Origin of the sequence: Clostridium sp. (genome assembly GCF_050717545.1) — a bacterium.
Classification (GTDB): Bacteria; Bacillota; Clostridia; order Clostridiales; family Clostridiaceae; genus Clostridium_AD.
Genome location: NZ_JBOITN010000005.1, coordinates 1 through 44424, shown reverse-complemented (window position 1 = coordinate 44424; position 44424 = coordinate 1). Strand labels below are relative to the sequence as shown.

The 44424-nt window shown below is 31.0% G+C and carries 38 protein-coding genes, 6 tRNA genes and 1 CRISPR repeat array; of the genes, 14 read left to right on the top strand and 30 right to left on the bottom strand.

The window, feature by feature from the left end:
- Nucleotides 1-16: 16 nt before the first annotated feature.
- The 24 genes from ACREVX_RS01070 to purR form a co-directional block, all read right to left on the bottom strand.
- Nucleotides 17-92: transfer RNA gene (locus ACREVX_RS01070), tRNA-Met, on the bottom strand.
- A 118-nt stretch (nucleotides 93-210) separates the two neighbouring features.
- Nucleotides 211-286 (bottom strand) — tRNA-Met (locus ACREVX_RS01065).
- Nucleotides 287-453: 167 nt separating this feature from the next.
- Nucleotides 454-530 (bottom strand) — tRNA-Met (locus ACREVX_RS01060).
- Nucleotides 531-534: 4 nt separating this feature from the next.
- A tRNA-Met gene (locus tag ACREVX_RS01055) sits at nucleotides 535-610 on the bottom strand.
- Between the two features lie 5 nt (nucleotides 611-615).
- Nucleotides 616-704, bottom strand: a tRNA-Leu gene (locus tag ACREVX_RS01050).
- Between the two features lie 143 nt (nucleotides 705-847).
- Nucleotides 848-1261 carry a S1 domain-containing RNA-binding protein gene (locus tag ACREVX_RS01045; protein ID WP_431542208.1) on the bottom strand — a complete coding sequence of 138 codons (414 nt, stop codon included), beginning with the start codon at nucleotides 1259-1261 and terminating at the stop codon, nucleotides 848-850.
- 93 nt (nucleotides 1262-1354) lie between these two features.
- Nucleotides 1355-1627, bottom strand: a complete 273-nt coding sequence (locus ACREVX_RS01040) for an FtsB family cell division protein (protein ID WP_431542207.1) — start codon at nucleotides 1625-1627, stop codon at nucleotides 1355-1357.
- Nucleotides 1628-1719: 92 nt separating this feature from the next.
- On the bottom strand, nucleotides 1720-2124 hold the full coding sequence (gene yabQ / locus ACREVX_RS01035; RefSeq protein WP_431542205.1) for a spore cortex biosynthesis protein YabQ: 405 nt from the start codon (nucleotides 2122-2124) through the stop codon (nucleotides 1720-1722).
- A gap of 7 nt (nucleotides 2125-2131) precedes the next feature.
- The gene (yabP, locus tag ACREVX_RS01030; RefSeq protein ID WP_431542204.1) at nucleotides 2132-2425 is read right to left on the bottom strand and encodes a sporulation protein YabP; all 294 of its coding nucleotides are present in this window, start codon (nucleotides 2423-2425) and stop codon (nucleotides 2132-2134) included.
- 146 nt (nucleotides 2426-2571) lie between these two features.
- Complete coding sequence (locus tag ACREVX_RS01025; RefSeq protein WP_431542203.1) at nucleotides 2572-2832, bottom strand: RNA-binding S4 domain-containing protein; 261 nt, start codon at nucleotides 2830-2832, stop codon at nucleotides 2572-2574.
- 126 nt (nucleotides 2833-2958) lie between these two features.
- On the bottom strand, nucleotides 2959-3234 hold the full coding sequence (hbs, locus tag ACREVX_RS01020; protein ID WP_216124296.1) for a non-specific DNA-binding protein Hbs: 276 nt from the start codon (nucleotides 3232-3234) through the stop codon (nucleotides 2959-2961).
- Between the two features lie 100 nt (nucleotides 3235-3334).
- Nucleotides 3335-4780, bottom strand: coding sequence for a bifunctional methyltransferase/pyrophosphohydrolase YabN (yabN, locus tag ACREVX_RS01015; RefSeq protein WP_431542201.1), 1446 nt, complete (start codon nucleotides 4778-4780; stop codon nucleotides 3335-3337).
- A 20-nt stretch (nucleotides 4781-4800) separates the two neighbouring features.
- Complete coding sequence (locus ACREVX_RS01010; RefSeq protein WP_431542200.1) at nucleotides 4801-6339, bottom strand: putative polysaccharide biosynthesis protein; 1539 nt, start codon at nucleotides 6337-6339, stop codon at nucleotides 4801-4803.
- 162 nt (nucleotides 6340-6501) lie between these two features.
- Complete coding sequence (gene spoVT / locus ACREVX_RS01005) at nucleotides 6502-7053, bottom strand: stage V sporulation protein T (protein WP_431542199.1); 552 nt, start codon at nucleotides 7051-7053, stop codon at nucleotides 6502-6504.
- Nucleotides 7054-7301: 248 nt separating this feature from the next.
- Nucleotides 7302-8297: a peptidylprolyl isomerase gene (locus ACREVX_RS01000; protein WP_431542198.1), complete on the bottom strand. Its 996-nt coding sequence runs from the start codon at nucleotides 8295-8297 to the stop codon at nucleotides 7302-7304.
- 73 nt (nucleotides 8298-8370) lie between these two features.
- Nucleotides 8371-11892 (bottom strand): transcription-repair coupling factor, encoded by a 3522-nt coding sequence (mfd, locus tag ACREVX_RS00995; protein ID WP_431542196.1) that lies wholly within the window; start codon nucleotides 11890-11892, stop codon nucleotides 8371-8373.
- A 53-nt stretch (nucleotides 11893-11945) separates the two neighbouring features.
- A complete protein-coding gene (gene pth, locus ACREVX_RS00990) occupies nucleotides 11946-12509 on the bottom strand; it encodes an aminoacyl-tRNA hydrolase (RefSeq protein ID WP_431542195.1) in 564 nt (187 codons plus the stop codon).
- A gap of 214 nt (nucleotides 12510-12723) precedes the next feature.
- A complete protein-coding gene (locus ACREVX_RS00985; protein WP_431542194.1) occupies nucleotides 12724-13923 on the bottom strand; it encodes a S1C family serine protease in 1200 nt (399 codons plus the stop codon).
- 83 nt (nucleotides 13924-14006) lie between these two features.
- Nucleotides 14007-15395 (bottom strand): sensor histidine kinase, encoded by a 1389-nt coding sequence (locus ACREVX_RS00980; RefSeq protein WP_431542193.1) that lies wholly within the window; start codon nucleotides 15393-15395, stop codon nucleotides 14007-14009.
- 27 nt (nucleotides 15396-15422) lie between these two features.
- On the bottom strand, nucleotides 15423-16109 hold the full coding sequence (locus ACREVX_RS00975) for a response regulator (protein ID WP_431542191.1): 687 nt from the start codon (nucleotides 16107-16109) through the stop codon (nucleotides 15423-15425).
- 355 nt (nucleotides 16110-16464) lie between these two features.
- A complete protein-coding gene (locus ACREVX_RS00970) occupies nucleotides 16465-17436 on the bottom strand; it encodes a ribose-phosphate diphosphokinase (protein WP_431542210.1) in 972 nt (323 codons plus the stop codon).
- A 275-nt stretch (nucleotides 17437-17711) separates the two neighbouring features.
- Nucleotides 17712-19082 (bottom strand): bifunctional UDP-N-acetylglucosamine diphosphorylase/glucosamine-1-phosphate N-acetyltransferase GlmU, encoded by a 1371-nt coding sequence (gene glmU, locus ACREVX_RS00965; RefSeq protein ID WP_431542190.1) that lies wholly within the window; start codon nucleotides 19080-19082, stop codon nucleotides 17712-17714.
- Between the two features lie 173 nt (nucleotides 19083-19255).
- Entirely contained in the window at nucleotides 19256-19582 is a 327-nt protein-coding gene (spoVG, locus tag ACREVX_RS00960) for a septation regulator SpoVG (RefSeq protein WP_431542189.1), read from the bottom strand.
- A gap of 96 nt (nucleotides 19583-19678) precedes the next feature.
- Nucleotides 19679-20500 (bottom strand): pur operon repressor, encoded by an 822-nt coding sequence (gene purR, locus ACREVX_RS00955; protein ID WP_431542188.1) that lies wholly within the window; start codon nucleotides 20498-20500, stop codon nucleotides 19679-19681.
- Nucleotides 20501-20781: 281 nt separating this feature from the next.
- Here purR and murC point away from each other — a divergent pair, with 281 nt between their 5' ends.
- The 9 genes from murC (at nucleotide 20782) to ACREVX_RS00910 (ending at nucleotide 30449) form a co-directional block, all read left to right on the top strand.
- On the top strand, nucleotides 20782-22161 hold the full coding sequence (gene murC / locus ACREVX_RS00950; RefSeq protein ID WP_431542187.1) for a UDP-N-acetylmuramate--L-alanine ligase: 1380 nt from the start codon (nucleotides 20782-20784) through the stop codon (nucleotides 22159-22161).
- A gap of 410 nt (nucleotides 22162-22571) precedes the next feature.
- The gene (locus tag ACREVX_RS00945) at nucleotides 22572-24308 is read left to right on the top strand and encodes an ABC transporter ATP-binding protein (RefSeq protein ID WP_431542186.1); all 1737 of its coding nucleotides are present in this window, start codon (nucleotides 22572-22574) and stop codon (nucleotides 24306-24308) included.
- Nucleotides 24308-26095 (top strand): ABC transporter ATP-binding protein, encoded by a 1788-nt coding sequence (locus ACREVX_RS00940; RefSeq protein ID WP_431542185.1) that lies wholly within the window; start codon nucleotides 24308-24310, stop codon nucleotides 26093-26095. The genes ACREVX_RS00945 and ACREVX_RS00940 overlap by 1 nt, the downstream gene beginning before the upstream one ends.
- A 70-nt stretch (nucleotides 26096-26165) precedes the next feature.
- Complete coding sequence (locus ACREVX_RS00935) at nucleotides 26166-26489, top strand: hypothetical protein (RefSeq protein ID WP_431542184.1); 324 nt, start codon at nucleotides 26166-26168, stop codon at nucleotides 26487-26489.
- 416 nt (nucleotides 26490-26905) lie between these two features.
- Nucleotides 26906-26981 (top strand) — tRNA-Pro (locus ACREVX_RS00930).
- 183 nt (nucleotides 26982-27164) lie between these two features.
- Nucleotides 27165-28511 carry a [Fe-Fe] hydrogenase large subunit C-terminal domain-containing protein gene (locus tag ACREVX_RS00925; protein WP_431542183.1) on the top strand — a complete coding sequence of 449 codons (1347 nt, stop codon included), beginning with the start codon at nucleotides 27165-27167 and terminating at the stop codon, nucleotides 28509-28511.
- 123 nt (nucleotides 28512-28634) lie between these two features.
- Nucleotides 28635-29159 (top strand): phosphatase PAP2 family protein, encoded by a 525-nt coding sequence (locus tag ACREVX_RS00920; protein WP_431542182.1) that lies wholly within the window; start codon nucleotides 28635-28637, stop codon nucleotides 29157-29159.
- 52 nt (nucleotides 29160-29211) lie between these two features.
- Nucleotides 29212-29865, top strand: coding sequence for an HAD family hydrolase (locus tag ACREVX_RS00915; RefSeq protein WP_431542181.1), 654 nt, complete (start codon nucleotides 29212-29214; stop codon nucleotides 29863-29865).
- Nucleotides 29866-30116: 251 nt separating this feature from the next.
- Nucleotides 30117-30449, top strand: coding sequence for a hypothetical protein (locus tag ACREVX_RS00910; protein ID WP_431542180.1), 333 nt, complete (start codon nucleotides 30117-30119; stop codon nucleotides 30447-30449).
- 80 nt (nucleotides 30450-30529) lie between these two features.
- Here the strand turns inward: ACREVX_RS00910 and ACREVX_RS00905 are convergent, their stop codons facing one another.
- The gene (locus tag ACREVX_RS00905) at nucleotides 30530-31843 is read right to left on the bottom strand and encodes a DUF2812 domain-containing protein (RefSeq protein WP_431542179.1); all 1314 of its coding nucleotides are present in this window, start codon (nucleotides 31841-31843) and stop codon (nucleotides 30530-30532) included.
- Nucleotides 31840-32157: a PadR family transcriptional regulator gene (locus ACREVX_RS00900; protein ID WP_431542178.1), complete on the bottom strand. Its 318-nt coding sequence runs from the start codon at nucleotides 32155-32157 to the stop codon at nucleotides 31840-31842. The genes ACREVX_RS00905 and ACREVX_RS00900 overlap by 4 nt, the downstream gene beginning before the upstream one ends.
- Before the next feature lie 472 nt (nucleotides 32158-32629).
- Here ACREVX_RS00900 and ACREVX_RS00895 point away from each other — a divergent pair, with 472 nt between their 5' ends.
- Complete coding sequence (locus ACREVX_RS00895; protein WP_431542177.1) at nucleotides 32630-33490, top strand: hypothetical protein; 861 nt, start codon at nucleotides 32630-32632, stop codon at nucleotides 33488-33490.
- Between the two features lie 48 nt (nucleotides 33491-33538).
- On the opposite strand, the gene ACREVX_RS00890 is transcribed toward ACREVX_RS00895, so the two are convergent.
- The gene (locus tag ACREVX_RS00890) at nucleotides 33539-35095 is read right to left on the bottom strand and encodes an ABC-F family ATP-binding cassette domain-containing protein (protein ID WP_431542176.1); all 1557 of its coding nucleotides are present in this window, start codon (nucleotides 35093-35095) and stop codon (nucleotides 33539-33541) included.
- A 348-nt stretch (nucleotides 35096-35443) separates the two neighbouring features.
- On the opposite strand from ACREVX_RS00890, the gene ACREVX_RS00885 reads away from it, so the two are divergent.
- Nucleotides 35444-36619 (top strand): class I SAM-dependent rRNA methyltransferase, encoded by a 1176-nt coding sequence (locus tag ACREVX_RS00885; RefSeq protein WP_431542175.1) that lies wholly within the window; start codon nucleotides 35444-35446, stop codon nucleotides 36617-36619.
- Nucleotides 36620-36658: 39 nt separating this feature from the next.
- On the opposite strand, the gene ACREVX_RS00880 is transcribed toward ACREVX_RS00885, so the two are convergent.
- From ACREVX_RS00880 to ACREVX_RS00870, 3 genes are all read right to left on the bottom strand, one after another.
- Complete coding sequence (locus ACREVX_RS00880) at nucleotides 36659-37363, bottom strand: 2-phosphosulfolactate phosphatase family protein (RefSeq protein ID WP_431542174.1); 705 nt, start codon at nucleotides 37361-37363, stop codon at nucleotides 36659-36661.
- Between the two features lie 444 nt (nucleotides 37364-37807).
- Nucleotides 37808-38293: a GreA/GreB family elongation factor gene (locus ACREVX_RS00875; RefSeq protein WP_431542173.1), complete on the bottom strand. Its 486-nt coding sequence runs from the start codon at nucleotides 38291-38293 to the stop codon at nucleotides 37808-37810.
- A gap of 227 nt (nucleotides 38294-38520) precedes the next feature.
- Nucleotides 38521-39534: a nucleotidyltransferase family protein gene (locus ACREVX_RS00870; RefSeq protein WP_431542172.1), complete on the bottom strand. Its 1014-nt coding sequence runs from the start codon at nucleotides 39532-39534 to the stop codon at nucleotides 38521-38523.
- Between the two features lie 399 nt (nucleotides 39535-39933).
- On the opposite strand from ACREVX_RS00870, the gene ACREVX_RS00865 reads away from it, so the two are divergent.
- The 3 genes from ACREVX_RS00865 (at nucleotide 39934) to ACREVX_RS00855 (ending at nucleotide 43273) form a co-directional block, all read left to right on the top strand.
- On the top strand, nucleotides 39934-40152 hold the full coding sequence (locus tag ACREVX_RS00865) for a hypothetical protein (protein WP_431542171.1): 219 nt from the start codon (nucleotides 39934-39936) through the stop codon (nucleotides 40150-40152).
- Between the two features lie 899 nt (nucleotides 40153-41051).
- Nucleotides 41052-42236: an MFS transporter gene (locus ACREVX_RS00860; protein WP_431542170.1), complete on the top strand. Its 1185-nt coding sequence runs from the start codon at nucleotides 41052-41054 to the stop codon at nucleotides 42234-42236.
- Between the two features lie 221 nt (nucleotides 42237-42457).
- Complete coding sequence (locus ACREVX_RS00855) at nucleotides 42458-43273, top strand: ZIP family metal transporter (protein WP_431542169.1); 816 nt, start codon at nucleotides 42458-42460, stop codon at nucleotides 43271-43273.
- 660 nt (nucleotides 43274-43933) lie between these two features.
- Nucleotides 43934-44364: a CRISPR direct-repeat array (repeat unit 32 nt; unit sequence ATTTCAATCCACGCCCCCATATAGGGAGCGAC).
- Nucleotides 44365-44424: the final 60 nt, after the last annotated feature.

The window sequence follows — 44424 nt, the reverse complement described above, 5'->3', positions numbered from 1 at the left end:
GTTATTTAAAATTTATTGGTTGCGGGAGTAGGACTTGAACCCACGACCTTCGGGTTATGAGCCCGACGAGCTACCAACTGCTCCATCCCGCGATATTAGTATTAAATAACTTTATCTTAATTAGTGTGTTTTAATTACTACAGAATATTACTTCAATTTAATACTTTTTATTTTACTATAAGTTTTTATTAGTTAACATAAAAAACAAATTGGTTGCGGGAGTAGGACTTGAACCTACGACCTTCGGGTTATGAGCCCGACGAGCTACCAACTGCTCCATCCCGCGATATTAATTGTAAAATTTTAATTTTGCATGTTTGTTAATTTAGTCACTTAAATTTACTATTAAGTAAATCTTGAAAACCACTTATAATACTATACTACTATACCTTATATGTCAATAGTTTTTTTATAGATCCAATAATAAATTTATAAAATAATTATATTTGAAAATGGTAGCGGAAATAGGACTTGAACCTACGACCCTTCGGGTATGAACCGAATGCTCTAGCCAGCTGAGCTATTCCGCCTTATTGGTTGCGGGAGTAGGACTTGAACCTACGACCTTCGGGTTATGAGCCCGACGAGCTACCAACTGCTCCATCCCGCGATATTTGGTGCTGAAGACCGGAATCGAACCGGTACGGTGTTTAACCACCGCAGGATTTTAAGTCCTGTGCGTCTGCCAGTTCCGCCACTCCAGCTTATTTGGAAACATGCATAATGCTATCTCTTGGCAACATGTTTTATTATATATGATGTATAAACTGTTGTCAATAACTTTTTATTCTTTTAAAATAGGAACTAAAAACTTAGTTCCTACAAAAATATTCAAACTTAATTTCCACTAATAACTTGAAGTTTTTTTACTATAACCTCTACCTTTTCCTTCTTGATGTTTTTTAACATCTTGAAATCTTTCTTCACTATCCTTTAAAAATTTAGACATTATGTCTTCAAAATTACATGTATTAGTTTTGCTTTTTTCCTTTTCCCAATCTATTTCCATTGGTTTAATAGATCTTTTAGGTACTCCAGCTTGCTTTATGGATAAACTTATTTTACCATTATCATCCACAGATATTACTTTTACTTTTACGATATCATTTTCCTTAAGATGATCATTAACATTTTTAACAAATGTATCTGAAACCTCAGATATATGCACTAATCCTGTTTTACCCTCCACCTCTACAAACGCACCAAAATTGGTGATATTTACTACTTTACCTTCTACAATACTTCCAGCCATTAAGGTCATATTAAAAAGACTCCTCCTTAAAAATTATGTTTTTTATTTTATATATTAATTTAATAATACGAATAACAATGTTAATAATCAAAATAATTGCGTTTAGTTTTTATTGTCCATTACAGGAGTTTCACCTTCTTTAACAAGCCCTAATATTTCTCTTGCCAATTTTTCTATATATTTGTCAGTCTTAGATAACTCTACTTCATCCTGTAACGTTCTTTTTTCTTCTTTTTTCTTTTGTAATTCAACATTATACTTTTGCAACTCTTTTTTTTGTCTACTCATTGTTATCTGTTGCAAAGTTAAAACATAACATACATACACAATAACAATAACTATTACGACACTTTTAATACTAATTTTTTTTTTCATATCCCATACCCTTTTCCTTTCAATGGAATGAGTATTCTTAAGTTTCCTAAACCTATTTTAAATTGTATTTCACATTTCTTCAAGCTATTTCTTTATAATTTTTCTTTTTTTTTTATTTTAAGCTTATAAAGCATTAAAATCACTGGGTATAAAATAAGGTTCATCGTCACTCTAAATGCCTTACCGCTTAATTTTAATGATCTATATTGCAACTTTATAAAAGTTCTACTTAAGAGTTTCAAATATAAGTATACACCTATTATCAAACATACATACACATAAAAGTTTATGTAACCCTTATTAGTATACATCAAAAATATAAAAACCACTATAGAAGTTAATGTCCAAAATAATAAATCTTCTATTATTGTCAACAATTTGTTGGGATTTTCAAATCCCCTCATCAATCTATATATATCAAAAAATACTCCTGTTATTATTCCGGCGAGCAAACTGAAGGATATAAGTTGAACTTGGCCTATCAAAGAAACTATCATAACTCCTCTACCTGAACAATCTTGATATTATGCTATCTTTTTTATCCTTGATTTTATCGCTAGTATATACAAAAGAATCTACTTTCCCAGTTATTATAACATCCCCATTTTGAACATCTAATTTATTCATCTTTAATTCTTTTCCTTTTACCACCATTGTTCCAACATCTGTATTTAATAATATTTGATTCTCATTGAAATTTACAACCTCTATAACCCCACTTAGGGTTAGTTTTTTTCTGTTTTCAAGTGTAAGCATGCTTTTCTTATCTTCTATCTTAATTTCTTTTCTAGCTTCCATAATATCCTCCTTTTAAATTTTACTCTAAAAAATTGGGAATTAAGAAGCTAATCCTATTTCTCAATTCTTAATTAGTGATATAACAATATATTCATATAAAATATATATGCTTATTAATCTTAATTAAGAATTATATTCAGTAACATTTATTCTTTATCTTCTTTTCCTGAGATCATTTCATACATTTCTTTTGCACTTTCTTTTGTAACATGTTCAGCAATATTAATAATTTTAGCTTTTAAAACTTGATTTGCAAATTGAATTTCTATGATATCATTTTCGGCAACCACTGTACCTGCCTTCGCCACCCTGTCATTAATAGAAACTCTACCACTTCCACATGCTTCTTTAGCAATTGTTCTTCTTTTTATAATCCTTGATACTTTTAAGTATTTATCTAATCTCATTTTATGTTTCCCCCTTTTAATGTTTTTTATTACTCTAATACTTTCAATTAATAAAATATTTCGCAAAACATAATTTTAAAATAAAAAACCCAGATATACATCTAGGTTTTTTACATCATAGTAAAATTATTTATTTACTATATCTTTAAATTCTTTACCAGCTTTAAATACTGGAACTGTTGAAGCTGCGATTTGAATTTCTTCCTTTGTTCTTGGGTTTCTTCCCATTCTTGCTGCTCTTGCTCTTGTTTCGAAAGTTCCAAATCCAACTAGTTGAACTTTTTCACCTTTTTCTAATGTTTCTTCAATACTTTCTATAATTCCCTTTAGCGCTGCTTCAGCATCTTTTTTTGTTAGGTTAGATTTTTCTGCAATACTTGTTATTAATTCTGATTTATTCATTTTTGTTGCCTCCTCGTTATGAGCACACTATTAAATAGTATATTCATTACTAATTTTGAAATTTCTTGTTTTGGATATGATTTTTATTCTACAAATAAATTTATCGTCTTTTAGATTCGTTCCATAATTCGTCCATTTCTGCAAGTGACATATCCTTCAAGTCCAAATCCATATTTCTTGCATTTTCTTCTATGTACGCAAAGCGATTAATAAATTTATCTATAGTATAATTTACTGCAATTTCAGGGTCTATGTCAAGTAGTCTAGCGATATTTACTGTAGAAAACACTAAATCTCCAACTTCTTCTACTATTTTTGCCTTATTATTGCCTTTATATACATCTCTTACTTCTTGTAATTCTTCCATAACTTTTTCCATTGCAGGTTCAACACACCCCCAGTCAAATCCAAATTTCGCTGCTTTTTGCTGAACTTTATCTGCTCTCATTAGTCCTGGCAAATTCTTTGGGACATGTTTTAGCGTATCTGTATAACTACTAAACCCCTTTTCCTCCTTCTTAATATTCTCCCAGCTTTCTAACACTTGCTTCACATTTTTACTTTGCACAACTTTAAATATATGTGGATGCCTATTTATCATTTTATTTGTAACTCCGCAAATAACATCATTTATGTTAAAAAAGCCTTCTTCTTTTCCTATTTGAGCATGAAATATTACCTGCAGTAATACATCTCCTAATTCCTCAATAATGTTTTCATCATCCTTATTATCTATAGCTTCTAAAACCTCATAACATTCTTCAATAAGACATTTTTTTAAGGATTCGTGTGTTTGCTGCAAATCCCATGCACACCCATTTTCTGATCTTAAGGTATTCATAACTCCAGTTAAATCATGAAAATCTTTTGTGGCTTCTAAATTCTTTGGTACATAAATTGATGTTAAATAATCTATATCCTTTTGCCTATCTAGTTCATATAGTTTCATTTTCCTAATGCTTTCAAGTCCCTTTATCCCTGCAGCGCGTACAAAGTATATTTCCATATCATCTTTGTAATACTCAAGAAGATCTAATTTTACGTCTGCTGCAATTGACTCATTATAAACTTGAGTTATTAAAAGCCCTACCCTTTTGTCTAACACTTGATTTTTAATATCAAAAGCATCTATAATTTTAAGTCCTTCAATGGGATCCAATTTTAGACTTTGAATCACTGCATCTATAAAGCTAACGGCAGGCATAATTTCTATATTTATCCCCTTTTTTTCGCAAAGATTTATTAATAATTTAACGGATGTTTCTGCAACAAGAGGGTGGCCTGGGACTCCATAAATAATCTCTCCATAAATTTCATATTTCTTGATAAGATCCTCTGCAATAGATCTATAGACATCATCAAAATTGTTATATTCTTCATACTTATTATCATAGGTTTCAAATTTAACCCCTATGGACTTTAGGTAATCCACAGTTGGATGTTTCTGAGTTCTTAAATAAATATTTTCACTGCCTTTAAGAAGTTCAAGCGTACCTATGGTAAGTGATTCTACAGATCCAGGACCAAGTCCCACTATTTTAATCATTAGCTTCTACTCCTTTATTTTTATTTTCTCTTAAATATTTTCTTCTTAATATCTTCATATTCAAATATTCTAAGTAATAAAACAAATATTAAATAAACAACAACTCCTATTAGAATGGATATTACGCACGATAATCCCTTGCTCATTGTATAATTATAGACAATAGCGTTGCTAAATACAACTGTAACTATCATTATAATAGCAGCAATCGCAGGTTTTATAAAAGTATCAATAATGTTAAATTTTATATTTAAACTCTTTTTTAAATCGTGCATATTCAGCAAACAACTCGTAATATATCCCAAAATAGTTCCTATAACAGCACCGTATATGTTGACAAATGAAAACGAAACCAATACATATGTTATAATCACTTTTACACTGCAACCAAATGCTAAATTATATACAGGTTTCATATAATTACCTACACTTTGTAATATAGCAGTACTTGTTTGAGTTAAAATAATAAATGGTATACATATTGATATATATTGTAATATTTGATATCCTCCAGCATCTCTCATAAAAACTAAACTCATTATAGGATAAGCCATAAAAAATAGCCCTAAAAATGATGGCAAAGAAATAACGTTCGATAATTTAACAGCCATATCTACCCTTTTTATAAGTTCGCGTCTTTTACCTAAATAAAAAGCTTCTGCAATTATAGGTACCAGAGACGCACATAGAGCTATCGAAAGCGCTAAAGGTACATTCATCAGAGTGAACACCTTTCCCGTCAATTGGCCGTACATTATTGCGGATTGCGTTTGCGTAAATCCTGCTTTTAAAAGTTGTTGTGGTACTAGTATAGAATCTATTAATGACATAATAGTCCCAACTGCCGCGCCCATAGATATTGGTAATGCAGCTCTTGCTAAATCCCCTAAAATATACTTACGCTTTGATTTCTTTCTTGCTGGCAATTCCTTTTTCATCTTAAAGTAAGTTGACACTAAATATATACTTCCCATAATTGCACCAACTAGCGTTCCAAGAGCTGCTCCTCCAGCTGCATATTCAATTCCCCTTGGAAATAATAAATAGGCAAACAAAACTCCAGCCACAACTCTTCCAACTTGTTCTACTATTTGCGAAATAGCAGTGGGCCTAACATTTTGAAGCCCTTGAAAAAAGCCCCTAAATGTACATATGATAGAAACGAAAACCGGTGCTATCGCAATTGCTAGGAACGAATAATATGACTTAGGATCCCATCTTAAAATAGTTATTATATCTCTCGCAAACATCAACATTAGAATACTAAATGTCGTTCCTAGTAAGATCATAAAAAAAAGTGTTTGCGTTAATACACTACGAGCTCCCTCCTCATCATTTTTAGCATTCATTTCAGCAATAAGTTTTGACATAGCAATTGGAACTCCTGAAGCTACCGCTACAAAAAACATATATAGTGGATATGACATCTGGTAGTATCCCATACCCTGGTCTTTTATAAGTGCTTGTAGTGGAATTCTAAAAAACAGGCCCAAAAATCTAGTAAATATCCCTGCTACTCCAAGTACAATAGTCCCTTTTATCAATGAGTATTTTTTCATAATAGCCTCCTTGTATTCGCGAGCGTTTTAAATAATTACATTCTCTGATTATAATTATTTAATTTAGGAGATTATTATTACTAATACTTCAAAAATAAAAGTATATATTACCGCAAATATGTTTCATTTGCTTAGTAATATATACTTTTTTGTGTAATATTTTTATTGTTCCATCTGTTTTCCTAAAAATGAAGCAGCAGTTTCAGCAAGTTTTAATTCTAAATTTCCAAACTTAATTGCTGCATCTGTAGATATTATTAACACTGCTCCAATTGCATCCCCTTCTGTTATTATAGGCGCAATTACTTGAGCATTATATTTATTTTCTGTCTCATCTTCGTACAATTCTATGATTTTTTCTGAACCTTCTCCTAATACAATAGCTTTTCTATTTTCCATTACCTTTTCTAATTCAATACTGACTTTTTTATCAACATACTCTTTTTTAGGAGCACCACTTACAGATATTATGTTATCTTTATCGCATATAACTATTATGTTACCTATAGTTTGTTGTAACGATTCAGCGTACTCTCTAGAAAATTCACTTAATTCACCTATTGGTGAGTATTTTTTTAAAATTACTCCACCTTCTCTATCAGTAAATATTTCTAATGGATCTCCTTCTCGTATTCTTAGAGTTCTTCTTATTTCTTTAGGTATAACCACTCTTCCTAAATCATCTATACGTCTTACTATCCCAGTTGCTTTCATTTAAATAATTCCTCCTTTTATTAAATCATATATAATATACTAGCTCTATTATTATCTTTCAAAACTTGAAATTTTATGCACATTTGTATATGTTTAAATTTTAATAGCTATAAATACATATTTTTATGTATAATTATGTATATTAAATTTGTTTGTTAAATAACTTTACTTATTCATTTTGAATCTATTACTAACTAAAACAAAAAAAAATAAAGGACACCTTTATTTTACAGGTATCCTTCACAATATTATAAATTTTTAGCATATTTTTTTATTTTAGCTTCTGTTTGCCATTTTGTCATAGCAGCCTTCCACTGAGTATCTTTTTCCTTGTTTATAAGTATTTTTTGTATATCGGATTTAACATCTTCAAATTTCTTTACAGGGTATTCTTTTATTGCTATATTTTTTATTATATGAAATCCAGCTTGAGTTTGAACTGGCTGTGAAATTGCCCCTACTTTTACCTTAATAGCCGCTGCCATAAATATAGGATCCATTTGGGCATCATTATACTCTACAGTTCCTATCTCACCACCGCTATCCTTAGTTGCATCTGTACCTTTTTCTTTGGCAACTTTCGCAAAGTCTTCACCAGCATCTATACGTTTTTTAACAGCTACGGCTTCTTCCTGCGTTGCAACTAAAATATGAGCCACATGAATTGTATTAGGTTGCGTCGTAAACTGCGTTGAGTTACTAGTGTAATATGCTTTCTCCGCTGCTTCATCAGTCTTCGCGCTTTTTGTAGTTTCATTGTACAATGCATCTTGCACAACACTAGGCTTTATTCTTTCCTTTAGTGCTTCTTCTGTAATATTTGCACTTGTAAGCGCTGCTTTATATTGTTCATCCGTTCCTAAACTTTTCTTAATCTCCGATAGTTTCTTAGTTAATTCTGTATTCATTTCAGCTTCACTAGGTGTTAATTTTAGCTGTTCTGCTTTGTAAATTACAATTTTTTCAGTAATTAACCCTTCTAATACTTTTTCTTTTTCAGTTGCTAACTTACTCATAGCCTCTTCATTAGTAGCATAACTTGCTCCATATTGCGCTTCAAGTTGCTTAAGAACACCTTCTAATTGAGTATCCAATTGACCCCTTGTTATCTCAGCACCATAAACCTTAGCTACTGGACTTTTAGCAATACCTTCCGGCGTTTTTTCAATCATATTACACCCTATTAAAGATGTAGCAAATATAGTTATTAAGGCCGTACAAATTATCTTTTTTACGTTTTTCATTTTACTTCCCCCATTCTATATGTAATATCGTCATTTGTAGTTACTTGCGATACCCATTAATTTTAACACAATTCTACTTTATTTCAACTATACTTTTTATATGGCTAGTAATCTCTATGAGATTTGCAAGCACCTCTTCTTTACTTAATTTTTTAACCTTATATGCAAAAGCTGGCGTACTTCCTAGCTTAAATACAATGCTTTTATTATATTTAGTAACTAGCGCTTTAACTATCTTCTGGTTTATCCTCTCACCGCTATCAAACTGTAACACAATCTCTTCATTTACTTCTTTTATATCTATTATTCCCACCTGGGCAGATATGTACCTAAGGTAAGCTATATCCATAAGATTTGCAACACAAGTAGGTATATCTGAAAATCTATCCTCTATTTCCTCTTGTATATCCATCATCTCTTCAAATGAATCAATAGCCGCAATTTTTTTGTAAATCTCAATCTTTTGCATCTCGTCCTCAATATATGTTCCTGGAATATATGCATCTATTTTTATTTCAACTGATGTTTCGATAGGTTGCTTTTCTATATCACCTCTTATTTTTTTAACTGTCTCTTCTAGCATTCTACAATACAAATCGTATCCTACTGCAGCCATATGACCATGTTGAGCTCCACCCATCATATTCCCAGCTCCGCGAATTTCAAGATCCCGCATTGCTATTTTAAACCCTGACCCAAGTTCTGTAAAATCTTTGATTGCTTTAAGCCTTTTTTCAGCAACTTCAGTTAACACCTTATCTTTTTTATAGGTAAGATATGCATATGCTATTCTATTTGACCTACCAACTCTACCTCTTAATTGGTAAAGCTGAGAAAGTCCCATCTTATCCGCTTCATAAATTATTATTGTATTTGTATTTTGAATGTCTATTCCCGTCTCAATAATAGTAGTGCACATTAATATATCATACTTATTTTCCATAAAGTCTATCATAACAGATTCAAGTTCTCTTTCAGTCATTTGACCATGTGCAATGCATACTCTGCCTTCTGGTACAAGTTTCCCTATATACGCTGCCATCTCTTTAATTGTTTCTACTCTATTGTACACAAAAAAAACTTGACCATTTCTATTTAGTTCCCTTAAAATTGCATCCCTTATTAGCTGATCGTTAAATTCCACCACATAGGTTTGTATTGGATATCTCTCCTCTGGGGCTGTTTCAATTACGCTTATATCACGCACTCCAGTAAGCGACATATGCAAGGTTCTTGGTATTGGCGTTGCTGTTAACGTAATCACATCTATATTCTTTGCCATGGTCTTTATTTTTTCTTTATGAGTTACACCGAAACGTTGCTCCTCATCTATAATCAGTACCCCTAGATCCTTAAACTTTACATCGCTTTGTATTATCCTGTGTGTACCTATTAATATGTCTACATTACCTTCTTTTGTAGCCTTAATAACAAGTTTCTGCTCAGCCGGCGTTCTAAATCTACTTACCATTTCAACTTTTACTGGAAAATCCGAAAATCTCTTTGTTAGGGTTTTGTAATGTTGCTCAGCAAGTATTGTAGTTGGAACTAGTAATGCTACTTGTTTGCCATCCATAACTGCCTTAAAAGCCGCTCTAACAGCTACTTCTGTTTTACCATATCCAACATCCCCACATATTAACCGATCCATTGGCTTATCTGATTCCATATCCTTTTTAATTTCCTCAATCGCTATTAGTTGATCTGGTGTTTCCTCAAATGGAAATTCTTCTTCAAATTGCTTTTGCCATACTGTATCTTTGCTATACCTGTGACCCTTAAGTGTAGATCTTGCAGCATAAAGTTTTACCAACTCCTCTGCAATATCTGCAATAGAGTTTTTAACCTTGTTTTTCGCTTTAACCCATTCCGCTCCACCTAGTTTACTAATTTTAGGAGCTTTCCCTTCACTTCCAATATATTTTTGTACCAAATCCAATTGTTCTACTGGGACGTAAAGGGTATCCCCAGAATTGTAACTAAGCTCTAAATAATCTCTTTTATGGCCATGAACCTCTAATTGTTTAATTCCTTTGTATACACCTATTCCATGGTTTACATGAACAACATAGTCACCTAATTTAAGCTGAGTAAAACTTTTGATTTTACTTACTCCCTTTTTATTTGCACGACTAGTTGTTTTAGTTTTTGCTTGCCCGAAAACCTCTTTGTCAGATATAACACACACCCTGAGCTCAGGATATTCAAACCCTTTTAATTGATTACCAAATGTTACAACAACCTCTCCAAACTCAATTTGATCTACGCTGTCCTTATAAACGCCTTCTACCCCTCTATCCCTAAGCGTAGCTATAAGTCTCTCTCCGCGAGTTCTTGTTCCCGCGAGAATTAGTGTCTTATAACCCTTCGCTTTTTTATCTTTTATATCCTCAATAAGCATATCTAACTGGCCATGGTAATCAAAAATTGTAATTTGAGAAAATGATATTATAGACTTTGGCTTAATCATCAATGTAGTTTTAGCAATAGCATTTAAGGTCATAACTTCTAGGTTTTCTAAATCTTCATATATATATTCCTTATTAATTAAAACTTCTGCCTGTTTAGGCAATATATTACCCCGACTTAAAAAATTCTCGTAATTTTCTTCAAATTCAAAATACACACTATCTAGTTTCCCTATACACCTTTGTACATCATCAACTACTACAAAAGCACCTTTCATGTAATCTAAAAAGGAAGATGTAACATCATAAAAATAAGGCGTGTAACTATCAATATCTTTAAAACTCCAAGTTTCCCTAAGTGCTTCTAGGTTAACATTAACAAGCGACGTTATCCTTTCTATAATTTCTTTATCTTTCTTTTTACTTAATTTACCTACTACCTTTACTAAATCTTCTTTTATATTGTTATAACCTTTTTCCATGCTTTCCTTGGTTAATATTATCTCCTTTGCTGGAAACATATCTATTTCGGTTACTTTATCAATACTCCTCTGAGTCTCTCCATTAAATGATCTAATAGAATCTATTTCATCATCATATAATTCTATCCTAAACGGTAACGCAGTTGTAGGAGGGTATAAATCTACGATTCCACCCCGCACGCAAAATTGACCTTTAGTTTCGACTCTTTCTACTCTTTCATAACCACACTGAATTAATTTTTCTGAGAAATCATTTAAATTTAATTTACTTCCTACAGATAATTTAAAAATATATTTCTCTAGAAGTTCTATAGGTACATACGTCGCTGCCAGAGCCTCAATACATGTAATCACTATCTTTTTACCACTTTGTGTGATCTTTTTCATTACTTTAAGTCTTTCCCATCTTAAATCCCCAGATACAGCATCTGCATTGTAAAAACCCATCTCTCTAGTTGGAAAATAATATACATCATTTACATAAAAAGATAAATCTTCATAAATATTTTTAGCTTCTACATCAGAGTGCGTTAAAATTAATATAGACTTATCTAATTGCTCGTACACCCCATTCACTAAATAGTTCTTAGCTGATTCTGAAAGCCCATACACACCAATTGGATAAACCTTTTTTTCTATGTTTTTTAAAATCTCTTTAAATTGATTACTTTCCTTCAAAGGCTTCATAAGCCCACTTAGTCTCATGTTAACACCTCTCACTACATAAATATGTTTGTAATATTCTAATAATAAATACTCTAAGCATTAAATCCGTTAAATTGATTCATAGCCTCAGTATATCCTTCTTTTATTATAACCTCAACCGCTTTTGAACTAGCTTCAAATGTCTTTTCTACCATATCTCTGTCTTCTTTAGAAAACCTTCCTAGAACATGAGGAATTAATGCTTTTTCAGGTTTACCAACGCCTATTTTTATTCTTGGAAATACGTCAGAAGATAAGTTTGCAAGAATACTTTTTATCCCGTTATGTCCACCAGCACTACCTTTACTTCTCACCCTTAATTTACCTACATCCAAACTAATATCATCATAAATTATGATGATATTTTCATTAGGAATCTTATAAAAAGAAGCTGCCTCACGAACACTTTCTCCACTTAAGTTCATATATGTACTAGGTTTTAATAAAATTACCTTTTCAGATGCTATGTTAACTTCTCCATATACACCTTTAAATTTTATCCTATTAATCAAAACATTATACTCACTTGCTATTAAATCAATTACATCAAATCCTACATTGTGCCTTGTATGTGCATATTCTTTCCCTGGATTTCCCAGACCAACTACCAAATACATTATTACCTCCAAATATAATCATGCTTATGCCTTTTATCTCTCACATAATTATTCTTTTCATTTGCCCTATATATTATATTATACTAAAAATATGTTTTAATCCACAGTTATTGATAAAAATTACCATATATTAAATGTTTTTTAAATTATAGCCAATATATCGCCTGCATTAGTTAAATCATCTCCTGCGCAGCTGAAATGTCGTTAAAAAACTTTAGTCTGCTTTTAATTCTGAGATAGTTATACTAATTTTTAAAGACTTACCACCTCTCCAAATCTTACATGACACATGATCAGAAACTTTATATTTATTTAAAACATTACTCAAGTCTTCCATATTTTTAAGGCTTACATCAGCTATTTGAACTATAATATCATTAGGTATAATTCCAGCTTCTTCTGCTCCACTTCCGCTTATAACTTCTTGCACATGAACTCCTTCAATGCCATCGTTATCTGCTTTAACTGCAGCCTCTCCATAAATACCAATGGACGGCCTAATAACTTTACCACTCGAAATTAACTTCTTAATTATTTCGCTAGCTTCATTTGAACTAATAGAATATCCCAGTCCATAATTTTCACTTATTGAATTGAGTTTCAAATTATTTATTCCAATCACTTCTCCATATATGTTACATAAAGCTCCACCATTATTAGCAGGTGTTATTGCTGCATCAGTTTGTATTAATTTATATATAGTTTGTTCACCAGTTTTTTTATCTACTATATTTATTTTTCTATCTAATGTGCTTATAACCCCTGCAGTAACCGTTCCTAAGAACTGTTGCCCCATTGGATTCCCAACAGCAACAGCTATATCACCTATTTTAACCTTTGATGAATCTCCAAATTTTGCTATAGGTAAGTTACTAGCTTCAATTTTTATAACAGCCAAATCTGATATAACATCTATGCCTACAACCTTTGCATCTAGCACATTATCATTACTCAATTTAACTCTTACCGCTGTTGCGTCTTTAATAACATGGTAATTAGTAACTATAAAACCATCACTTTTAACTATAACGCCTGAACTACTACCTTCCGAAGTTTCCCACAATCCTTCTTCTTTATCGCTGATACCAACTACTGTGGGTGCTACCTTTTGAGCAGCAATCAAAATAGGATTGTCATATTCAGCCTGGGAATCACTATTTTCTGAAACACCCCTATTTACATCTCCAGTAACATTTTTCGGTATTTTCTCTTTATTAATCACATATTGTGCTGTAATTCCCCCAGAAAGTGCTGCTATTAGTATAAAACTAAATAGTTTTAAAAATACTTTAAAGTAATTTTTTTTATTGTTTTTTCTGAATTTAATCTCACTAAATATATCGCCGCGCTCTGCATTCTTCCACATAGCATCCCTTATTTGTCCACTGGATTCATATTTATCTTCTTTATCCACAACATCACCTCCTATTGGTTATGACTTGGCCATGGAAGTTTAATTAAATCATCTCCTGCGAAGCTGCATTAACGATTTCAAAACTATTTTACCTTCCTTAAGGTAAAAGTAAAGCAAACACCATTTTCCTTATTTTCCACCCATATATCTTCCTGCAATTGAGTTATTATATTCCTCACTATAGATAGTCCAAGTCCAGTGCTATCCTTTGCCGTCCTTGCTTTATCTGCCTTATAAAACCTATCCCATATATGTAATAAATCTTCGTCAGCTATTTTTTGACCAACATTAAATACAGATATGAGTGCCTTTTTTCCTTTAGATTTCGAACTGATTTCTATTTTCGCACCCTCATCAACATATTTTATAGCATTATCTAATAAGTTTGTAATAACTTGCACTAACCTATCCGTATCACCAGCTACAAATAAATTATCTTCGTCGAAACATACATCTACAGATGCCTTTTTAGCTTTAATTTTTGTTTCATTTTTTATAACAGTAAGCCTAATAATTTCGTTAATATCCACTTCCATAATTTTCAATCTAAACTCACCTGCTTCTATTGCAGACATGTCTAGTAAGTCGTTTACAAGCCTTGTTAGTCTTTGTATTTCTTCATACGCAATAGATAAGTAGTATTTCTCCTTCTCTTGAGGAATTACTCCGTCTAGTATTCCACTAATAAATCCCTTAATGGATGTTATAGGAGACCTAATCTCATGTGATACATTTGATATAAAATCACGTCTATTTTTCTCGTTTTTTTCAACGGAATCCGCCATAAAATTAAATGATTGAGCAAGTTCTCCGATTTCATCATTAGAATTTATATAAACCCTCTTATCCACATCTCCATTAGATATCTTCCTAGCAACTGAATTAATCTCAGCTAGCGGTTTTATAATTATCTTCTGTGAAAAATAATATATGACTATACAAGAAAAAATTATTGCAAAGATTGCAGATATCCATATTATTTCATAAACACGTTTTAAAGATTGACTTAATTCTCCAGTAGAATTATATAATATAATAGACCCCAAAAATCTGCCTGACTCACTCTTTACAGGTGTACCATAAACTCTTACTGTTTTATCAAACATACCAGCATACGGGCCTGTAATCTCAAATGTATTGCCAAGTCTAAGCTCTTGGAGTTGCTCATCAAAAACTTGTTTCCCCATAAACTCCTTATGATCATCGTTAGATACTACATAAACATATCCATAACTATCTACAAGCCAGATATCTGATTTTATATATTCTGCTATTATTGTAATCATGTTATCTATGTCTTGTACCGTAGCGTCTCCATCCATATATCTCTCAACAAGCTGCTGTATAACATATGAGTTATCCAAAAATTGTTGTTTCCTTTGATCAAAAAAGTAATTTTGGAACCAATAAGACAAAAATGATGCAATAAATATTAAGCTCATAGAAATTATAATAGTATAAGTAGCTAACATTTTAAAAAATAGCCCTTTCTTGACCATTTATTTCACCTCAAATTTATATCCTACTCCCCAAACGGTCTCAATCTGCCAATTGGATCCACCTTGAAGCTTTTCTCTTACTCTTTTAACATGCACATCTACGGTTCTAGAATCCCCCGGGTAGTCATATCCCCAAACTTCACATAATAATTGCTGCCTAGTGAAAACTCTGTTTTTATTAAGAGCTAAATAATGAACTAGTTCAAATTCCTTAGGTGGCATCTTTACTTCCTCACCTCTGTATGTAACATTATAAGAATTAATATCAATTTCTAAATCCTCAAAATTAAGAACTTCTTTCCCACCATTATCTAAGTTATAACGTCTAAGCACAGCTTTTACTCTTGCAATTATTTCTTTAGGCTCAAAAGGTTTTACAACATAGTCATCAGCACCGAGTTCGAGTCCTAACACCTTATCAAATGTTTCGCCTTTCGCAGTAAGCATAATAACAGGTGTTTCATGGTCTTTCCTTATCCATTTTAAAACATCAATTCCATCAATATAGGGTAACATTATATCTAAAAGCACCAAATCCGGTTTATAACTCAAAAAAGCTTCTTGTGCTGCTCTACCATCATGTACTACTTTTGTTGCATATCCTGAATTTTCAAGATACATTTTAATTACCTCAGCAATATTTTTATCATCATCGACTATTAGTATCTTTCCTATAGTTCCTTCCATATCAGTACCTCCTAATTTTTTCTCTATTATTTTATCCATTGTTTTCGTTTATTATTTTATTTTTTATAAATTGATAAAAAGAAACTAGTCACATAACTATTTCTTATTTAAACAACACGTAGATAAATCACCCTATAAGTAATTTATCTTATTACTAATTTATCACACTTTTGTGTTAATTGATTAGTTTTTTTTAAATGTTACAAATTATTCACCGCTATATTGGCTTTTTAAACAGTTATCATGCTTATTATTATATATTATTTTTTAGCTATGTATTATATCTCAAATTATAAAATAAAATAGCGATGCCCAATTATAAAAAAATTGTGCATCGCTATTTTAAAATATGTATCTAATCGTTGTTTACATCTTCAAACAATTTACTTACAGAAACATCCTCATATATTCTCTTTATAGCTTCTGCTAATATCGGAGCTACAGATAATGTAGTAAACTTATCAGAGTGTTTGCTCTCTGGAATATCTATAGTGTTAAGTATTATTAATTCTTTTATTACTGAATCATTTATCCTTTGAATAGCTGGCCCTGATAACACTCCATGGCTACAACAAGCATAAACACATTTTGCACCGAGTTTAACTAAAGCATTAGCTCCATTAGTTATAGTTCCTGCAGTATCTATCATATCATCCATCATTATAACTGTTTTATCCTTAATGTCTCCTATAACGTTCATAATTTCTGCTACGTTAGCTTTGGGCCTTCTTTTATCAATTATAGCTATTGGAGCATCTAATTTTTCTGCAAATTTCCTTGATCTAGCAACGCTTCCAAGATCTGGTGCAACAACAACTACATCATCTCTATCTTTGAATCCTTTTTCTATGTAATATTTTGCAAGTATAGGTGTTCCAGTCATATTATCAACTGGAATATTAAAATATCCTTGTATTTGGGCTGCATGTAAATCCATAGTAAGTACACGGTCTGCTCCTGCAGTTGTTATAATATCTGCAACAAGTTTTGCTGTAATTGGATCTCTAGCTTTTGCTTTTCTATCTTGCCTTGCATATCCATAATACGGTATAACCGCAGTTATTCTTCCTGCTGAGGCTCTTTTAAATGCATCAATCATAATAAGTAATTCCATTAAATTATCATTTACCGGTTCATTTGTTGATTGAACAACAAATACATCTGCTCCTCTTACAGTTTCATGTATATTAACAGATATTTCTCCATCACTAAAAGTTCCTACTTGTGACTCTCCAATGGGTAATCCCAGTATATCAGCTATATCTGATGCTAATTTAGGATTTGAGTTGCCTGTGAATATTTTAATGTTTTTGCCATGGCTTATCATCTGTAGTACTGATTTACAAAAATCGTAACAACTCATATCGTAATATAATTTGTTATGAATTTAAATTCTACCTTCTAAATAGAATTGCAGCATCTGGGGTATCATTAAACCACTCAGGGTAATGTTTTGCATTAAAAATTCCATACCATCAAAGGTAATTATTCATAATTTAATGCTGATTTAGTAGTTTTATATACACCTTCTACTGCGTAAATCAGTTTTCCACCTCCCTTTATAATTTACTTATTAGTTGTTAAATTTTATATTATGTAACTTTACTTGCTATGTCCCGATCTTACTACCCAATTTTCAATATTCCTTTGCTTTGCCCTAGCTATTGCTAGTGCACCATTTGGTACCTCATTTGTAATTGTAGAGCCAGCTGCAATATATGCATTATCATTAACTGTTACAGGTGATACTAAATTAGCATTACAACCTATAAAAGCATTATTGCCAATTATTGTTTTATATTTTGCTTTTCCATCATAATTTACAACTACAGTTCCACAGCCAAAATTACAACCGCTTCCAACTTCGGCGTCACCAATGTATGTAAGATGAGACACCTTTGTGTTATCTCCAATAGTTGATTTTTTAATTTCAACAAAATCTCCTATCCGAGCATGTTTACCTATAACACTTTCTGGCCTAATGTACGCAAAAGGTCCTACAGTAGTTTTCTCTCCTATTCGGCTTTCCATTACTACAGAACTTTGAATTGTAATTCCATTTTCAAGAACACTATCACAAATTCTATTATTAGGATACAAAATACAATCTTCTTTAATAATAGTATTTCCTTCGAGTATATTACCTGGATATATAATAGTGTCTTTACCTATTACAACCTCCCGATCAATATAAGTGTTACTAGGATCCATTATTGTAACTCCATTTTCCATATGCTTTATATTAATTCTTTTTCTCATAATTGCCTGCGCATCTGCAAGCTCTACCTTAGAATTAACAGCTGTAATTTCATCAGCTGGTACATCAAAAGCTCCGACCTTAAACCCACCATTTTTTAATATGCCAATAGCGTCTGTTAAATAGTATTCCTTTTGAGCGTTATTATTATTTAATTTATCTAAACTACTAAGTAGTTCTTCTATATTAAAGCAATACATACCTGAATTTATTTCTTTAACTAACAATTCATCTTCACTGCAGTCTTTAAACTCAACTATTTTTTTAACTTCCCCATTTTCATCCCTAATTATTCTACCATACTTTGCAGGCCGATCAATAGTTGAAGTTAATATAGTAGCTTTGAAGTCACCTTTTTCATGATAATCTAATAATTTCCTAACAGTATTTTCAGTAATTAGGGGACCATCTCCAACAAATATTGCTACTGTTCCACTTTTCCCTCTTAGAAATTCATTAGCACACATCACTGCGTGTCCTGTTCCTAACTGCTCTTCTTGAATGGAATAATTAATTTTTCTGCATTCTGTTCCTTTTTTAACTTCTTCTGCTCCTTTACCAATTACCACATCAACCATTTCAATGTCTGCACTTCTCATAACGTCAATAACATGGTTTATCATTTCTTTACCACAAACTTTATGCATTACCTTAGGTAGACTAGAGTTCATTCTTTTTCCTTCACCTGCAGCTAATATTATAGCGCATTTATACAAATAAAACACCTCTTTATACAAAAATTCGACATATTACACATTATATTAACTTTAGTCAAAATAAGTCTTATATTATACTTTATATTATATTTTATATAATCTTTAATTGCAACTAGCCTAAAGTTGTTTTCTCTATTTTCTCAAAAAAATAAAGAAGGGTTTCCCCCTCTTTTTTATACTTCTACACTCTCTATTACATTCTCTGCTACCTTTTCTTTTTCTATTACACGTGCTACTGGTTCTTCACTTTTTACTTTTTCATACTCTCCCAAAATAGCTGTTTGAATTTTCTCTCTTGTTTGAGTATTTATTGGGTGTGCTATGTCCTTGAATTCTCCATCTGGAGTTTTTCTACTTGGCATAGCAATAAAAAGTCCACTTTGTCCTTCTATAACCTTAATATCATGAACAACAAATTCATTATCAAAAGTTATTGATACAATCGCTTTCATTTTACCCTCTGTAGCTATTTTTCTAATTCTAACGTCTGTAATTTCCATATACTCCACCTCCAAGTTGCGTTATGATATTACTATTTCTCCATAACTTTGGTTTTTCCTTCTTAAATTGTAAATAAATTTAAAATTTTTAGAATATTATAGTTTTTCGAAGATTTTAGATGGAGTTACTTCAGATTTACCTTGCTCATTTATTCCTTTAAACTCAATAATTGATATATAACCTTCTATTAATTTATGTCCACTTTCAATGTTATCAACCAGAACACCAATACCCGAAAGTTCGCTTTCAAACTCTTTAAGCAAATTAGATATGCCTGCCCCAGTTCCTCCAGCTTTCATAAAATCATCTATGAAAATACATTTGCTTCCTTTTTTTATAGACTTTCTTGAAAGAGACATAGTTTGAATTCTATTACTAGACCCAGATATATAATTTATACTAACCGTGCTACCTTCAGTAACCTTAGGATCACGTCTCACTATAACTAATTGAACCCCAAGCATTTTTGCTACTTCATATGCAAGTGGTATTCCTTTTGTTTCAACTGTTACCACATAATTTATATCAAGCGCGTTAAAAGCAGATGCTAATATAACGCCTGCTTTATGCACTATTTCTGGGTTATACATAATATCAGTCATATATATAAAATTTCCTGGTATTACCCTATCTTTTTCTATTAGAATTTTACATAACTCCTCTGCAAATTCGCTGCTTTCCTCTTTTGATACTCCGCAAATATATTTTACTCCGCCAGCTGCTCCAGCTACAGTTTCAACTCTTCCCATAGATAGCACGCTTAAAGTCTCACGAACAATAACAATATCTTCGCTAATTGTTGATTTAGCTGCGTTAAATAGCTCTGTAAAAATTTTCAAATTTATTGTCTTATTAGGATTTTCAGTTAATATCTTAGTAATACCTGTAATTCTTTGATTTCTACTATATTTATTCATAATATATCACCCATATCTTTATTTTTACGAATTTTACCTGATAAAAAAATTACTATCATTCGTATTTTAATTGTAAATCTTTTTTATCTTTATTACAACATTTATATGTTTTTTATAGTTATATATAGTTTTTTTTATAATTATATATAGTTTTTTTTTAATATTGTATAGTTTTTTTATATTTTTGTATATAATTAAGAAGTAAACTCATTTGTTATAATCAATAATAATGCGATTTGCATATACTAAATAAGAATAATCATTTTTAAGGAGTTGATATAATGTCTTTTGATTTTATAAACGATAAAAACAAAAAAATTCATTTCATAGGAATTGGTGGCATAAGCATGAGTGGCCTTGCTGAAATACTTATAGAAAATGGGTACGCGATTTCCGGCTCAGATATGAAGTCATCACATATAACAAACAAACTTAAAGAAAAAGGTGCGGTAATTTATATAGGCCATAATGGCGATAACATAAAAGACGTAGATTTAGTTGTTTACACGGCAGCTATTTCTTTTGATAATCCTGAATACATTAAATCCAAGGAGCTAAACATACCTTTAATGGATAGAGCCGAATTTTTAGGTCAAATTATGAAAGGTCATAAGTATAACGTAGCCGTAGCAGGAACTCACGGTAAAACTACTACAACCTCAATGCTTGCCCACATCGTTTTAAAAGAGGATGTAGACCCTACAATACTTATTGGTGGAGAATTAGATGCTATAGGCGGTAATGTCTTAGCCGGACATAGCGATTATTTTATTACAGAAGCCTGTGAGTATAAAGCATCATTTTTAAAATTTTTCCCATATATAGGAACTGTTTTAAATATAGATGCAGATCATCTAGATTACTATAGAGATATAAATCACATTAAAGATACCTTCAAAAAGTTCATTAATATTATACCTAAAGATGGGTACTTAGTTGCAAATGTTGAAGACGAAAATGTTAAGACAATTCTAAATGAGGATAATTATAGTTGTACCATACTTACTTACGGAATAAATGCTGGAGAACTTTGCGCAACAAATATTAGCTATAATTCACTGGGTTGTGCTACTTTTGATGTGCTTAAAGATGACAAGCTCTTATTTCAAATAAATCTTAACGTACCAGGAGAGCATAATGTTCTAAATGCTCTTGCAAGTATAGGTACCGCACTAATTCTTGATTTTTCTAAACAATCAATTACTAGTGGCCTTTATAGCTTTAAAGGTACCCATAGAAGATTTGAGCTAAAGGGAGTTAAGAATGGCATAACTGTTATTGACGATTATGCCCACCATCCTACAGAAATTAAAGCAACTTTAAGCGCCGCTAAGAATTATCCTCATAAGAAGATTTTTTGTGTTTTCCAGCCTCATACTTATTCAAGAACATTAAGTTTATTTGATGATTTTTCGAACTCTTTTTATGATATGGATAATTTAATACTGGCAGATATTTATGCAGCAAGGGAAAAGGATACTGGAGTTATAAGTTCAGATATGCTTGGAGATAAGATAAGAGAGCATCATGTGAATTGTGTAAATATCCATAACTTTAATAAAATTATTGATTACCTTAATCTTAATTTAAAAGAAGGAGACATGCTTCTTACTCTAGGTGCAGGTGACGTTGTTAAAGTAGGCGAAATGTTTTTAAAATAACTATTTGAATTTTATATTGACATTCATTAACAAATAAAGTATTCTTAAAAAGAAATGATTTGAAGTAAATGTTAATTGTTTTATATTTTGAAAAGGAGGTAGTAATTATGTTCATTAAAGAAATATGTGGTAATGTTAAATTTAATTTAGTTATATCTAACAGTATTTTTATGCCTAAAACTTTATATAATAGTCCTACCTTAATGGAAATTATCTTTTCAAAATAATTTATATTTAATAAAGTATTTTATGAAATTATAAACATTGGTCATGGGCTACTCGCCCATGATCTTTTTATATTATTTAACTTCTTATGTTTAATCATAATGTTAATAATTTTAAAGCCATGGATGATCCTATGGCTTTTTTCTGTTGTTAATTATATCAACCTTAAAGGTGGCGAAATTTTAATGAAAAGAGTTTTAAAATATATTACAAGATATAAACTATTTATTATTATACCTACTATTGCAATGCTTGTTAGCATCGCACTAGACATGTTTAATCCCTATTTAGTACAAGTTATGATTGATAAGGTATTAAAAAACAAACAATATGATCTTCTAACTTTCGTATTAATGTCACTTGCTGGAATTACTATTGTGCGATCAATCCTTGGTTATATTAGAGAATATACCTTAGATTACTTATCTTCTAGGGTAAGCATAGATTTGAAAATCGACCTATTTGATCATATTCAAAGTTTGCCTTTTAAATATTTTGATAATATGAACACTGGTGAACTTATGTCAAGAATGGGTTCTGACGTTGAGAATGTATGGCGATCTATCTCCTTTGGTATAGGGCTTGCTATAGAGCAGATATTTTATTTTTGCGTTGCATCTATCATTATATTCCGAATGAACTGGAAACTTGCACTTGTAACCCTCATAACTATGCCTCTTATTGGATATATAGCATTTAAACTTGAAAAAGAGGTTGGAGAAGCATATGACAAAATAAGTGATCATAATGCAGTTCTAAACACTACAGCCCAAGAGAACATTGCTGGTGCAAGACTTGTAAAAGCTTTTGCTAGAGAAAAACATGAAACAGATAAATTTTTAAATCACAATAGAACAAATTATCGTCTTAATATGTCTCAAGCTAAAATATGGAGTAGACACTTTCCTATGATAGATTTTTTATGTAACATTTCTGTTCTAGCCGTGGTTTGCGTTGGGGGACTCCTGGTAATTGATAATTCCCTATCTATTGGTGAACTGGTAGCCTTTAGCCAATATGTATGGATGTTAATTTGGCCTATGAGAATGATAGGTTGGCTTACAAACATAATAACTCAAGCTAATACTTCTGCTAAAAAAATATTTAATATAATGGACATAGAGCCAGAAATTAAAGATAAAGAGGATGCTATCACAATGCCCATAATTCACGGCCATGTTAAATTTGAAAATGTGTCTTTTAAATATAATGAAAACTATATATTGAAAAACATAAATTTGGATATACCTGCTGGAAGTACAGTTGCAATAATGGGAACAACAGGTGCTGGTAAAAGTTCCCTTGTAAATCTTATAGGCAGATATTACGATATTTCAGAAGGGTCCATCACTGTGGACGGCAATGATTTGCGTGATATATGTATAGCTGATTTGCGTAAACAAATGTCCGTAGTTGCTCAAGATACTTTCTTATTTTCAGAAAGCATATGCAAAAATATACGCTTTGGAAAGCAAAATGCAACCTTGGCTGAGGTAAAAAACGCCTGCAATGATGCTTGCGCAGATGAATTTATACAAAATCTCGCCTTGGGTTATGACACAGTTATTGGAGAAAGGGGACTTGGCCTCTCCGGCGGAGAGAAACAAAGGTTATCTATTGCAAGAGCACTGGTTAAGGATTCAAGCATTTTAATACTTGATGATGCATCATCAGCTCTTGATATGGAAACTGAATATACTCTTTTGAAAAATCTTAACAAAAGAAAGAACAAGGCAACTACCTTTATAATCGCACATAGAATTTCTGCGGTTAAGAATTCCGATTTAATACTATTTCTTGAAGATGGTCATATCCTTGAAATGGGAAATCATAAAAGCCTACTTGAAAAAAGAGGCAGATATTACGATGTCTATAATCAACAATTTACAGACTTTATGGACCTAGAAGGGGTGATTTTATAATGATTAGAAATTCAACTGGGCAAGACGAAAAGTTCGAGGAAGTTTCTAAGCGTGAATTAATAATAAGAATTTTTAGTTATTTAAAACCTTATAAACTTAAGGTAGTTTTAGTCATATTGCTTATGATCTTAGTAATGATTTGTTCCCTTTTAAACCCATATATTTTAAAGATAGCCATAGACAAATATATAGGTGCCTCTAATATAACAGGCCTTGCTCAAATTGCTATATTTATGATAGTTTTCAATATAATATCATTGATTGCATCCAGAATAAGATTTAATATGATGGCGTCTGTTACTAACTCCGCACTCCTTGATATAAGGCAGGAATTGTATAATCATATACAGAAATTATCACTTAATTTTTTTGATAACAGGCCAGTTGGAAAAATACTTGCAAGGGTTATTGGGGATGTAAACTCACTTCAAGATCTCTTTACTAGTAGCGTAACTAACTTAATACCTGAAATATTGACTCTAGTATTTGTAACAATTATTATGTTTTCTATGAATTTTAAACTAGCTCTTATTTCTGTATCATTTTTGCCAGTATTAATTGTAGGATTTTTTTGTATAGAAATATTTTCTAGAAAGCGTTGGCAAAAATATAGATCAAAACGTTCTAATCTTAATGCTTATACACACGAAGATTTCTCTGGAATAAGAATAGTTCAGTCTTTTGCATCAGAAGCTAACACTTCTAGCATCTTTGCAAACTATGTTAAAGGTATGATGGATTCTTTTATGAGTTCTGTAAGATTAAATGATATGTTTTGGCCAATGGTAGAATTATCATGGGGCATTGGGAGTTTACTTGTATATTGGTATAGCGTTCCGCTTATTAAAGGGGGTACATTAACTATTGGTGAACTCGTAGCCTTTACTGCTTATATTTCAATGTTTTGGAGGCCTATTCAAAACATCAGTAATTTCTATAATTCATTAATAACAAATTTTGCTTCTGCAGAAAGAATTTTCGAAATACTAGATATAAAACCAAATATATTAACTATTAATAACGCCTTACAAATGCCTAAAATAAAAGGTGATGTTCAGTTTAAAAATGTAATGTTTAGTTATGACGATGATGTTCCTATATTAAATAATGTTAACTTCAAAATAAAACCAGGTGAAACCGTAGCTTTAGTAGGTCCTACAGGCGCAGGTAAAACTACCATAATAAACTTAATTAGTAGATTTTACGATGTTGATAGCGGCGAAATTTTAATTGATGGCACTAATGTAACCCATGTTAATATAGAATCACTTCGAAGTCAAATGGGCATAATGCTACAAGATACCTTTCTCTTTTCCACCACCATTATGGAAAATATTCGTTATGGAAAACTAGATGCCTCCAATGATGAAGTAATAGCTGCAGCTATTGCGGTTAGTGCCGATTCGTTTATTATGAAGCTCACAAATGGCTATGAAACAGAGGTAAATGAGCGAGGAGCAAGGCTTTCTGTTGGTGAGAGGCAACTTATATCCTTTGCTCGCGCACTCCTTGCTAACCCAAGAATATTGATATTAGATGAGGCTACTTCTAATATTGATACCACTACTGAAAAGCTTGTACAAAAGGGAATCAAAAAACTCTTATTTGGTAGAACTTCCTTTGTTATTGCACATAGACTGTCAACTATAAGAGATTGTGATAAAATAATGGTTATAGATGATGGACGCATTGTAGAGAGTGGAACTCATGAGGAACTTTTAGTTCTAAAAGGCTTATATTATAATCTTTATATATCTCAATACAAATTTTTAAATGAAGGTGCTTAAATTATATTGCGTAAATATATTAATCTTTGGTTATACTAAAAAGGAAAAAATATTTTTGGAGGTATATGCAATGAAAAATTTTTTAGTTTCGGCTATAGTAGATATAGTAATAATTTTTGCATCATATTTTTTATTCAGAAGTGTTATAAGTGGACCAACTCGTCATAGATTATATGAAAAATTCATGAGTTCTTTTGCAAAATATGTAATTATTATTTTTGTGGCTAGTGTATTAGTAACTTCTCTCACTGCCCTAGTTTTATACAAAACACAATATATAGTATACATCAATATATTAGCTCCTGCCTTAGTATCCATACTGGTAGGGTTCGTTATGTCTACTGTCCCAACTCGAGGCACTGGTGATAAAGAAAAGAATGCTAAAAAGCAATAACAACTTGAGCGCAGTTATATCCATAGAATGATATTATGGATATAACTGCGCTCCTTTTTTAATATTCACTAATATTATTCTTTTTACATGATATGTACACACACTTATAATAGCTCAAAATCCCTTCACTTATTATGTTTAAATAACTAATTTGATAAATATTCATGCATATTTAACCTCTATCGCCTTGCTTAAATTATCCATTCTATTGTGTTGCCTTCTTAAATTATAACAAATACATATTATCATGTATACCTAGAATATAATCTTGACATTTATGTAATTATTGTATATAATAATATTGTCGTCAACAAATTGAACTATAAACTATAAATTTTATATTTCTTAATATTGAATTTATATTTATGAATATTGTTGACAAATATACATTTGTTTTGTATAATAGTACTTGTCGTCGGGGTGTAGCGCAGCTGGGAGCGCGCGTGGTTTGGGACCATGAGGTCGCAGGTTCAATCCCTGTCACCCCGACCAAAAAGAGTTACCATTAGGTTGCTCTTTTTTTATTGTATAATTTTATAATGTATAAAATTAAGCATTTTTGACAAAATAAATAATGATTTACTATTTTATAGTTTTATATTAACTTATAATAAATTCATATTAATATTATGCTAAAATCATTACATAACTAATAACTACTTAGGAGTGATTATTTTGAATACAATGTATAATGAACTTTTTAAAACACTACTTAAATCATACTATGAAGATAATTTTGAAAACAAGGTAAAGGAATTATTGTCTAACGCTGATATTAATAAAGTTGAGTTAAGTGCTACAATTTCTTCACTTTGTGGTGTTAAAGTAGACTTTTCTGATAATTACATAGAAGATTTAAGTAAAGCTATTATGTCCTATCAAACTGATTATAAAATTGTAAATAAAATTAAGCATTGTACTATGGATTGTGAACATGATCATGGCAAAACAAAATGTCAAGCATCATGCCCTTTTGATGCCATATTAATAGACAATAAAAGTAATACTACTTATATTGATGATGATAAATGCACAGACTGTGGTTTTTGCGTAGAAGCATGCCCAACCGGTGCCCTAATGGATAAGGTAGAATTTATTCCCCTTGTAAATTTGTTAAAAGGTAATTCTAAGGTAATTGCAACTGTAGCTCCTGCTATTTCCGGTCAATTTGGAGAAAATGTTAATGTCAATAAACTTAGAACAGCTTTTAAGAAAATTGGCTTTACCGATATGATTGAAGTTGCATTTTTTGCAGATATGCTTACATTAAAGGAAGCCATAGAATTTGATGAACTTGTTAAAACAAAAGATGATTTAATGCTTACTTCGTGTTGCTGTCCTATGTGGGTAGGAATGATAAAGAAAGTATACAATAGCCTAGTAAAGCATGTATCACCCTCTATATCACCTATGATTGCCTCAGGTAGAATTTTAAAGGAATTAAATCCTGACTGCAAAGTAGTTTTTGTAGGACCTTGCATTGCAAAAAAAGGCGAAGCTAAGGATAAAGATTTAATAGGCGACATAGATTATGTACTTACATTTGCGGAGCTTAAGGATATTTTTGATACATTGGATATAAATCCAGAGAACCTTGAAGAGGATGTTTCAACTGAGTATGCTTCTAGAGGAGGAAGACTTTACGCTAGAACGGGAGGCGTATCTATAGCCATTGGCGAAGTAATAGAAAAACTATTTCCGGAGAAATACCCCTTATTAAATGCCATTCAAGGAAATGGTGTAAAAGAATGTAAAGAATTACTTACTAAAGCTCAAAATGGAAATGTAAATGCAAATTTTATTGAAGGTATGGGTTGTGTTGGTGGTTGCGTTGGTGGTCCTAAAGCTTTAATTAATGCAAGTTTAGGTAAATACAGAATTGATAAATTCGCAGAGGATTCTAAAATTAAAACATCTATAGATAGTGATTGTATGCAAGAAGTTCTAAGTAAGATTGGTATTAATTCAGCACATGATTTTAAAGATAAAAACAAAACCAAAATATTCAATAGAGAGTTTTAGATAATATTTTCAATGCAAAAAAAATTTAACATTTCACTAATGTATCGTAATATAAATTTAAGTTAAAATATGATACAATAATAAATAGCTGAGATAAATATTTTATGCCTAGGGGAGGGTTTTATGAAAGTATTGTTCAAATATATAAGCAATAAAGATATTAATATCCTACGAATTATAAATAATTCTTGGAAGTGTAAATTCTTTGATATTATAATGCCCTGTATGACTTACTTAGGCTCTTTTACTTTTATGTTTATATTCTGCACTGGCGCCTTTCTACTTAACACCAGTACTCTACGTTCTATGGCTATTAAGGCTATGATTTCTATAACAATTAGTACGGGTATTGGTAAGATTCTTAAAGTAACCGTTACTAGATTAAGACCTTTTATAAATATTCCAAATCTAAATATAAAAAAAATAGGTATAGATAAATACTCCTTTCCATCCGGTCATACTACCGGTGCATTTTCACTTGCTGTAATCGTAGCTTTATATTTTCCAATGTTGGGATTTATAACTATTCCACTAGCAATATGCGTAGGAATTTCTAGAATTTACATAGGAGTTCATTACCCTACAGATGTTATTATGGGACTTATTATTGGAAGTACTTGTTCTTTTCTTACTTATAAGTTTTTTTAATGATTATGTAAACTTTAAATTATAGTATTATACTTATATATGAGGTGATTAAATGTTAACAAATATTAAAGCTGTAATTTTTGATTTAGACGGTACCCTTATCGATTCTATGTGGGTTTGGGGTAAAATAGATGAAAATTATTTTAAAAGCAGAAATATGGATTTACCTGAAAATCTAAAAACCCAAATAGAACATCTTAGTTTTGATGAAACTGCATCCTATTTTAAAAGTAATTTTGGTATATCAGATACTATAGAAGAAATCAAAAAAGAATGGAACGATTTTGCATATGTGGAGTATCAGCACAATGTTAAGTTAAAGCCTGGTGTAATTGAGTTTTTATCACTACTTAAAACTTCAAATATCAAGATTGGTATCGCTACAAGTAATTGTAAGCCCTTACTAGAAGTTGTGCTTCGTGCTAATGGTATATATGATTACTTTGACTGTATAACTCTTACTGACGAAGTATCTAGAGGAAAAAACTTCCCTGATGTATATTTACTTGCGGCACATAAATTAGGAGTAACCCCTGATCAGTGTATTGTATTTGAAGATATACTCCCTGCAGTTAAAGGTGCAAAAGCTGCTGGAATGAAAGTTGTAGGAGTTTATGATGAATTCTCAGAGCAACAAAAAGAGGATATCATGAGTCATGCAGATAGGTATATACTAGAATATCATGAATTAACTACAGCAATTTAGCACTCATGTTTAATCATGAGTTTTTTTTACGAATTTTTTTGACTACTTTAGAATACTATATACTAATATGACATATAACTTAAGTTAAAATCTACTATATTCATACATTACTATTTTAAAGAAGTAATTTACAAGGAGCGATACTATTGCTAATTTTTTTATTTTCGATCATTTTAATATGCTTTGGTGTGTATTATTCTATGATGAACCAAAAATTATCAACTCAAAAAACCCAACTGCGGGTTATTACTATGCAAAATAGAGATTTTAAATCAAAAATTTCAAATTCACGTAATACTGATGGGCCCGTAGTAATAAAGTATAAATCACCCCTTTTTACGACTGGAACTACAAATGACAGTTGTAGTCTATATCTATGCCCTATGGAAAATTCTCCAGTTCTATCTACTGTAGTTAAAAACACGACCATGGAAATTCAAGATTCTGCTGAAATTTTTAATATTTCATGGTATGAAGTATCTCTTGAATCTCAAACTAACATTAATAACAAAGGATGGATAAAAAAAGATGACCTTATTACCGTAGATGATACTGTTGATAGTCAAGAAGGGACCCCCACTTAATTTAACATCAAAAGGCATATATCCATCTTAATGAGATATATGCCTTTTGATGTTATAAATAATTAATAGTATGATGTAAATTAATATAAAAGTTTTTTATAAACTATATCTAAAAATTCATTATCACTGTACCCGCTAAAATCTTTTTTAATATCAACTACCTTATCTTTCGTAACTAATACAAATGATCCTTTCTCACTATCTGAATAAACCACAATACTATTTGGCAAATTAGTACTTATTCTTTTTAAATCAGTACCATATCTGTTAAGTTTAACATCCAACCTTTTCTCATAAAATTTAATTACTAATGTAGAATTGCTCTCAAATATTGTATAAGTTAATTGATTGTTTTTGTTACCACTAGAATAGCCTGTTCTGCGGGCTAGTATACTTTTATCAATCTCACTATAAGGCCCTTCACTATTACTTTCTTTAAATCCAAAGTCCGTAAACACTAAACGAGCATTATCATTTGTCACTTCATTTCGCGAGGTTTTAGGACTACTAAGCAGAACTGTCCCCATCACAATCATTATTGTTAAATATCCTAAAACTACAGTACTACCAATGGTTATCCACATATTAATATTCTTCGAATACCTTTTTTGGTTAATGAATTTTTGAACACCAATCATAATTATTATAGGAATACAAATTATCATTAACAAAAGAACATTAAATCCTTCACTGTAAATATTATCATAAATTAATAATTTGAAATATACACAAAGTATAATTAGTATATAGGCTTCTTTAAATATATTTTTTATCCTTATTTGTTTATAGTTATTATATTTCATAAATTTATCTTTTTTCAACTGACTTTTTGCTTTTATGACCCAAATAAAAAAGCTAATAGCACCAATAATATTTATAATTATCAGAGAAACCATTATCACTATTGTAAATAAGCCCAAATTAGATGTTATTGCAAACCCTGCATCGATCATAAATAATTGAGTATAAAGATTAAACATAAATATGAGAGTTAAAAAAAACTGACCGCTAGCAGATTGCAATGACGCTTTAAGTACTGATTTAAACTTCTCTTCTTCATCAGTATGAATAGAAATAGTTTCAATATCCTTTTGCGAGTAAAATATCTGAGTTTTACCTATTTGACATATATAATTCCACCCTGCTACCTTACAATATTCCCTATATTCTAAAGCCTCATCACTATCCTTATGATCGAAAATAGAAATTTTATTAAGTACATCAACTGAATACTTTATATTTTTCTGCTCTGTTTTTCTAAATTTAAAGAAATTTCCCTTTACCGATTTTAGTAACCATCCCTTTTCAACCATTAGTTCAAGATATTCTTCTGCTGCCGAACATTCATAGGGTGAAAATGTGAAAAATGTTGTTTTTGTATTTTTACTTCTCATGATTTAACCTCCATAAATAATGAACCATCATTTGCCATAATAATTAATCTTCTATATTCCTCTAATAGTATTTTTTTACCTTTATCCGTAATTATATAACTTCTCTTTCTACCTTCAACTTTAGTCTCTTTTATCATATTTTCCTTTTCAAATTTAGACAAAAGCGTATAAAGCGTTCCAGGACCAACCTTTACGCGTTCTTTTGAAATGAACGCCACAGCTTCCATAATATCTACACCACACATTTCTTTAAGTAAAGACATCAATATATAGTACATTGGTTCTGTTAAATTTTGAAATTGCTGCCTTGCCAAATAAATCACCCCTACAATATTGAGTATCGATATATAATCATATTATACTATCGATACTCGATATTGTCTACATAATAATTTCCATTTATTTTCAAATGCTTATTCAAGATAACACCTAAAAAAAGAGATCGCTTAGAATAATTTTAAAATCATCCTACCCGACCCCTTTTAATTCAATCATTTACATTATATTTCTATTTGCGTTTCTTTTTATTATCATTTTTACTTGAAATGTTATTCTCCTTCTTTTCCTTCTCTTGTTGACTTCCACAAGAATGATCTTTTTTCTCACCCATAACTTCAAACCTCCTATAATAAAAATTTAATATTATTATTTTGTCCAGTATACAAATTATAATTCTCTATTATAACTTAATATTTTTTTATTCAAAGTAAAATAAATCTTGGAATGCTAGTGTGTTATAATTTGTGTATCAAACTAAAAATCTTGATTTGACTAAAGGAGTTCAATATGAGAATAATATCTAAAAATAACCTATGTATAAATAGACCATATATAAATTTAAAGAAACTACCACTAAAAACTTCACTTAGAATTGGTGAAATAACTGAAACTGGTTTTAAAGGAACCTATATAATAAATCAAGATACACAAAACTTATCTACTAATGAAAATTACATTGTACAATTTAATAAAGGAATTGAGAAAATAACACTTGATACTCAGCTCCTCCATGGACTCTTACTCGTCGAAGTCAATTATTTATTTAAAAATAGTAATAAATCTTCTAAATTTAAGGTTTACCTTGTTTTAAATAATATAAAATATTCCCTGCCTTTTAGTTCATTTCAAGATATTTATGATAATTGCAATAATATATTAGCTAGAGAACTTCATGAAAAAGAAGAATTAACTTACATAAAAGAAAGTTTTAACAGTTTAGAAAATGATGATATCGCAGTTGATATAGATTTAAATTTAGAAAGATTGCAGGAATTTAAAGATAAAGTAAACTATAAAAGAAATGTTTATTATTTTGTTATAAATAACATAGCTTCGGCTACTTCAAAGTATGATATTAACAATGAAATTAAAGATATACTAATAAGTGACACTTTAAAAGTTCTAAGATATAACAGTGATACACGGCTTTATATCATACTCGAACCTATTGATAAAATAGTTAAAACAAAATTAAAAGAAAATGATATTATTTGTAACCTGGATGAAATTAATTTCCCTACTGTTAGCATATGCACGAGTTATGGACTTGGAAAATTATTAGATGTTAAAAACAATGTTATTCCAAATACTAATACATTATCATTATTTGCAAATATCCTAGATTTAGGATTAGAAGTTTTAAAATAAAAATACATAAAAAGAGCTAGAAATTATTCTAGCTCTTTTTATGGTAGATTACACTATTTTAGTCGTCCACTCTTCACAGTCCCATACATCTGTTACTACATCTTGATAAAATTCTGGCTCATGACAAACTATAAGTATGCTTCCTGAATACTCTTTTAAAGCACGCTTTAGCTCTGCTTTAGCATCTACATCTAAGTGATTGGTAGGTTCATCTAATATCAATATATTAGTTTCCCTGTTTAAAAGTTTCGCAAGTCTTACTTTTGATTGCTCTCCACCACTAAGCACAGTGAGCTTACTTTCTATATGCTTTGTAGTAAGTCCACACTTAGCAAGTGCAGATCTTACCTGGCCCTGAGTAAAGCTCGGAAATTCTTGCCAAAACTCTTCAATGCAGTTATTGCGGTTGACTCCCTTTATTTCTTGTTCGTAGTATCCTATATATTGATAGTCTCCTAAATTTGTATGTCCTGAAAGAGCTTTTATATCACCCATAAGACTCTTTAATAATGTTGTCTTTCCAACACCATTAGCACCAGTTAGCGCAATCTTTTGTCCTCTTTCCATATATAAATCTAATGGCTTAGACAATGGGGTATCATAACCTGTAACTAATTCCTTAGTTTTAAATATTATTTTCCCTGAAGCTCTTGCAGTTTTAAAATCAAACTGTGGTTTTGGTTTATCTCTTGTAACTTCCATTCTATCGATTTTATCTAATTTCTTTTGTCTTGATTTTGCCATTCCACTTGTAGACGCCCTTGCTTTATTTTTAGCAACAAAAACCTCAAGTCTTGTAATTTCTTTTTGTTGCCTTTCAAAATCAGATTCCATCTGCTTTCTTTTAGCCTCATGAACTCTTAAAAATTCTTCATATGAACCTATATATCTAGTTAATTTTTTATTTTCAACATGATATATTATATTTATTGCACCTTTTAAAAATTCAATATCATGGGATATTAGGATAAATGCATTTTCATAATTTTGAAGATATCTCTTAAGCCACTCTACATGAGTCTCATCCAAAAAGTTAGTAGGCTCATCAAGCAGCAGAACATCTGGAGCTTCAAGCAAAAGTTTTGCTAGAAGAATTTTAGTTCTTTGTCCACCACTTAAATCTGCAACATCATTTTCAAGCCCAACATCTTTAAGTCCAATTCCTGCAGCTACCTCATCTATTTTAGAATCAATGGCATAAAATCCATTGTTATCAAGCAAATCTTGAATTACTCCCATTCTATCTAGTAACTTTTCTAATTCTTCAGGTGATGCCTCTCCCATTTTCTCTGTTACAATTATCATTTCATCTTCTAATTCAAACAGATATTTAAAAGCTTCTCTTAAAACTTCCCTAATAGTTTTGCCTTTTTCTAGTACAGTGTGTTGATCCATATATCCCACTCTTACACTGCTTGACCATTCAACGTCGCCTTCATCAGGCATAAGTTTGCCTGTGATAATGTTCATAAATGTTGACTTACCCTCGCCATTGGCTCCTATAAGTGCTATATGTTCCCCTTTAAGTAATCTAAATGATACATCATCAAATATTACTCTATCACCAAATCCATGGCTCATGTTTTTTACTACTAATCTACTCATTTGTGTTTCTCCTTACTATATTATGATTTTATATTTTTGATTTATAATTTTTTTGATCATATATTTATTTTTCTAAAGATTGCATATCATATATACATTCCCATCCTAAGAAAATACGTCCAATTTTATATAAATATCCTTAATTCAAACATTTATATAAAAATGACACATATACAAGTGTAATTTATAAATCGTCTTATGTCAAAACAATTTTATGATTTTATATAGCAATCTACAGATTTTATATTGCAAACTAGTTCAATGTGTTATACTACTATAGATAAATAACTTGATATTTTGTTTATTAAAATTACTATGTAACCCCAAAGAATACAGGAGGGATTTAATATGGCTTGTAAATTTTACTTATATAAAGGTAAAGGTAGAAATTCAGAAACTGGACACCTTTGGATATATACCAATGAAATAGAAAAATTTGATGGTGAATATGAAAACGGAGACATAATTGAGGTCTACAATTTCAGAAATGAATTTATAGGAAAAGGTTTTATAAATGATGTTTCAAAAATTGCTATAAGAATAATGACAAGGGACATACACGAAGAAGTAGATGAGGAGTTTTTCAGAAAGAGACTTGCCTCTGCCTGGAAGTATAGGCAAACAGTTATAGATACATCTAGCTGTAGATTCTTGTTTGGAGAAGCAGATTTTGTACCTGGAATGATAATCGATAAATATGAAGACTATTATGTTATCCAGTCTTTAGCACTAGGTATAGATAAATATAAAGATATAGTTGTTAAGTTACTAATGAATGAATACGCTGCAAAGGGTGTATATGAGCGAAGTGACGCTAAGGTACGTGAACTTGAGGGAATGGAGAAAACAACAGGTTTTTTAACCGATCCTTTCGATACTACTATAGAAATAATTGAAAATGGTGTTAAGTATTATGTAGATATCGCAAATGGTCAAAAAACCGGATTTTTCCTAGATCAAAAGGAAAACAGAGCCGCTATTCATAGATTATGTAAGGGTGCTGATGTTCTAGACTGTTTTACCCACACAGGTTCATTTGCTCTTAATGCTGGTATTGCAGGTGCTAAAAGTGTACTTGGAGTTGATATCTCTGAATATGCAGTAGACTGCTCTAGAAAAAATGCAGAACTTAATGGTCTTTCAGATACCGTTAAATTCGAATGCCATAATGCATTTGACATATTGCGCCAGTGGTCAAGAGAAAAAAGGCAATATGACGTAGTAATACTAGATCCCCCAGCCTTCTCAAAATCACGTTCAACTGTAGACGGTGCTACAAGAGGGTATAAAGAAATTAATTTGCGTGGTATTAAAATGGTTAAACCAGGTGGATACTTTGTAACTTGCTCATGTTCTCATTTTATGAGACCTGATTTATTTAGAGATACAATAGCTGATGCTGCAGTAGATGCTAAAAGAACCCTTAGACAAGTAGAGTTTAGAACCCAAGCATCAGATCACCCAATACTATGGAATTCTGATGAATCTTATTATTTAAAATTTTACATATTCCAAGTAGTTTAAAATGAAATCACAGTGCTATTTTTTTAGCACCGTGATTTTTTAAGTTATAATCCCGTCCTTATATTCTGGAACAATGTCTATGATATCTTTTTTGCAGCAATATTCTAAGTCTGCTAAAAGACCTAGCTCCGTAATTGTTTTATAGTGACTTGCGTATTTTATAAAGCTATGGATGTCCTCATTGTTTTTATAGATGTAATGAGATGTCACTGCTATGTCTGTTAGCACTGCTTGTACTAATTTTAATATACAATCAATTATGTACCCGCTACATAAAAAATCATCTATAGAAAATTCACCATAAGTCCCCGCATTAACTATTACCACATCTTTATTTAATTCTACTATTCTGTTTGCAGTTGCCTTGGCATTAATCATTGCGCCTATTAGTATGCTATACGCACCCACACAGCCCTTTATAGCTTTAGTTCCGTTAGTTGTAGTCATAACAAGTGTTTTGCCTTCAATGGACTCCCTGGTATATTCAAGTGGAGAATTAGAATAGTGAAATCCCTCTATTTTCAACGCATTTCGTTCCCCTCCCATCATAAACTCCTCTTTACTATTTCGTGCGATCTCTGCTGCGTCGTCAACCGTTAAAACAGGTATAACCCCCTTGCATCCATTACTAATTGCAGTAGTTATAACACTAGTCGCTCTGAGCATATCTATTACTACCACTGTTTTATCTTTTATTTTTTCTTCTTTTATATCGTCTGCTGAAACTATTATATCTATTTTCATAAGTTTGACCTCCTTTAGCGAGTCTATTTATAATATTACTCAAGACTTGTGAAATTTATGGTGTTTTCAACATTACCATTCCGCAATATCTGCTCTTTCTTTATATCACTATAATTCATTATCTTCAACAAATCTATTTAATACTTACCGTTTGTTGTAAAGTTTAATTGTTGTTTTTGCTCACATAAATATTCTATATAGAATATATTATCTATATAGAATATACATTAGCTATATTCTGTAAAAAACCATTATAAATTTATAATAAAGCAATTTAAAAATATTGATCTGATTTAGTGGAACCTATTTTCAACGTATACCCCTCTATGTTGAAGATAAAATATTACTTATGTTTAAAAATGCCTAGGTGTAGTTAATGGTCTGTCACAAAGTAGAGATTAATTTCTACTTTGTGACAGACCATTTTTTATTACAATGCATCAGTTATTCTCCATAAATACCTTGATCCTCTGGTTGAAAAAGGACTTTTTTTACCTCGATTTGCACAGTCCCATTAGGTACTATCCATTCTATGATACTACCTTCACTATAACCAAGAATAGCTGTTCCAATAGGGGATAATATAGAAATCTTATTTTTTGAAATATCAGCATCACTTGGATATACGAGACTGATTTCTTCTTCACTATCTCCAATTAAAATGATAACCTTTGTATTCATAGTGATAACATCACCGGGTAATTGCTTAGTACTAATAACGTCAGCTCTATTTACTTCTGCTTCTAGGTGTTTTAGATTTTGTTTGTTTGCTATGTCTTCATTTTTATTGATTATTTCCAATAACTTATTTTTGTCAGGTTCGGTTATAAATATTTTTTGAGACATTTGTAAAGCCCCTCCCACGTATAATTGTTTAGTTATACCATATATATTTACTTTTATAGAGATATTCATCTTCGTTAAGTTCATTTGTAATAATATCTCCATGTTAGTTAAGCATTAATGATTTCCCTAGTGAAGATAAATAAATTATATATCCTTGATAATACATTAAACTAAATCCTATAAATAACACAAAAGACACTTCCCACAAATAAATAAGGGAGATGTCTAAGGTATATAATAATATTATATCTCAATTTACAGTCATTGTCAATAATGGCTTCTAATTTCCAGACTACATCAATACAATCAGATTACTTTTTGAGGTCTTCATTTTCGTTAATATTAGAAATCATAAAATCTGAGTTAATAATAACGCTAGAAACCGTAGAATTATTTTCAAGTGTTATTTTATCCCAAATAATAGAGTCAGTAATTATAGTATTTGTACCTACTTTGCAATGATTACCTATAGTTGCATTGGGACCAATAGTTGAATTGGCACCAATATTAGTGTTTTCGCCAATATACGTAGGACCAATAACCTTAGCAGAACCATGGATTGTTGTATTTTCTCCTATGAATATGTCTTGGTTATCATCCTTTATTTCGGGCAATTGGTAGTCGCCAGTTAAAATATCCTCATGCGCCTTTATATATTCTTCAATTGTGTCTACTTCTATCCAATATTTATCACTTTTATAAACCGCAATAGGATAACCTTTTTTTAATAGTAACGGATATGTTTCTTTTTCTATTGATACTACCTGTGAATCCGGGATTTCCTTTAAAACATTTGGTTCAATAAGATATATTCCTGCATTAATATAGTTTGATTTTATTTCACACAGCTTTGGGTTTTCAGTAAATTTTTCTACATATAGATTTTCATTATATTCAATAACATCATAATCAGCAGGATTTTTGACTTTCGTTACCGCAATTGTAACTGATGCACCTTTTTCTTTGTGAAATTCCATCATACCCTTAATATCAATATCACTTAATATATCCTCATTAAATACAATAAAAGTATCATTGAAAAATCCCTCTGCATCTTTAATTGCCCCAGCTGTCCCTAAAGTAATATCCTCACCTATATAATGAATTTTAAGTCCTAATTTTGTGCCATCACCGAAATACTTTTCAATTTTTTGTGGTTTATGGCCTGTACTAAGTATAATTTCAGTAACACCATACTCCTTAAGTTTTAATATATTTCTTTCTAACAGTGGTTTAGCCATCATCGGTATCATAGATTTAGGTAAATCATCAGTTAATGGTTTTAACTTATTACCAACTCCACCTACAAGAAATAATGCCTTCATAATATTTTCCTCCTCAATAGTTAGTTCTCTTAAAAGATTATTTTCCCTTAAAAGACCTATTTAGTTTTCAGTTTTTAAACAATTCACTTAAATTTACAAGTCTAAGATCAATCTGCTTTCTCTCATATTTAAAAGTAGTATCTTCACTGTAATATACCATAAAATTTAATTATATCACAGCTAGTACTTATTAGCGAATTATGGACGAATTCTTTATATACTGTAATAATCCGTTGATGGTTCTAAACTACTTAAAGCAAAGGATTTATAATTTAACGTTAAATATTTGAAATTTATATTAATATTCTATATAATTAAATAAGGATATACTTGTTATTATAGCGTAAAAATAATTTATATATTTAACAATAAATCAACACATGAAAAGTGAGGTGTAACATGAAAAACACGAAACCATGTTCAAAATGTAATTCAAAGAATATTATAAGAATACCCGGTAACATTGGTTCATTTGGCTCTGGTAACAATATTATATGGGGAATATTTAGACGTGATGGAGTAAAGGTAACAAAATATCTATGCTGTGAATGTGGATATATTGAAGAATGGATTGATAATGAAGAAGATATAGAAAAACTTTGGAAAAAATTTAAATAGAATAAATTATTTACCGATTTTAAGAATAAAGCTTTTTTTAAAATTTGTGTTGGGATGATATCAAGAGGTGAAGTTACTCTTATATTAACAATAGCCATTCTCTTAAAGAGAGTGGCTATCTTATAGAAATTAAGAATTGCATAATTTTTTAAATCCTTAGAGTATAATTTCCGTGTTTTGCTGCCTACTCCCCTTCTACATAAATACATTAATATAACAGGTTTATATTAATGTATTTTTTAATTATTATCTGAAGAGTTGGAGTATAATGCAGAAATGACAATATACATTGATGTTTGTTGCAACATTTTTGAATCTGTTGTATAAGCACTTATACCCCCCTATTTTAAACAATCCACCTATTGAACTTGTTGAGAATAAGTATTCCTTCATAAAATCACCATATATAATTGATTTTGCATCATCTATTTTCTATAGCCTTTTGTACTGTATTTAATATTCTTTCTTCAATTATAGAAGGGTTCTTAAGCAAATTTTCTATGCTAGATTCATAATACTTACCGAATTATTCAATAATTGTTCTGTATTATTTTCAATATCCGACTTATCATTTTTACTCGGATCAGAATTTTCATATTGATTTGATAATTCTTTAAGTTGATTGCCAATATCACTTATGTTATCTAATCCTACCTTTTTTCTTGTAAACCTGACATTCTACTTTGAATCTGTTGTTCTGAATTTCACTACATGCTAATTGACTATTCATATTCCTTATTTTCTGTTTCATAAAAAGTATATACTTTACTGTATACCTTCTATTTAAATCCTCTCCTGCGTAGCTGAAATATTCATATTCAATGTAATAAATCAATTAATGTGATAGAATAAAATCTATTGATAAATAAATATATATTATACAAGGGGGTATTAAAAATATGGAGAAGCAATCATTTTACTCACAACTTGATAAAGACAATAGGTATATTATTAATTGTTGCTTTTTTGTTTTTGCAGTGAATGGGCTATATGCTCTGGTTTTAGGTTCACTTCTTCCAATAATCAGTGTCGAATATGGTCTGAATGACACAATGAGTGGGGCATTGCTATCCGCTCATCAAGCAGGTAACTTGATATCTGGGTTTATTGCGGGTGTATTGCCACTTTATTTAGGACGAAAAAAGTCAATAATGTTTTTATGTAGTTTTGTTGTTATGGGATTTTCTATAATGATATTAACAGGGAATCCTGTTTTATTAATTATAGGTTTTGCATTTACAGGTCTAAGTAGGGGAAGTATCTCTAACTTTAATAACACTACTGTAAATGAACTGTCAGGTAGCAGCTCTTCAGCACTTAATATTTTGCATAGCGTTTTTGCTATTGGTGCTTTAAGTGCTCCATTTTTGGTTATCATCTGCACCAATATAGCTGGAGACATTGGGTGGAAAATTGCTGTAATTATTATTATTCTTCTTGCAATTATTTGTATTATCCTTTTTTCAAAAATGAAATTAGATAATGTTGTAAAGAAAAAGGCGAAAGTAGAGATGTCCTACGACTTCATGAAAAGCAAATTTTTTTGGATTAGTGCGGGAATTCTATTCTTTTATCTATGTACTGAAGCGACTATTAATGGGTGGATAGTTAAATATTTTATAGATTCAGGAATAATGACAATAAAATATGCGCAAATGCTTGCCTCGCTATTATGGGTAGTTATACTTGCTGGTAGACTAACCTGTGCCTTTATAGGAAATAAAATCTCTAAAAAGATGCTACTTTTAACAACAAGCTTAGGAACCGTTGCATTCTATGTACTCCTAATTTCATCAAGGGATCTAACTGTTATTACAATAGCTATAATGGGATTAGGATTTTCGATGGCAGGAATCTATCCTACAACGATTTCTAGTGTTGGTAATACAATTAAAGCTTATCCTATGTCTATGGGCGTATTACTTATGATAGGTGGTGCTGGAGCTATTTTAATGCCAATTGTAACCGGTGCATTATCTGATGCATTTGGAATTTTGGCTGGCATGACTGCTGTTGTTTTTGCCATTGTATTGATGTTATTTTGTGTATTACTGAGTGTCCTAAGTAAAAATGAGATTACCTAGATAAAATATACTTACACCTAAAAGTCCTAAAATTGCGTATATATAGTTAGTGGTCTGTCACAAAATATAAAGTATAATAATATAGATAAAACATAAACATATATATTTTACAGTATATATATGTTTTGTTTAGTTTTTAGGCATTAGATTTTAAATTTTAAACCATTTGATGACAGGGGCTACATACGTAGTTTCTAAAACCTAATAAAGGGGGATTTTTTATGATAATAGACTGGCTTAAAGGTTTTGATCCCATAGTTCAAGCTCTTTTTGCAACACTATTCACTTGGGGTGTAACTGCTTTAGGAGCGGCGTTAGTATTTCCATTTAAAACTATAAATAGAAAGGTACTAAATGGTATGCTTGGTTTTGCAGCAGGAGTTATGATTGCTGCGAGCTTTTGGTCATTGTTAGCTCCTGCAATAGAGATGACGGAGCAAACAAGTACACCGGCATGGATACCTGCAGCGGTAGGATTTTTAGCAGGTGGAGCTTTTCTTTTTGGAGTGGATAAAATTTTACCACATCTGCATCTTAGTAGACCAATAGAACAGGCTGAAGGAATTAAAACTAGTTGGCAGAGAAGTATCTTATTGGTATTGGCTATTACGCTACACAACATACCAGAAGGTCTCGCAGTTGGAGTTGCATTTGGAGCAGTGGCAGCTAATTTCCCATCAGCATCCTTAGCAGGAGCGGTTGCATTGGCAATAGGAATTGGTATTCAAAACTTTCCAGAAGGTGCTGCAGTTTCTATTCCATTAAGACGAGAAGGCTTCTCTCGCTTTAAAAGCTTTATTTATGGTCAAGCGTCAGGCATAGTAGAACCTATAGCAGGAGTTATAGGTGCATTCGCAGTAATAACTATGAAACCGATTCTTCCCTATGCGCTATCTTTTGCAGCAGGAGCCATGATTTTTGTAGTTATTGAAGAGATAATACCTGAATCTCAACAGGATTCAAAAACAGATATTTCAACTATCGGTGCTATGTTAGGTTTTGTAATTATGATGATATTAGATGTAGCGTTGGGTTAATATTCGTTGATGTATTTAAACTATAGACTATTTTTTAACTTTATTCATTTCATACTATCAAATAATACAAAATTCTATTCAGCTATTATTTGCTATTGACTAAGAATTATTAATACTGTGTTCTTTAAATTTTGGGTATTTACATTGCCTTCATTTAAAAATCCTAGCATAATTGCTAGGATTTTTTTTGTAAAATATTTTACATTCATATTAAATCTATTACACGATCCATTGGTTCTAAATCCATTGTGTTAAAGCTCTACAGAACGCCTAACCAATCTAAAATTCACTTATTATATTAAATCATTTCCTGCGGAGCTGAAACAACTTTTTAGGAGATGAATTGACCACTTAAGAGGGAGATTTACCTCTTTGAAGTTCTATGGAGTAGATAACAATTCTCAATTGTTATCCCCCCACTTATAGAAGTATGAGACTTTCCTTTTGAAATGTCGTTAAAATTGGATAGTCATAATATAATCTCATCTACTAGTTCAGAAAGTGAACTACCTGTACTTCGCATCATTTTGCTGACGCTACTCCTAAATGATGCGACGTACAATAGCCTTTAATTTAACAGTGGTATTAAAGATTTCAATCCACGCCCCCCCCATATAGGGAGCGGCCCATAATTTTTCTCTATCAAGTACCCAACTAGGAATTTCAATCCACGCCCCCATATAGGGAGCGACCATACACCCTCTAATGTCTTTTTAAAGTTAAGTTATTTCAATCCACGCCCCCATATAGGGAGCGACAAAAAGATAATACTAAGTGGTCAACTAGATTTTGATTTCAATCCACGCCCCCATATAGGGAGCGACTCATATAAATGACGGAATAACAAGTAAATAGACGATTTCAATCCACGCCCCCATATAGGGAGCGACTTACAAGTATTATTATAAATTGTATTATGTAAATAATTTCAATCCACGCCCCCATATAGGGAGCGACATACTGTTTTATCTTTTTTCCTTAGTGTATCGTCTATTTCAATCCACGCCCCCATATAGGGAGCGACCATATAAAACTATAGCTCAGCGTATTCATAAAGAAATTTCAATCCACGCCCCCATATAGGGAGCGACGATAAAAAATGCAATGAGCCTTTAAATGGTATCTTATTTCAATCCACGCCCCCATATAGG

Bases quoted from the DNA above. Each gene is read 5' to 3' on its own strand.
- ACREVX_RS01045 (WP_431542208.1), bottom strand. From the start codon at position 1,261: ATGACCTTAATGGCTGGAAGTATTGTAGAAGGTAAAGTAGTAAATATC.
- ACREVX_RS01040 (WP_431542207.1), bottom strand. From the start codon at position 1,627: ATGAAAAAAAAAATTAGTATTAAAAGTGTCGTAATAGTTATTGTTATT.
- yabQ (WP_431542205.1), bottom strand. From the start codon at position 2,124: ATGATAGTTTCTTTGATAGGCCAAGTTCAACTTATATCCTTCAGTTTG.
- yabP (WP_431542204.1), bottom strand. From the start codon at position 2,425: ATGGAAGCTAGAAAAGAAATTAAGATAGAAGATAAGAAAAGCATGCTT.
- ACREVX_RS01025 (WP_431542203.1), bottom strand. From the start codon at position 2,832: ATGAGATTAGATAAATACTTAAAAGTATCAAGGATTATAAAAAGAAGA.
- hbs (WP_216124296.1), bottom strand. From the start codon at position 3,234: ATGAATAAATCAGAATTAATAACAAGTATTGCAGAAAAATCTAACCTA.
- yabN (WP_431542201.1), bottom strand. From the start codon at position 4,780: ATGATTAAAATAGTGGGACTTGGTCCTGGATCTGTAGAATCACTTACC.
- ACREVX_RS01010 (WP_431542200.1), bottom strand. From the start codon at position 6,339: ATGAAAAAATACTCATTGATAAAAGGGACTATTGTACTTGGAGTAGCA.
- spoVT (WP_431542199.1), bottom strand. From the start codon at position 7,053: ATGAAAGCAACTGGGATAGTAAGACGTATAGATGATTTAGGAAGAGTG.
- ACREVX_RS01000 (WP_431542198.1), bottom strand. From the start codon at position 8,297: ATGAAAAACGTAAAAAAGATAATTTGTACGGCCTTAATAACTATATTT.
- mfd (WP_431542196.1), bottom strand. From the start codon at position 11,892: ATGAGACTAAGTGGGCTTATGAAGCCTTTGAAGGAAAGTAATCAATTT.
- pth (WP_431542195.1), bottom strand. From the start codon at position 12,509: ATGTATTTGGTAGTTGGTCTGGGAAATCCAGGGAAAGAATATGCACAT.
- ACREVX_RS00980 (WP_431542193.1), bottom strand. From the start codon at position 15,395: ATGTTAGCTACTTATACTATTATAATTTCTATGAGCTTAATATTTATT.
- ACREVX_RS00975 (WP_431542191.1), bottom strand. From the start codon at position 16,109: ATGGAAGGAACTATAGGAAAGATACTAATAGTCGATGATGATAAAAAT.
- ACREVX_RS00970 (WP_431542210.1), bottom strand. From the start codon at position 17,436: ATGATAAGCCATGGCAAAAACATTAAAATATTCACAGGCAACTCAAAT.
- spoVG (WP_431542189.1), bottom strand. From the start codon at position 19,582: ATGGAAATTACAGACGTTAGAATTAGAAAAATAGCTACAGAGGGTAAA.
- purR (WP_431542188.1), bottom strand. From the start codon at position 20,500: ATGAATAAATATAGTAGAAATCAAAGAATTACAGGTATTACTAAGATA.
- murC (WP_431542187.1), top strand. From the start codon at position 20,782: ATGTCTTTTGATTTTATAAACGATAAAAACAAAAAAATTCATTTCATA.
- ACREVX_RS00945 (WP_431542186.1), top strand. From the start codon at position 22,572: ATGAAAAGAGTTTTAAAATATATTACAAGATATAAACTATTTATTATT.
- ACREVX_RS00940 (WP_431542185.1), top strand. From the start codon at position 24,308: ATGATTAGAAATTCAACTGGGCAAGACGAAAAGTTCGAGGAAGTTTCT.
- ACREVX_RS00935 (WP_431542184.1), top strand. From the start codon at position 26,166: ATGAAAAATTTTTTAGTTTCGGCTATAGTAGATATAGTAATAATTTTT.
- ACREVX_RS00920 (WP_431542182.1), top strand. From the start codon at position 28,635: ATGAAAGTATTGTTCAAATATATAAGCAATAAAGATATTAATATCCTA.
- ACREVX_RS00915 (WP_431542181.1), top strand. From the start codon at position 29,212: ATGTTAACAAATATTAAAGCTGTAATTTTTGATTTAGACGGTACCCTT.
- ACREVX_RS00910 (WP_431542180.1), top strand. From the start codon at position 30,117: ATGCAAAATAGAGATTTTAAATCAAAAATTTCAAATTCACGTAATACT.
- ACREVX_RS00905 (WP_431542179.1), bottom strand. From the start codon at position 31,843: ATGAGAAGTAAAAATACAAAAACAACATTTTTCACATTTTCACCCTAT.
- ACREVX_RS00895 (WP_431542177.1), top strand. From the start codon at position 32,630: ATGAGAATAATATCTAAAAATAACCTATGTATAAATAGACCATATATA.
- ACREVX_RS00890 (WP_431542176.1), bottom strand. From the start codon at position 35,095: ATGAGTAGATTAGTAGTAAAAAACATGAGCCATGGATTTGGTGATAGA.
- ACREVX_RS00885 (WP_431542175.1), top strand. From the start codon at position 35,444: ATGGCTTGTAAATTTTACTTATATAAAGGTAAAGGTAGAAATTCAGAA.
- ACREVX_RS00880 (WP_431542174.1), bottom strand. From the start codon at position 37,363: ATGAAAATAGATATAATAGTTTCAGCAGACGATATAAAAGAAGAAAAA.
- ACREVX_RS00875 (WP_431542173.1), bottom strand. From the start codon at position 38,293: ATGAACTTAACGAAGATGAATATCTCTATAAAAGTAAATATATATGGT.
- ACREVX_RS00870 (WP_431542172.1), bottom strand. From the start codon at position 39,534: ATGAAGGCATTATTTCTTGTAGGTGGAGTTGGTAATAAGTTAAAACCA.
- ACREVX_RS00865 (WP_431542171.1), top strand. From the start codon at position 39,934: ATGAAAAACACGAAACCATGTTCAAAATGTAATTCAAAGAATATTATA.
- ACREVX_RS00860 (WP_431542170.1), top strand. From the start codon at position 41,052: ATGGAGAAGCAATCATTTTACTCACAACTTGATAAAGACAATAGGTAT.
- ACREVX_RS00855 (WP_431542169.1), top strand. From the start codon at position 42,458: ATGATAATAGACTGGCTTAAAGGTTTTGATCCCATAGTTCAAGCTCTT.